This is a genomic window from Ruegeria sp. CK3, assembly GCF_056536565.1.
Genome location: NZ_JBQFPV010000009.1, coordinates 1 through 56,507, shown reverse-complemented (window position 1 = coordinate 56,507; position 56,507 = coordinate 1). Strand labels below are relative to the sequence as shown.

The following is a 56,507-nucleotide window of genomic DNA, read 5'->3' as shown; positions in this document are numbered from 1 at the left end:
AATTCGGTCAAGCATCTTGCGCTCAACTCCGGGCATCGGGGATGCGACCCAATCGTTCTCTTCAAAATGTACAAGGGTACGTTGATTGAAGTTGGCGTTCACGCGCATGGTTTGGTCTCCTTCCTGTTTCATTGTGTCTGTGCAAAATGAATATACTTACCTACTGATAGGTAGGTTGTTTCTCAACCTCACCATCGCAATAGTGATCACGCGTTCGTGAACCATGGGTTGAACCGCAGCGAATGGCGAATTTGTCCGCAAACCGGACACTAGCCGCAATTTTGGCGAACGTCTGAAACGAGCTCCTTGGTCACCAATACTGCGCCACCAACCGACGGCGACCATGCAGAGATTGCGTTGAAAAACCCTTTGTTAATCTCGCCACAAGTCGCGGATTCAATTTCCGCATTTGGGTAGGAGATCTGGGCATGGCCTTGTGAGAAGAACTTGGCTTCAAGCGGACAGGGCGCTCTTGTAGCCTTCAAGCTTTCATAAACGGTTGCCCTTCAAGTACTTCAAAACCAGTCCCAAGATCATTCGTTTTACGATGATGCTTTATTTTCGGTTCCCACTACCGCTTCTAGTCGTGGAAGGTCTGATGCGTGCGCGCGGCATTGAAGTGAGCCGCAAGACAGTGCGGTATTGGTGGAACCGTTTCGGTCCGATGTTCGCGACGGAGATCCGGAGAAAACGGGTCCGGCTGCTACGGGCATACTCAAAATCGAAATGGTACGTCGACGAAGTCTTCGTAAAGTTAAACGGTCAGCGGCGCTACCTGTGGCGCGCTGTCGATCAAGAAGGCGAGGTGCGTGAAGCCATTGTCACAAAACGTCGAAAAAAGCAGGCAAAACTGAAATTTCTCAAGAAATTAATGCAGCGACACGTTGCTGCGTATGAAGTTGTCACCGATTGCTTCGCATCATACCGAGCCTCGCTCAGATATTTCGGTGCGACGGAAAAGCAGAAGACGGGCCGGTGGTTTAACAACCGAGGTGAGAACTAACGCCTTCCGTTCCAACGAAGAGAATGCGTGATGCAGCGATTCAGGCGTACGCGAAGTTTATAGAAATTCAGTGCCGTCCACTCCTCCGTCTACAACCACTTTAACCAAAAGCGATCTCTCAACAGCCGAGGAGCCTTCAAGCTGACACGCGCCGTTGCTCTCGGCGAGTGGCGCGAACTTGGCGCGGCATGAAGGACAGCTCTACGACCCTAGGAGAGACCAGTTCGAATTCATCTGACGGCACCCACCGAGAACTAACTCCTTCCAATTGTGCGCATCATTTGGCGGAAGAACAGCGACGGAGCTAACCGGTTCATGGCGTTCGATAGGGTTGCAACTCGACCGACGGGCACAAATGCTTTTCGTTTTCGACACCCGCGGAGAATGATTTTGGCTGCGTTTTGTGGCGTCATATAGTCAACACCGTCAGTTGCGGATCCCGGACGGGCGAAACCCTTAGTGTCTTTTTCGGTTTGCCCGATGTTCGTTGCAACAAAGGAAGGTGCAGCAATAGTAACGGACACCCCGTGACTGGTTTCCTCGGCTCTCAGAGACTTAAAAAACCCTTCCATTGCATGCTTGCTGGCGGCGTAGGCAGTTCTATGGAAAAGAGGCGCAAACCCCGCGACTGATGAGATCGCCAGATGCGTTCCCTTGGACTTTCTTAATGGAAATAAGAAATGCCGAGCGCACTCAACCGCTGAAAAATAGTTGATTTCAAAAAGGTCGCGATGGGAGTTCATATCACCGTTGGTAAACGCCGAGATTTGTGTAACCCCTGCGTTGTAAATAACCATGTCAATTGAAGGCCTGTCCTTCAAAATCTGAGTGCATATATCTGTGCATTGCTTAGGTTTTGTCAGGTCACAAGCGTAGAGACTAAGATCTTTCTCATCCGCCAAAGCGTCGAGGCGCGGGCCTGGAAGGTCAATGATTACGGTATGCCAACCTTGTTCTCGCAATGCCTCAGATAAAGCCTGCCCCAGGCCGCCAGCACCACCAGTTATGACTGCAGTTTTTTTCACTTCGCGTGCTCCCACCAGAGCTCAAATGCTTCGGCGCTTGAGTATTTGGGTTGATAGCCGAACTTCACCTTAAGTGCAGTGTTGTCCAGCACTGGCCGAAACTGCAGAAATCGAACTTGTTCAGGACCATAGCGAGAAAGCCCTACGGGTCGGGCCACGGCCAGTGCCATCTTGACCAACTTTGGCGGCAACCAGCGCACAGTCTTGCCCATGGCCTTGGCGATTTGGGAAACAGTAAGCGCACCGTCGCCAGAGACGTTGAAAATGCCCGCAGGCCCGTTTGTCGATGCGCGCAGCAGTATTTCTGCCAGGTCTTTGTCCCATATGAAGACAAAGGGGCTTTCTGATCCTTTCAGCCCAAGTAGGCGAGGCTTTTGGAACAGAGACGTTATCTGGTTCTCGATATGGTTCCCGAGAACCGTCCCAACCCTCAATACGACTTGCTCTAAATCTGGGGCTGTTTCTCTCGCGTCTGCCAACATCTCTTCGACCAGTCTTTTGTGCCAAGAATAGGCGAATTCCTGATTGCCGCGAATTGCGTCTGTTTCTCGCAATAGCGCTGGATTGTCGGCGTGATAGCCATAGGCCGCGCCTGAGGACGTAACGACCAGTCGCTGTACCCCCGCGGAAATGGCTGCATCAAGAACTTTGCGGGTGCCCTCAACATCGACCTGGTACTCAAAGTCCCGCGTCGTGTCTGGCCCGGGGGTTACGATCGAAGCAAGATGCACGACGGTGTCGGGGCGTTCTGACGTAATGACGTCGTGTGGATCGCTACTGGTCACATCCATCTTGATAAACCACGCGTTCGGCGACAATTTTGCAGGCTCTCGGATATCCGTAGCTATGACGGCATAGTTGTCCTTCTGCGCCAGACGACTTAGCAGCGCTGTTCCGACTGCACCAGCAGCGCCAGTGATGAGAAGGCGCTTCATACCGGAATCTCCTGCCTTGCGAAGAAGCCCGCAAGAACCAAGCCAGAAATCGCGTGCCATATGCCCCACAAAGCGGCGGCAACAGCCATACCTCCCATTCCTCCAAAAAAGGCGAAGATCAGGATGAGCCCCAGCCCCGAATTCTGAATACCTGTTTCAATTGTAACTGAACGGCGATCCCGCTCGGACAACCCTGTGATCGTTGCCGTTGTGTACCCTCCAAGGAATGCCAGCGTATTGTGGACAACAACGAGACCTATGACGGCTCCGGCGACCTGAAGGAAGTTCGCCCAATTGGCAGCCAGCGCGAGCACAATGAAGGCAATAAAGATAGCCATTGAGAGCCACTGCATTGGGCGGCGGATGCGATCAGCCAATTGTTTTAACCGCGCGTTTACTAGCATCCCGAGGACCAATGGTAGGATCAGCATGAACCCGACCGTTGTTGCGACGGCGACCGGGTCAATTTCAGTGCGCTGCAAGATTTCGCGTGTCGGGCCATATAGGTTACCCCAAAATGCAATGTTTGCCGGTGTGACAACGATGGCTCCGACCGTCGCAAAAGCGGTCATTGAAACCGATAGCGCCACATTCCCTTTCGCCCGATGGGTCATGAAATTTGATATGTTCCCACCAGGGCACGCAGCAACGAGGACAAGGCCCATCGCTACAGATGGCATCGGTCGCAGTGCGACAATCATAAGAAAAGTAAGCGCTGGAAGTACCAGAAACTGCGACGCAAGACCGACAATGAGGGGCTTGGGTGCACCTGCAATGCGCCGAAAGTCATCCGTACGTAAATCCAGCGCGATCGAGAACATGACGATCGCTAGGATGGCATTGAGAACTCTTAGATTTCCGGCATCAAAATTCAGAACGACCTGATCTATTCCGTTCATATTTCAGCCGCCTTGAGTGCAGCGATTTGGCCCGTTACCTCTCTCCGATAGGTCGCTTTGTCCACGTAGTAGGCCATGCGCGGAAGGTCGATGTAGTTCATACCTCCTGTTGCTCTCTCATACCCATCGGACTTGGTGGAGCGGATTGCCTGCGCCGCGGAGTTGCCTGACCGCAATCCGGAAATGTAGCGAGCGACCATTTCGGCCTGCTCATGACGTCCTTGCCAGCCCAGTCCCGATGCTTCGACCATGCCAAGAACAAACAGGTCATCTCGTTCTGGGTGCATGCAATTTAGGTAGAGGTGAGGCGCAGAACCCTTCCAATTCAGATGTTTCTTGTCGATGAACGGGTAGTGCAATTTATACCCGGTCGCGGCCAGTATCATGTCATATTCAGCCGAGGTCCCATCGCGGAAATGAACGGTTTTACCGTCCAAACGCTCGATATCCGGACGAACCTTCAGGTCGCCATGCCCCGCGTGAAACAGAATGAGGGAATTGACCACTGGATGCGACTCGTAAAGAGCGTAGTCCGGTTTCGGAAACCCGTATTTCTGTGGATCACCGACAAACCATTTCAGGATCGCGCCATCGACTTTTCGCTTCAACCACATTGGCAGGCGGATCTTACCCCCCATTGTGTCGGCAGGGACTCCGAAGACATATTTGGGAACAAAGTAGTACCCGCGGCGCATAGAGAGGTCGCAAGATATGCCATGGTGAATGGCATCGACCGCGATGTCGCAACCGGAGTTGCCCGCGCCAACAACAAGAACGCGCTTACCGGCAAATTGGGTGGGATAACGGTACTCGGACGCATGGATGAGCTCACCTGTGAATTCACCCTGGAAATCCGGCATGTTCGGTTCCGACAGCGTACCGTTGGCAATCATTAACCCTGCGAAGTTTTGGATATGATGGGTACCGGTCTTGTCTCGCCAGGTGATTTCCCATCCGCCGCGTTCCAATGGTTCGGTCTTCAGAACTTCGGCTCCGAAATGAAAGTGCTTATACAGGTCAAACGATTTTGCGAAGTCTTGGAAATAGGCCTTCATTTCGCGATGTGACGGATATTCTGCCGTATCCTCAAGCATCGGGAAATCGGTGAATTCCGTCATGCGCTTGGAAGAAATGAGATGGGCGGTCTCGTACATCGTGGACCGAGGTGCATCAATGTTCCAAAGACCACCCACATCATCGGCCAGTTCAAATCCTTGAAATGGCACTCCCTGCTCGACAAGCGTCTTTGCCATTGCAAGGCCCATTGGCCCCGCACCGATCAAAGCAAAACACTCTTCGGGACGGGCCTTTGCCTCAACCAGCTGGCCCGCTCTCACCTGCGCCTGTTCCATTCGCGTCTCCTCCTGCGACAGTATTTATCTTGAACGAACGTTCTAAATAAGGCAAACTGGTTTTTGAGATGCCACAACATGCTGTAAAAGAAAGAAAAAGAGCACCGTCGCAGCGATCCGTCGCAGCGAGAGAGCGAATCTTCGACGCTGCAGAACAGGTTTTTGCCGAGAGGGGATTCGAGGGCGCTTCAATTCGAGATATCGCTGAACGCGCAGGGGTTCAGAAAGCCAACGTGAATTTTCACGGGGGTCCTAAAGAAGAGCTGTTCGAGCGCATAGTTGCGCGTCGAGCTTCGGAACTCTCTGAAGAGCGTCTCTCTAGAATTGAATTGTTGGACGCGCAGTCGGACTGGAGTGTCGGTGATTTGTTGTCAGCCTTCATGCTGCCGCTCGTTTCGCGAGCCTTCAGCGGAGATCCTCAGTGGCTTGCTTATGCACGAATAGTGGCGATTGTCTCAGCTGATACACGGTGGCGAGAATTGGCCCAAACACACTTTGATCCTGTGGCCATGAGGGTTGTAGAAAAGCTGTGCTCAAAACACCCTGAGGCTAGTCCAGAACGAGTTGCGGGTGCGTTGGTGTTTGCCGTGTCTTCAATGCTCGCCTTGTGTACGTCGCAGTGGCGAATTTTGGCCCTAAGCGGAAATATTGGCGAGGCGGATCGCGAGAGCATGACCTTGAACCTTTTGAGTTTCTGTGAGGCAGGCATTATCGGCAGTTTGAAGAAAGCGCAGTGATTGACAGCGGCGCTTCGGTCTTGTCAGAAGATTTGGCTAAGGCCTCATAACATTGGATGAAAAGTCGCGCGGGTAAGGTTGCCGAGAGGAGACCTTGGGGCAGTCTTGTCAGAAGAACTTGGTTTGAGGCGGGTAGGGGGCTTTTTAAGCTTCTATCTATGAAAAGATGATCGCCGCTCAAAGTGCTGTAAGCCTATTCTCGGATCACTCATCTGACAGCACCGCCACCCATACCGGTCTGAGTTCAGTTGTGTCCTCTGCCGGTCATTGAAGTGGAACTAAATACATTTGGAACCGGTTCACCCAATCCGGGTCATACACTTGGTCCGAAAATGGACCACCCCGTGGCGCGTACCAGTTCTTGAAAGGCGATTGTTGCTAGATAGGAATTGCCTTTTTGATCGAGCCCGGGGCTCCAGGCGACAACAGAAGCGATACCGGGTACAATGCACAAGATTCCGCCGCCAACGCCGCTTTTCGCTGGAAGGCCAACGCGGAAGGCAAATTCGCCCGAAGCATCGTAGGATCCACACATCATCATGAGCGCAGTAACTCTTCTCGCTCTTTGCGCTGATAATACTGTGGCGCCGGTGGCCGGATTTTGACCCGCCGCCGCAAGAAAACGACCTGCTAGCGCCAACTGTTCGCAAGACATGGCGATGCTACACTGGCGAAAGTAGAGCGACAGAACATCCTCTACGGGTGCCTTAAGGTTGCCTTCCGCCTGCATAAAATGGGCAAGCGCACGATTTCTGGAACCGGTTCGGATCTCTGAATCTGCAACCGAGACATCAACCTCAACCGAGTTGTCTTCTGTAAGCTCTCGGCACAACGCTAAGAGGTCGTTGATTGCGTCGTCAGCAGAACGGTTTTCGAGCAGAACATCGGCCACTACGATCGCACCGGGGTTGATAAACGGGTTCCTTGGAATTCCGCGCTCGTGTTCAAGCTGAACGATCGAATTGAACGGATCGCCGGAAGGTTCTCGGCCAACTCTTTGCCACAAGGTGGCGCCAACCTGTTGCAGCGCCAAAGTAAGTGAAAACACTTTTGAGATGCTTTGGATTGAAAACAGCGTGCCCGCGTCCCCAGCAGACACGAGCGGACCGTTGATGGGTGCAATGGCAATACCGAATTGGTTCAGGTCAACTGTGGCGAGTTCTGGAATATACTTTGCTACCTTCCCCCTTTCGGACATCCCGGCAATGCGATCTGCAATGTCGTTCAAGACTTCCTGAAGCTTTTCGCTTTCAGTGGTTTTGAGTGTCGGCATGGATCTCCTCCGTCCAGACAGTGTGATCTACGCCCTTACTCAACTCGGGAAATTTGCTTGCGACAAAGCGAGGTTCAAGGTTCTGTCGGCGTTGCGAGAAATAATCCACCGTTAGTTTGTAGACGGTGCCAGAGAGCAGCACAATCGCAACCAAATTGATGGTCGCCATTATTCCCATGGCCGCATCCGCGAAATTGAACACTGTGGCAACAGCTTGCACTGCGCCCCAGACAACCATTGAAAGGCAACCCAATCGCAAGATGTAAATCGGTAATTTGCCTTCCAATTTTAGGAACGTCATCGCGTTTTCGGCATATGAGTAGTTGCCAAGTATGGATGTGAAACCAAAGAAGACGATGGCAATCGCGATAAAGTGGCGGCCTATTTCGCCGAGATGGACCGCCGCGGCGTCTTGAGTCAGTCGCATTCCGGTAGGTCCATCAATTTCGATTGCGCCCGACATAAGAATAAGCAGTGCAGTTGCCGTTGCGACCAAAATCGTATCCACAAAACACCCGAATGCCTGAACGAAACCTTGGCTGGAAGGGTGGTGGGGATCAGGTGTTGCAACTGCTGCGATGTTTGGTGCTGAGCCCATGCCTGCTTCGTTGGAGAAAAGCCCCCGTTTGATGCCGTTAAGCGCAGCAGCCATGACGCCTCCTGTCACGCCTCCTGCAGCTTCCTGAAGGCCAAACGCACCTGCAACAATCGACCACAACATAGCGGGTACTTCGGAAATGTTCAGGACTACGACAATACAGGCAAGCAAGAGGTAGAGACCTGCCATGAGCGGTACAACGATCTCTGCAAACTTTGCGATGGTTCTTATTCCACCGAATATGACTACCGCTGCGGCTGCGGCCAGCGCTATGCCAACCACCAATTTGTTTAATCCGAACGCGCCCTCGAAAGCTTCAGCAATCGAGTTGGATTGGACGGCGACAAAAACCAAACCAAAGCTGACGATCAGGCAGATCGAGAAAATGACCCCAGCCCAAGGAGCGTTCAAGGCGTTGGCCATGTAGAACGCAGGACCTCCCCTAAACCTTCCGTTGGAAGATGTGACTTTGTAGAGTTGGGCCAAAGTACTTTCGGAATAGGCGGTGGCCATTCCAACCAATGCCACGATCCACATCCAAAAGATTGCGCCTGGACCTCCCAAGGTCAGAGCTACCGCTACGCCAGCAAGGTTTCCAGTGCCGACGCGAGAAGCCAGACTTACTGTCAGCGCTTGAAAAGGAGTAATACCTCTTTTGTCCGTGCTCTTTGCAGACGTCAGGACGCGCAACATTTCCCCAAAATGGAGAAACTGAAGCGCACCGAGACGAATTGTAAAAAAGATACCGGTTCCAAGAAGACCGTAGATCAATACGTAGTTCCAAAGAACCGTGTTTATGCCGTTAACCAATATTTCCAAAGCGCGCCCCTTGAGAATTCAAGCACTTCCAGGAAGGCAAAAAAGAGTCTGCCTATTTTTTCATCATGCACGAAGATGCGGCGGTTGTCAGGAATATGCTGCGAAGAATCTCTAAACGCTTGGCGCTCGCGTCATTGAAGTTGTGCCACAAACACATGATGACATATGAGCAGGACGGTGCGCATGGCAGAGTCTGAGCCGTCTTGATTTGAATTGTACTTGTCGAAAACGTCCTCAGTGACAAAGACGATCCTCTTAACCTCGCCGCAAGGGAGCGGACACCTGCGCAGCAGCAGTGAACTGTCGCTTTATCCCACTGATCCCGTATTCGTCTGACCGCAGATATTGCGCCCGCAGGGAATGGCCAGTTTAACGGACCGCAGCGCAGTGACGGAAGGGTATTCTGCCGATAAACCAAGTCCTAGCAGGGCGCACAGCGTCTGTTTCCAGGTTGCGAAGAGGCTCATTGGCTTTCTGTTCGACGTAGGCTTAAAGCGCTTGAACCGCCGAAAGATTCAAAAAAGCAAAAACTTTCAGGTGTCGAATTCAATGAGAAGGGAGACGCAATAACTAAGCCCCATTATTTATGTACACCGACAAAAGCGAGATTTCTCCATTTTTCTTCGCGTAATCATGATTATGTTAAAAAACGATTTATTCCCCCGGGATACATACAAATCGCGGTTTCACTAGTCTTGGCTAGAAGATTGCATATTGGCCGGATGCTTACACTTGGGATATTCGTTACTATGACCCAAACGGGCGTTTTACAGATGCCAAAGGCAGGTTTCGTCGCAAAAGAACTGTTGGAGGAACTGACGAACGGTTGTCCATTTCAAAAAAGGATATGGGAATACGCCTACTGTATGTTGAGCGGAGACACCCCCGTCAGAGGATTCGTTACTGCTATTTATCACTCGCTATACAGGGCGTAAGCGCCGCGCTTCAATCGGAAGTTAAGCCTGACAAATCTAAAGCTTCGAGCGGTTTCGGACTGTCTCAACAACTTTGTCTTGCGCGCCGACCGTGATCCAAGCCTCATATTGCGATAGAAATATCAGACCGTTCAACTGTTCAAGGAAATGAGATCGCTTCAGTCTGTCCATGACCGGCCCCTTGACCTCAGACAGATGTAGACCGACGCCGATATCTGATAAACGGTGGTTGATCGCCTCAAGACTTTCCAACGCGGAGTAGTCAACTTCGTTCACCGCAGAAAACATCAAGATCACATGACTGACATTGCTTCCTTCAGGCACGCGGTGCTGGATCAGATCTTCCAGAAACCGCGCGTTGACGAAATACAGGCTTTCATCCACGCGCAACGTCACTATGGACGGGATCGTTTCAACCTCGTGACGTAGAATATTGCGGAAATGCTGGGTGCCGGGCACAAGCCCCACCTCGGCCACATGCGGGCGCGAAGTCTTGTAAAGGTGCAGCAGGATCGAGGTTACCACGCCCGAGGCAACCCCCACCTCGACCCCCAACCCCAACGTAAGGCCAATGGTGGCGGCGACCGCTACAAAATCTGCGCGAGAATAGACCCATGTCTTTTTCAGAACTGAAAAATCCACAAGACTTAGGACGGCAACAATGATCGTCGCGGCCAAAGTGGCCTTGGGCAGGAAGTAAACCAACGGGGTCAGTGCAAAGGCGGCGATGGCTAGCCCTACGGCAGTGAATGCACCGGCAGCCGGTGTTTCCGCTCCGGCATCAAAATTGACAACTGAACGCGCAAACCCACCCGTAACCGGATAGCCCCCTGTAAACGCTGCCCCCAGATTGGCCGCGCCCAAACCGATCAACTCCTGATCCGGATCAATACGCTGGCGTTTCTTTGCGGCCAGTGTCTGCGCGACCGAGACACTTTCGACAAATCCGATGATCGAAATCAGGATCGCAGGAGCGATCAGCTCTTCTACAAGATCTAAGGAAAGGTCGGGCATTGTGAACGGAGGCAAGCCCTGTGGCACCGCACCTACAACTTGAACACCTTGAGCATTCAGACCCAAAGTCCAGACGGTAACAGTTGTGGCGACCACGGCGGCGACAGGCCCGGCTTTCGTCAGAATGTCGGCAAGAACCGGCCCTACCCCCAAGAACCCAAGAAAATGTTTGAGGTGCTTGCGCACCCAGAACAAAAAGCCGGTGGCAAGGCTGCCGATTGCCAGCGTCACCCAATTTGTTTCAGGTAAATGGGCAAGGATTGATCCGACCATTTCAGGCAGTGTGTGCCCATGCGCATCGAAACCCAGAATGTGCCTGAGCTGACTGGTCGCAATCAAAACGCCGGAGGCTGTGATAAACCCCGCAATCACCGGGTGGCTGAGGAAATTAGCCATGAACCCCAACCGCATTACGCCCATAAGCACCAGAAACGCGCCGGACAGAAAAGCCAAGGTCAGGGCGGCGACGGCATAGCCTGCAGTGCCCTGCTCAGCCACCTGCCCGATCGCAGTGGCGGTCAAAAGCGACACCACCGCAACCGGCCCAACCGCCAGCGCGCGGCTTGTCCCGAAGATCGCATAAAGCACAATCGGAACAATCGACGCGTAGATACCGGCCTCGGGAGGCAATCCCGCCAACAGAGCGTAGGCAAGCGATTGCGGGATCAACATGATCGTCACGATCAAGGCTGCAATCAGGTCGTTTAAAAATGAGCCGCGCGTATAACTCCGGCCCCAATCGAGAATGGGGACAAATCGGCGAAGATGGTTGATCATCTGAGGTCTTCCGATGCGCAGGACTATTCCGGGACCACGTTCAGTTTTTCAGGACGCGCCATCCATTCCTTGCCGCGCAGCATTGCCTTCCAATAGATCGGCGGCAGCAGGCTTTCCTTCAGAAACCACGCCAAACGACTGGGTTTCGTGCCATCTAAAAGAAAACGCGGAAAACTGGGCTTGAGCGCTCCACCATAGCCGAACTCGGCCAATACGATCTTGCCACGTTCGACGGTCAGCGGGCACGAGCCGTAGCCATCATATTGCGCCGTCGCAGACCGACCTGCGATGTCAGCCACGATGTTGTCCGCCACGGCGGGCGCCTGCTTGCGTGCCGCCGCTGCTGTTTTGGCATTCGGTGCATTCATCACATCGCCCAGGGACCAGATATTGTCATAGCTCTTGTGCCTTAGCGTGGCCTGATCGACATCGACCCACCCAGCAGCATCCGCAAGCGGCGACACCCGAACGAAATCCGGAGCGGTCTGCGGGGGACAGACATGGATCATGTCAAAGGAGACTTCGACCCTGCACGGCTCATTGTCTGGTTGGGTCACCTCGAATACTGCCGTCTTCGCGGGCCCGTCGATTGCAACGAGGTTGTGGAAGAAATTCAACGAAGCGTCGTATTTTTTAACATAGCCCTCCAGTGCCGGGACATAGTCTTTGACGCCGAATAGCACTCCACCGGCGTTCATGAACTGGATGTCAATGTCGCTCAGTACGCCCCGCCGAGACCACGCGTCGCCGGATAGGTACATGGCCTTTTGCGGCGCACCGGCACATTTGATTGGCATCGGAGGCTGGGTAAAAATTGCTCTGCCCTTTTGCATCTCTCGTACCAACTGCCACGTATATGGGGCAAGATCATAGCGATAGTTCGAGGTTACGCCGTTGCGGCCAAGAGTTTCCTCCAACCCATCGACCTTGCCCCAATCCAGCTTCAGACCCGGGCAGACGACAAGTCGGTCGTATTTCACCACTCGGCAACCATCCAAAACGACGGCGTTGCTTTCCGGCTCAAACGCGGCGACGGCCGCCTTGATCCAATGCACGCCTTTGGGGATCAGACTGCCCATGGTCTTGGCCGTCGTCTGGGCATCAAAGATACCGCCGCCCACCATGGTCCAACCGGGCTGGTAGTAGTGAACATCTGCCGGATCAATGACGGCAATATCCAGATCGGGTTGCCTCGATTTCAGACTGGCAGCGACCGAGATCCCCCCTGCCCCCGCGCCGACAATAACAACCTGAAAATGGGCGTCGCCCGTATCTGTTGGGGTCTTGCCGCCATTTGCGATCCGGCGGGCCACGCCGTTCATGTCGTAGCCCGCTGCCTTGGTGGCTGTCAGGATTTCGGCAATCGGCCGTTTCATAGCCTCATGAAAAGACCATAGCGTGGCCGAGCGTGTTCCGGTGCGACAATATGCAAACACCGGGCGTTGCAGGTCCTCAAGCGCTGCGCCAAACGCCTCGACATCCCCATCTTTCACCATGCCTGATTGCACGGGAACATAGCGGGCCTCGATCCCTGCAGCCTTGGCTGCGGCGGCGATTTCCTTGAACGAGGGCTGATCCGCCCCTTCGCCATCTGGCCGATTGCAGATGATCGCGCGGAAACCCTGCGCAGCGATTGTCCCGACATCCTCGACCGAGATCTGAGGGCTGACGGTGAATTTGGGTGATATCGTGCGAAACTCCATCTCTGTTCTCCTTCTGGCCCATTAGAGGGTGTTTACAGGCACTTTGAGCATCGGGTTGCCGTCGGGATCCTTGGGCACCTCGCCTGCTCTCATGTTGACCTGCAGTGAAGGGATAATGAGGTTTGGCATCGCCAGCGTTGCATCACGTTCGGTGCGGAACTTGACGAATTCTTCTTTCGTCTTGCCGCCGCCAACATGGATATTGTGGGTCTTTTCCTCGGCTACGCTGGTTTCCCAGGCAATATCGCGCCCGTTTGGCCCGTAGTCGTGGCACATGAACAGACGCGTCTCATCCGGCAATGCCAGAACTTTCTGAATCGAGTCATACAGAACGCCCGCGTCGCCGCCCGGAAAATCGGCGCGGGCGGAGCCGCCATCGGGCATGAACAGCGTATCCCCAACAAAAGCCGCATCACCCATGACATGAACCATGCAGGCTGGCGTATGTCCGGGCGTGTACATGGCATAGGCCTGCATATTCCCGATCATATAGGTGTCGCCATCCTCGAAAAGCGCATCGAATTGCGAGCCGTCACGTTGAAACTCGGTCCCTTCGTTGAAGACCTTGCCGAACGTGTCCTGCACCACGGTGATCTTGGAGCCGACCCCGATCTTGCCCCCAAGTTTTTCCTGAATATACGGCGCGGCGGACAGATGATCGGCATGCACATGGGTTTCGATAATCCACTCCAGCTGCAGGCCCTTGTCGATCACAGTCCGGATCAGTTCATCCGCGTGGTCGAAAGTGATACGCCCAGCCGCGTAGTCGATATCCATGACACTGTCGACGATCGCGCAAGCGCTCGAATCCGGGTCTTTCACGATGTAGCTGATCGTGTTCGTTGCAGCGTCAAAGAACGCAAATACGTCTGGCTTGATCGCCATGTTTACGGGGTAAGTGGCCATATCTTGTCTCCTCCGGGTCTAATTTCAGGTACGTGTTTGCAAATCAGGAGCCAGCGCCGCCTGCAGGCCCTTGGTGAAGGCAATGCCCACAACCAGGGCACCGACGAAGGCGAAGACCTCCCAGCGACCCGTGCCCAGTGCTGGCAATGCGCCACCAGGGCAGAATCCGGCGATGCCCCAACCGATACCGAACAAGGCGGACCCACCGACGAGCTTGAAGTCAATCTTTCGCGCCGACGGCAAATGAAACGCAGGTTCAAGCAGGGGTGCGGCACGGCCGAAGACCATCTTGTAGCCAACAAAGGTGGTTATCAGTGCACCTCCCATGACAAAGATCAGGGACGGGTCCCAGGCACCAAACAGGTCAAAGAAATTCAGCACCTTGGCTGGGTTCGCCATGCCGGAAAGCGAGATTCCAACACCGAAGACCAGACCGATCAAATAGGTTGAGATGAGTTTCACGCTTTATCCTCCGAAAACGTGGCGTGTGACGAAAACGGTGGCAAAGGCGAGCAGCATGAACGTTGCTGTGGCTGTGATCGAGCGAACGCTTAGTCTCGCCATTCCACACACACCGTGGCCCGAGGTGCAGCCGCCGCCCAGGGTCACACCGACTCCGACAACCACACCGCCCAGAACAAACGCGGCAGTGGAGACCGGCACCTGCACCTGAGGCATCTGCCCGCACATCAACCTCACCACCAAGGGGCCGGTTGCCATGCCTGCCAGCAACGCGGCGCGCCAGGAAAAATCACTGGAAGATGCAGGCCGCAGCAGCCCGGCCAAAACACCGGTTGCCCCCATCACGCGCCCAATCAGCAACATTAGCAGCACCGAGGCCACTCCAATCAGAACGCCGCCTGTCAGCGACGCCCAAGGGGTAAATGCTGTCTCGATCATCAGCAGTCCTGACAGGTCTTGAGGCCAACGATGCGGTAAAGCGGGCAGTTGCCGACAAAGGCCGTCAGGGTGAACACACCCGCCACGATCAGCGCCAGCCAGAACAGGAATCCGCCCCCCAGCACACTCGTGCCCAAAGCCATGTATAAAAGCATCGCAGCAATCAGAATGCGCAACGCGCGGTCGAGTTTGCCCATATTTGTTGTCATGTCACACTCCATCGGGAATCGATGAAATGACAATTGCACAGCGCTGCTCACAGCTTTGGTGACATGGTCACCAAACTGCCAAAGCAAATGCAAAGTTTGATTTAGACCTCGGGCGCCGCCGATCTTGCCAAGCGTTCCAGCCCCTCGCGGTCGGTCATGCAGACTTCGCCGCGCGACTGTTCTACCCAGCCACGGCGTTGGAATTCCGCCAAGGTACGCGAGATCACTTCGCGCGCCGTACCCAACTCTGTAGCCAACACTGCATGCGTTGCGTGTACGGTCTCGCCTACCCCTGCCAGCTCTAGCAGCCGCGAAGCCAGCCGTACGTCCATACGCTTGAACACGATATCGTCGATCAAAGTAAAGAGATCGGTGATCCGGCGTGAGTAAGCTGAAAAGACGAACTCGCGAAACACAGGGGATTTCGCAACCAGATCGTCGAACGTTTGGCGCGGGATAGCCACCGCTGAAACGTCTGTCTCGGCAATGCCGTCGGCGGAATAGTCTTCAAAAGCCAGCATACACGCCGTGGTCAGCACACAGCTTTCACCGGCGTGAACACGATAGAGGAACACCTCGCGCCCGGTCTCAGATTTCTGCTGAACCCGGACGGTTCCCTCCAGCAGAAGCAATAGATTGTCAGCCGTTTGGCCAGGCGCGAATATCTGCGTGCCAGCGGGAACGTTGACGATCTGACTGCCGCTGATGAGGTCGGCGCGCACAGTATCCGGTAAGCGGCTGAGACCTTTGAACTTATCAATCCAAGAGTGTTGCATAGCCGAAAATCCTACCATTTTGCTTGCCGCAGCAATTGTGTCAGAACGGCGCTGTTGTTCAATGCGATATTTTGAATGTGAGGCGAACAACCGCGTTCTGAAAGATGCCATTCCTGTCATATGGCATTTCCCCGTGCTGGAATAGAATTGGGCTGCGTGGCTGGAGGTGGTAACCCCCGCCCGCTTATCGCTCAGCAGTGTTTTTTAGCGATGCCATCAGGTTATGAAACTTCTCGCCTTGAACTGCGACATGGGAACGAAGGGCATTGGCAGTATCGTCCGCCAAGCCGTCCTCAAGAACGCGAACGATGTCCTCATGTTCGGACATCGACTGCGCCATACGGCCACGAAATCGAAGTTGTTGCCGCCGGAAAGGTTTGAGGCGCCGATGCAGCTTGGAGGCCTCTTGTTCCAGAAACGAATTCCCGGATTGCTTGTAGATAATTCGATGAAACCGTTCGTTTTCGAGGTAGTACGTATCTGGATCACCGGCATCAACGGCCTGCTGACATCTCGTGTTGGCGTCCGTCAGATCTTTCAACGCCTCCTCGGAGATACGCATAGCGGCAAGTCGGCCGCAGACAGCTTCAAGCTCGGCCATCACCTCGAACATCTCCATCAGTTCTACCGGACCCGGCTGTCGCACGAAAGCACCACGTCGTGGAATGAGATCGACCAGGCCCGACAGCGCAAGTCGTTGAAATGCCTCTCTAAGTGGCGTTCTCGAGACTCCAAACTGTTCGGCCAGTTTGACCTCATCCAAACGGTCGCCGTCAGAGAATGTACCGTCAAAGATCAACTCTTCCAGTTCTTGGGCGATATTATCGGCAAGTCGTAAGTCCATAGGATTATGTATAGGACTCAATTTGTAGAAAATTCAAGAGCAATGATCTTGTATACAAAAACGTTGACTAAAAAACAGAACCGGCTTAAGCATACCCTGACCCCGGTGCGCCGGGTCGAACCAGGGAGGAAATAATGAAAACCATTTTTAAGACAGCCGTTGCTGTCGCAGCGCTTGTATCTGCTGGCACACTTGTATCCGCAAAAGAGCTGCGCCTGTCGCACCAGTGGTCCAACAAGGACATCCGTCACCAGGTCGCCCAGATCGTTGCCGATGAGGTTGCCGCCGCCGATGTCGATCTGGAGATTAAGATTTTCGGTTCAAAATCGCTGTTCAAACCGCGCGAGCAGTACAAGCCGCTCAGCCGAGGTCAGTTGGACATGACCGTTCTGCCGCTCAGCTATGCCGGTGGTCAGCAGCCCGCCTATAACCTGACTTTGATGCCCGGTCTGGTGAAAAACCACGATCACGCAGCGCGTCTCTCCGAATCTCCCTTCATGGAGGCGTTGGAAGAGAAGATGGCCGAGGATGACGTGATGGTTCTGGTCCATGGATATCTGGCCGGTGGTTTTGCCGGAAAGGACAAGTGCATCACCAAGCCCGAAGATATCGCAGGCTTACAGACCCGCGCAGCAGGTAAATCCTTTGAGCAGATGCTGGCCGGGGCCGATGCCTCAATCGCCTCGATGGCGTCATCGGAAATCTACAACGCGATGCAGACTGGCGTTTTGCAGGCGGCCAATACGTCGTCATCGTCATTTGTCAGCTATCGCATCTACGAACAGGTTAGCTGCTACACGCCAGCGGGCGACGTTGCCCTGTGGTTCATGTACCAGCCATTGCTGATGAACAAATCCACCTTCGACGGGCTGAATGAAGATCAGCAAGCTGCATTGCTTGCCGCGTCTGAAAAGGCACAGACTTACTATCTGGAAGAAGCCAAGAAGCAGGACGCAAACTCGGCCAAAGTCTTCGCCGAAGCGGGCGTCGAGATCGCCGAAATGAGCCCGGAAGACTTCGAAGCATGGCGCGCTCTGGCACAGGAAACATCCTACAAGGCGTTTGTGGAAGAGGTGCCGGACGGGCAGGAACTGCTGGACAAGGCTCTGGCGGTCGACTGACCATCTACTCGCCTGGGCGGCTCCGATGCCGCCCAGCACTGATCTCAGTTCTGATTTTCAGACTTAATTGCATCTCAATCACTAGGAGACGCAAATGGCTGGCCATAGCTCTGCCGTTGCTTCCCATACCGGGAACAATCCTTTCCTTCGTCTTGTCGCTGCGCTTTCAACACTGGCCGGATGGTGTTCCGCAGCCATGATCGTTGCTGCCGTCGCCATCACCTGCCAAATGATCGTCGTGCGTTTTGTCCTGAATGGCTCGACCATTTGGCAAACCGAAGCGGTCATCTATCTTGTCATCGCCGCCACCCTCGTCGGTCTACCTTATGTGCAACGCCTGCGCGGGCATGTGAATGTCGACCTGATCCCGATCTCGCTGGCCCCGCGCCCCCGCTATTTTATGGCGATCCTGACCTCGGCCCTGTCCATCGCCATCGTCTCGGTCATGCTGTTCTACGGCTACGAGTATTGGCACTTCGCATGGGAGCGTGGCTGGAAATCCGACACCGTATGGGGTGTGCGCCTGTGGATTCCCTACCTGTCCATCCCGGTCGGCTTTGGATTGCTGCTGCTTCAGCTGATTGCTGACCTCGTCGCCGTCCTGCTTGGCATCGATAAACCCTTTGGTCTGGAGTAAAGCCGATGGACCCCCTTCTGCTCGGCGCCATTGTCGCCATCGCCACCATCCTTGTTCTGTTTTCGGGCGTGTCGGTCGCCATCGGTTTGCTTATCGTTTCAGCCGGGTTTCTGATTGTCTTCGACGGCCCGCGTTCGCTGGAACTGATGCCTGAGATTTTGTTCGGAAAGCTGGATAACTTTGCCCTTCTGTCGATCCCGATGTTTATCATCATGGGGGCGTCCATCGCGTCGACGAGGGCCGGAGCCGACTTGTACGAAGCCTTGGAACGCTGGCTGACCCGTGTACCCGGAGGGTTGGTCGTATCCAACCTTGGCGCCTGCGCTTTGTTCGCAGCCATGTCCGGATCTTCACCTGCCACATGTGCCGCCATCGGCAAGATGGGCATTCCCGAGATGCGCAAGCGCGGCTATCCCGACGGCGTTGCCGCAGGTTCCATCGCTGCAGGTGGTACGCTTGGCATCTTGATCCCGCCCTCGGTCACCATGATCGTCTACGGCATCGCCACCGAGACCTCGATTGGTCGCCTGTTTTTGGCCGGCGTGATCCCCGGCCTGATGCTGGTTGGTCTGTTCATGGCCTGGTCGCTTTATTCGACCTGGAAATCCGGTGACGCCACCCGTCTGGGGTCTGGCAGCTACACTTGGCGTGAACGTTTCGAGATCCTGCCGCGGGTTCTACCCTTCCTCGGCATCATTCTGGGTGTGCTGTACGCCATGTATGGCGGTATCGCCACGCCGTCGGAAACCGCTGCCGTTGGCGCCCTGCTCTGCCTGCTGATCGCAATGATCATCTACAAGCTGTGGAACCCCAAGGACATCTGGGTCGTGCTGCGCGACAGCACCAAGGAAAGCGTGATGATCCTGTTCATCATCGCCGCTGCCGGTGTGTTCTCGTACATGCTCAGCTCGCTGTTCATCACGCAGGCGATTGCCGAATGGATCGGTACGCTGGACGTGAACCGCTGGGTTCTGATGGGTGCGGTCAACGTGTTCCTGCTGATCGCCGGGTTCTTCCTGCCGCCCGTGGCTGTGATCCTGATGGCGGCGCCGATCCTGCTGCCGATCATCACCACCGCTGGCTTCGATCCGATCTGGTTTGCGGTTGTACTGACCATCAACATGGAGATTGGCCTGATCTCGCCCCCTGTCGGCCTGAACCTCTATGTGATCAACGGCATCGCGCCCGACATCTCGCTGAAGACCATCCTGACAGGCTCCCTCCCCTTCGTGGCCTGCATGGTAATTGCGATTGTCCTGCTCTGCCTGTTCCCTGGTCTGGCCACCTGGTTGCCTGACCTAGTGATGGGAGCGGCGGTATGACCCTTCTGGCGGATCTTCTGTCCACCGTGTTCGAGCGACGCTATCGCCGCTCGGGCGCGGCGGCTCTCGATGGCCGCCCGCTGACCGAACTGGCCGATGCTCTGGTCGGGTCAGCGGGCGAGACTTCGGGGCTGGCGCTGGCTGAGGAAATCCTGACCCGGTTCGACACTCTGGGTGGCGAGGAAAAGCTGGTGTTCTTCCGCTATATCGCCACCGCCATGAATATCGACCCCGAGGCGGTGCGCTCGTCACTGGATGAATACGAACGCGATCCCTCGAAAGCCACCTATCGCAGCTTCGCAGCTGCGGTGGAACCGGCCCGGCAGGAATTGATCCGTCGATTGAACCGGGTGCCCGGTGCCACCGGCGCGCTGGTTCAGATGCGCGCCGACCTGCTGCGGTTGGGCGGCAAGGAGCCCGAGTTGCAGGCGCTGGATCTGGATTTCAGGCACCTATTCGCCAGCTGGTTCAACCGTGGCTTTCTGGTGCTGCGCCCGATCAATTGGGAAAGCCCGGCGCATATTTTGGAAAAGATCATCGCTTATGAGGCGGTCCATGCCATCGACAGCTGGGATGACCTGCGCCGCAGGCTCGAGCCAACCGACCGACGATGTTTCGCCTTCTTCCACCCCGCAATGCCCGATGAGCCATTGATCTTTGTCGAAGTGGCGCTGAACCAAGGCATCCCGGGCTCGGTTCAGGCGTTGCTTGCCGAAGACCGCGATCCGCTGCCGCAGGATCAGGCGGATACGGCTGTGTTCTACTCGATCTCGAATTGTCAGGCCGGGTTGGCCAGCATCTCGTTCGGCAACTCGCTGATCAAGCAGGTGGCCTCGGATCTGGCGGCGGAATTGTCGGGGCTGAAGACCTTTGTCACCCTGTCGCCCATTCCTGGCCTGAGCCAGTGGCTTACGCAGGAAAAAATTGAATGGGACATCGAAAAGCCCGATCAGATGAAGGCACTGGCGGCGTATTACCTGCTGAACGCCAAGGGCCGGGGCAACACGCCTTTCGACCCGGTGGCGCGGTTCCATCTTGGCAACGGTGCGCTGGTTCATGCGGTTCATGCGGATGCCGATACTTCGGACAAGGGCCGGGCACAGTCCGGCGGCACCATGGTCAACTATCTCTATGACCTTAGCCGCGTGGCGCAGAACCACGAACAATTTGCCAATACCCGCGAGGTGAACGCCTCGACTGAGGTCAAATCGCTTGCCGCGTCCGCCTCTCTCACATCGACACAGGAAAGGTAATCCCTATGGCCAATCCTCTCTATGACGGTTTGTTCGGCGCTCACGCCGGCAAAGACACACCTTTTTTGCATCTGCTCCACGGTTCGGTGATAACGCATCAGGACTTTTTAAGCACCGCAGCGCAGATCGCCCACCTGACCACACAGTTAGGCCTAAAGCCCGGCGACCGGGTTGCGGCGCAGATCGAGAAATCAGCAGAAGCGCTGGCCCTCTATGCCGCCTGCGCGCAGGCCGGCCTGGTGTTTTTACCCTTGAATACCGCCTATACCGTTGATGAGCTGACCTACTTTATTGAAAACAGCGGTGCCTCTCTGATTGTCTGTGACGCCAAAAGTGAAGAGAAACTTGCCCCCATTGGCGCGCAACTGAGCGCGCGCGTAGAGACCCTGAACGCGGATGGCAGCGGCAGCCTGATGGAAAAGGCGTCGGTAATGCCTCTCAGCTTCGACACTGTCGATCGGGACGGCGAGGATTTGGCCGCATTCCTCTACACATCGGGCACCACGGGCCGGTCCAAAGGCGCGATGCTTACCCAGAACAACCTGTTGTCGAATGCCGAAACGCTCGTCGAAGAATGGCGTTTCACATCCGACGACGTGCTGCTGCACGCGCTGCCGATCTTTCACACTCACGGACTGTTTGTGGCAACTAACGTGTCACTGGCTGCGGGCAGTAGCATTATTTTCATGCCTAAGTTCGATCTGGACGAGGTTATCCGTCAGATGCCTCAGGCCACGACAATGATGGGCGTGCCCACTTTCTACACCCGCCTGTTGGATGACGATCGGTTCACAAGGGAACTGGCCGAACACATGCGCCTTTTTGTTTCCGGTTCCGCGCCCTTGCTGGCGGAAACGCATGTGCAGTTCGAACAGCGCACCGGACACCGCATACTCGAACGCTACGGCATGACCGAAACCAACATGAATACATCAAACCCCTATGAAGGGGAGCGTCGACCAGGCACCGTCGGGGTCCCTCTGCCCGGGGTTGAGCTGAAAATCTGCGACTCTGATGGCAACGCCCTGCCCAATGGCGAGATTGGAGAGATCGAGGTGCGCGGACCAAACGTATTCCAGGGCTATTGGCAAATGCCTGAAAAAACCGCGGCCGAGTTGCGCGAGAACGGCTTTTTCATCACCGGCGATCTGGGCCGGATCGATGAAGAGGGCTATGTCCAGATCGTAGGCCGAAACAAAGACCTGATCATCTCAGGTGGCTATAATATCTACCCCAAGGAGATTGAACTGGTGCTCGATGACCAACCCGGCGTGCTGGAAAGCGCCGTCGTTGGCGTACCCCACCCAGACTTCGGAGAAACGGTTCTTGGTGTAATTGTCGCAGAACCGGGCGAGACCCCCAACCTTGAACAGATGCAGGCTGCGGTGTGCAACAGCCTCGCGCGGTTCAAACACCCCCGCAAGTTGATCCTGATGGATGAGCTTCCCCGCAACACCATGGGCAAGGTTCAAAAGAACATCCTACGTGACCAGTACAAGGAAATGTTCGTGGCCGCATGAGAGGCTGCCGTTTTTCGAATCAAGCAATGCAACGTGGGGGCAACTGCGGCTTGTCCCAATTTCGCAAAAGCCGTGCGCGAAAAACACGTTAGATGTCACTTAGTCAAACCTGTCTAAGCGTCTCGGCCAGTTCGCAAATATACATATTTTCATAACCCGCATGACGAATCAGCTGGCCATCCGTCATGGTATGGTGCGAAAACTTGAGCCAATACTTGGATGGTGTCATGTATCGCGCATCGTGGGTCAAAGTTTTTTGCAGTACACCGGCGTTGTGACAAAGCTGCGGTTTCGCCGAGCGCAACAATACTGGCGGCCCCAAAGGCCGTTTTCCCAAAGTTGAACGTATTGTATCTCCTTCAGGTCGGGTAAAGCGCAGCCCGATTGATGTTGCTATTAGAGGCAAGCCATAGGGGTTTATTCCGCTGCCATTGGAGGCAGGAACCGAAATTCTCTGATACTGTCGGGCTTCATCTCGATCGAGAACCCGGGCTGTGTCGGCGCCAAATAGGCCCCGTTCTTCACCACGCATGGGTCGATAAAGTGCTCATGCAGGTGATTGACATACTCGATCCGCTTGCTGACCTTCTCACCTGAGATCGCGACGTAGTCGATCATCGACATATGCTGGACGTATTCGCACAGGCCCACGCCCCCGGCATGGGGCCAAACCGGCAGATCGTATTTCGCCGCCATCAGCATGACTGCGAGCACCTCGTTCAGCCCACCCACCCGGCAGCTGTCGATCTGAACGATGTCGATTGCGCCTTCCTTGATGAACTGCTTGAACATGATCCGGTTCTGGCACATCTCGCCCGTCGCTACTTTGACCGGTGCGACGCCCTCGCGGATCGCCTTGTGGCCAAATACATCATCGGGGCTGGTGGGTTCTTCGATGAAGAACGGTCGCGCAAAAGACAGCGCCTTGACCCAGTGGATCGCCTGATCGACCTCCCACACCTGATTGGCGTCGATCATAATGTTCATGTCTTCGCCCAGTACTTCACGTGCGATGGTCAGGCGGCGAATGTCGTCATCCAGATCGCGGCCAACTTTGAACTTGGTATGAGTAAAGCCCGCCTCCTTGGCCTCATGGCAAAGGCGGCGCAGCTTGTCGTCGGGATAGCCCAGCCAGCCCGCCGAGGTCGTGTAGCAGGGATAGCCCTCGGCCTTCAGTTTAGCGATACGCTCCGCTTTGCCCGGTTCAGCCGCACGAAGCATCGCCAGCGCCTCATCCGGAGTGATCGCATCGGTCAGGTAGCGGAAGTCGATCAAGCACACGATTTCTTCGGGGCTCATCTCGCTGACCAATTGCCAGACGGGTTTTCCCGCCTCTTTGGCCCACAAATCCCAAGCAGCGTTCACGATCGCGCCGGTCGCTAGGTGGATCGCGCCCTTGTCCGGGCCAATCCATCGAAGCTGGCTGTCCCCCGTGATATGGCGCCAGAACCGGCCCATATCTTCTGTGATCCAGTCCAGCTCCAGCCCTTTGATCAACGCACCGAGGGCTTCGATCGCGGCCACACAGATCTCATTGCCGCGACCAATGGTGAAAGTCAGTCCGTGACCCTCATGCTCGCCGTCAGTTTCCAGCACCACATAGGCGGCAGAGTAGTCGGGATCGGGGTTCATCGCATCCGACCCATCCAAACTGGACGAGGTCGGGAACCGCAGGTCCTCGGTCCGAATGCCGGTAATCCGGGTCACTTGCTGGCCTCAACGGTTTGGCGCTGAACGCCCAACCCTTCGATCCCCAGCTCCATCCGGTCGCCGGGTTTCAGATAGGTTTGCGGGTCCTGCCCCATACCCACGCCCGGAGGCGTCCCCGTCGAGATCACATCACCCGGCTGCAATGACATGAACTGCGACAGGTGCGAGATCACTGTCGCAACATCAAAATGCATCGTTCTGGTCGAGCCGTCCTGATACCGATGCCCGTTCACCTCAAGATACATCGGCAGGTTCTGCGGGTCCGACACCTCATCACGCGTCACCAGCCATGGGCCGATGGGGCCAAACGTGTCGGCGGACTTGCCCTTTACCCACTGGCCCGAGCGGTGCAGCTGGAAGTCGCGTTCCGACAGATCGTTGACCACGCAATAGCCCGCGACATGGTCCAGCGCGTCCTCGACGGATACGTATTTTGTATGCTTGCCGATCACCACACCCAGTTCGACCTCCCAATCGGTTTTGACTGAGTTGCGGGGGATTTCCACAGTGTCATCAGGCCCCATGATCGCCGAGGTCGCCTTGAAGAAGATCACCGGTTCTTCGGGCAGGGCCATGCCAGATTCAGCTGCATGGTCGGCGTAGTTCAGGCCGATGCAAATGAACTTGCCTACATGCCCGACACAGGCTCCAATGCGCGGCGTACCTTCTACCACGGGCAGCGCATTCACTTCCAGCGCGCGCAGGGCATCAAGACCGGCATCCGACAACACGTCGCCCGCTATATCGCCAATGACACTCGACAAATCGCGGATTGCGCCGTTTTCATCCATAAGGCCGGGTTTTTCTTGTCCGACCGGACCGTAACGCAGCAGTTTCATCTCAAATCTCCCTGATCAAACGGTCCAGCCGCCATCGATGGCGAAGGTCTGTCCGGTGGTGAATGCGGTCTCATCGCTGCCCAGATAGACGGCCAAGGCGGCAACCTCGTCTGCGTGCCCGATGCGGCCCATGGGCTGGCGCGCGATGAAGTCCTTCATCGCCTGCTCGTAGTCGCCGGTCGCGCGCAGGCGGTCGTGTAGGCTGGGGCTATCTACGGTGCCAGGGCAGATCGCGTTGCAGCGGACGCCTTGCGTGATGAAGTCGGCGGCGATGGATTTGGTCAAGCCAATCACGGCCGCTTTGGACGCGCAGTACGAAAAGCGGTTAGGCACGCCTTTGATCGACGACGCGACCGAAGACATGTTGATGATCGAACCACCGCCATTCTCCAACATGTCGGGCAGAACCAGCTTGGCCAGCCGGTACATCGCCTTGACGTTCAGATCAAAACTGAAATCCCACTGGTCATCCTCGCATTCAAGGATCGAGCCGGCCCCAACGAACCCTGCGCAGTTGAACAGCACGTCCAACTCTCCGGCGGTCGCTACCGCGTCGGCCACGGCATCCGCATCGGTGACGTCCAGCTTCAGAGCCGTCACACCCTCGATCGCAGCCAGTTCGGCAAGCGTTGCATCGTTAATGTCGCATGCAATCACCTGCGCGCCTTCTGCAACATATTTCTCGACGCTGGCGCGGCCAATGCCCTGCCCCGCGGCAGTTATCAGTGCTTTCTTTCCGGCCAGACGGCCCTTTGGTTTCGTCATGTCGTCCTCAATTCGTATGGAATATTTCAATCATGGGCGCCCATTGCTCGCCTTCGACGCGGCTGGGCAGACGGTTTTGGCAAGGGTCGGTGAAACTCCACCATGCCCGCGTTTTGGGGTCTTGCGCCATGCGGCCATATCCCCTTTGAAATCGGTGTCGTGATATTCCCAGTACCCAAACAGCAGGCTCTCGGGTTCACGCAAAAAGATCGTGTAGTTGCGGATACTGCTTTTGACGATCTGAGCCAGCACATGTGGCCAGAAGGCAGCGTGCAGACGCTTGTATTTGTCTAGCTTTTCGGGCTTCGCCGCGATCACCATGGCCATACCTTGCATCATGCGCCCTCCCTGATCTCAATCGGCGTGGACTGAGCAGTGATTGCTTGCCAGTCCCACGCGATACCAAGCCCAGGCAAATCTGACGGAAAGGCAAGCCCATCCTCAATGCGTATCGCGTCCGTCGTAACGCTGTCGAGCTGTGGGATGTATTCCAGCCATTTTGCATTTGGTATCGCACAGACCAGTGGCAGATGCAGTTCCATCAAAAAATGCGGGCAGACCATGACGTTATACGCCTCGGCCAGATGTGCCACTTTCAGCCATGGGGTAATGCCTCCGATCCGCGCCACATCAACCTGCACAATACTGGCCGCACCTGCGTGTAAATAGTCCTTGAACTGGCTCAGCGAGTACATGCTTTCGCCGACGGCTATCGGCACCGAGGTCCGTTGCGACAGTTCGGCATGGCCTGCGACGTCATCCGCGGGCAGTGGCTCCTCGAACCAGCCGATACGATAGTCTTCCAAAACCTGAGCTAGGCGGATCGCTTCGGACAGGGTAAAGCCCTGATTGCCATCGGTTAAGATTTCATATCCCGGCCCAACCGCTTCACGCACCGCAGCCAAACGGGTGGCATCCTCGCTTAGGTGGTCTCGCCCGATCTTGATTTTCGAGCCGCGGAACCCCTGCCCCTGCATCGCCAGCGCGTCATCGACCAAGGCCTGTGTGTCCAGATGCAGCCAACCGCCGTCGGTCGAATAGAGCGGGATGCGATCCCGCGATCCCCCCGCGGCTTTCCACAGCGGCAGCCCTTGTTTGCGGCAGCGCAAATCCCAAAGAGCGGTATCAATCGCGGCCAAAGCAAGTGAAGTGATCGCCCCCACCGCCGTCGCATGTGTCAGGAACAACAGATCGCGCCAGATGCCTTCGATCCGATCCGCATCATGCCCTATCAGAGCGGGTGCCAGCGTTTTTTCAAGCAACGCCATCACCGACGGGCCACCGGTGCCGATGGTGTAGCAATAGCCCACACCTTGTGCCCCATCGCTATCGGTCACGGTCACAATGGGCGTTTCCTGACTGACAAAGGACTGAATGGCATCAACCCGTTTCACCTTTGGGTTCAGGTCGATCATGCGCAGTTCGATATGGGTGATGGTGGCCATGGTTGCTTACCCTCTCAGCGCCTCACCAGTGGCCGCGTCGAAGACGTGGCATTTGTCGAGAACCAGATGGAATGGCAGCGTCTCGCCCTGCTCCACCTGGCGCGGATTGAACATCTTGGCCTTAACCTCGACCCCCGCTAGATCAGCAAACAGCGAGGTTCCGGCGCCCAAGGGTTCTTCCAGTGCAACCGGCAGCTCCGGATCGACCAAAGCGCCCTTTTCCTCGACTGCGTGGCCGACCTGCATGAGATTGTCGGCGCTGTCGCCGAATTGAACCACATGTCCCGCGCTTACATGGTCGCGAGCCGAGGCCGGGAACGCGAGCGCATCCTTCAGAACGACGCAGTCAGCCAGCGTCATCGCCTCAAGTTGATCGTGGGTTAAGTAGACGATGGTATTGCCGACGCGCTGGAGCTGACGACCGGACAGCTCTGCCGACTTGCGGTTCATCAAGTCGTCCGGCCCAAGTATTGCTGTAGCCTGGGGGCGCCTGGCGATCTGCAGTGTGAAACGCGGATTTTCGCGCGCGGTCATATGCGGGTACAGCGCGTAGTTCTGGAACACCGTCGAGTTGTTGCGTTCACACGGAGGCAGGTCGTTGACCACCCGACTGCTGATACAAATCTTGCCATCGGAGATATCTTCGAGCCCCGTGATCATACGCAAAGCCGTGTATTTTCTGCAGCTTCGACGAACGATCCACAGTTCGATTCGGCATGCGTTGCCCCAGCACGCAAAACAGCGCAGCTTTCAAGCAAGCTACTAATATTACAATACGAATTCATCACTTGCTTCTCCCTTAGTTCTTTTTTGGCGACTCTCGTGTGCCATCTTTTTCGTATATAAAACATCTATTCACATATAAATCAATATTGACATCCACTGCGCATTCAAGGCACTTTGCTCACACATTCGCCCGCAAGCGCGAATTGGGAGGAATACGTGTCGGCAACTTCAGAGAAATATCGCGCCCCTGCCCTAGAGAAGGGTTTGGACATCATCGAGTTGCTATCGCTGCATGCCGACGGCCTGGCACAAGGCGACATTGCACGCGCTCTGGATCGGTCCCAGAGCGAAATTTACCGGATGTTGTCCACACTGGTGCGACGCGGTTATGTGATCCGGTCCTCTGGCGATGATCTCTATTCGCTCAGCCTGAAAATGTTTGCGATTTCCCAAAGGTATCCTCCGGTCGAGCGGTTACTTGAGATGGCGACACCCAAAATGCGGGCCGTAACGCGAAAGGCCTGGCAATCCTGCCATATGGGTATGGAGAGCAATGGAGACATAGTTGTTGTCGCTTCGATCGCCTCACCCGGGAACTGGGGCTTGGCGTTACGCGTCGGAACCGTGATTGGCCTTGGGAATACTGGCACCGGCCGTGTACTTGCGGCGTTTCGCAGTGACGCCGCCCTTGAAGACCTGCTAGACAATCACAGGCTTGCGCAAGGTGAGCCGGAATTGGATGTCGTTGAATTCAGGGAACATGTCGCCCGCATACGCGAATTGGGCTATGAGCGAACGCCATCAGCCACAGCGGTTGGGGTGACCAACCTCGCCTACCCCGTGCTGGACCACGAAGGGCAGGCAATCAGCGTGGTGAACTGTCCATTTCTGGAAAGGATCGACCAACTTGAAGTTCCGGGAATTGAAGACGTGCATCAACTCTACAAATCTTTGGCGGTAGAATTGACCGATTTCTATACGGGCAAGTCGCAAGCCTGACCTACAAGTCACTTGTCACAAAGAGATAAAGTCAAGCAGGCTAGTCCATGTCCGTTCTGATCCATGTGCGAAGAGGCTGTTTTCGCCAAAAACTCGTGTCTCTAGACAAGAGTTGCGTCCTCTTTGGTTTTGTTGGCCAAAAGACCGCCAATTGTGATGAGACCAGCGCCTATCCAGCCCCACAAATCGGGCAAGGTACTCCAGATCAAATAGCCGAAGAAGACCGCCCAGAGCATTCCGGAATACTCAATCGATGCCAGTGTACTAATCGGTGAGAAGGAACATGCTGACGTTCTGAAATACACACACAAAGCGCCACAAACACCCAACAAGCCAACGAGCCAGAGGTCGGAAATACCGGGAATGTAGCTCCCATAGGGAACCAAAAAAGCGGCTGCGGCAAAGACCATGAGATATTCATATCCGGCGATTGCTTCCGGTGTATCCCGTCGCGAAAGGGCACGCGCCGTGATTAAGCCGAGTGCGCTACACAACGCGGCCGCCAATGGAAAAAAGGCTGCCACGTTTAGACCTAGGCCCGGCGGGCGTATTAAAAGTAAAGCGCCCATAGCGCCTGAAACGAGTGCAAGTAGTTGTGGCAGCCCGGGATGTTCTCGAAACACAAGTGAAGACAAGACCATCGAAAAGATAGGCGCGACCATGAAAATCATGGTCACTTCGGCAAGCGGCAAGTTTTGAAGACCGGAAATGAAAAAGTACATTGTGCCTAGGGTGAGCACCCCCCTGGCCATCAATAGTGGCCATCTTGGTGAGGCCAATGATCCCCAGTTTCGAGGCGCAATAAATACAAGGAAAAACAAAAGGCCAAAGGCGCTTTCAAACAAGATGATCTGAAGCCCTGAATACGTCTCGGATAGCACCTTGGCGACTGCGTCCATCGCAGACATAAAAAAAACACCTAGCGCAAAGTAGGCTGGACCATTGGCGTAGAGTTGTGATGGTTTGAGGCGGGCGATCATGACGTGAGCTGATCAAATATTGACGTTCGCTCCAACCGAAAGCGTGCAGTGAACGGACCAGGTGTTTCGCGTAAAAATGCGTCCATAGACTTAAGCATTTCGATGGCATCTATTTTTTTCTGATTGACCGTGTTGCCCTCAAGCCATCGCTCAAGCAGAAGCAATTCATCGGGTTGTACATTGTTCTGTTCGCCGAGGTGCATCATATGTTTGTACGAGCGGTTGGAGAAATACTCTTGATCCATTAGATTCAGTAGCTTATCGGCCGTTTCTTGGGAAATGACTTTGGTTTCCAAAGCAACCTCAAGTGTTGCTCTGATGTTTACAAGCGGCTCTGACAGCGACGGGTATTTCAGTTCGGCAGGTCCGTGATTCAAGGCGACCTCGTCGTCACGCGTCAATAGACCGTCGCGGTATTCCTCAAAGATGCGGCCAACCCCTTTCATCCCAAAACTATGCAGCTCCGCTGCCCTCAACGCACCCATGCTAGAGCTGCCGAATACATGCACACCCTGATCAAGCGCCCAGAGTATTTCCTTGTGCAACACAGACGGTGTGAACTGAAAATAACCGTCAATTATTCCTATGGCGTGTGGCTTTCGCGCGACCGCATTCAATACATCCCCCTGAGCCGCCGGGGGCAGATATTCAGCGGTCAAAATCTGTTTGGCTTCACTTTCGTGAATGGTGGGGCCGCAGAAAACAAAAACGGTCATTGCATTAACGCTGTCGCATTTTGCGCACGCAGTCCCGGCGTATAGCGTGGGTCGTCATGCGGCCCCTCCAACCCGGGGACGACCACCCGTACAACTGCGATGCGATTGGAGACATAGTCGGCTGTAATGTCGATGAAGCAGGCACCGTCCAGTCCAGCGGCAGTCAACCGCGATTTGAGCCAAACAAGATCTCCCTCGGGAGATTTGCTTTCATACGACTGCCTGGAGTCATAACTCAGGCATCCAGGTCGGGCAATCGTTTCTTGGAACTTCATCTCCGAGTAGTAGTCCGAGTGCAGATCATCACGCGCGCCTGTGATCAATGTCAGTCGTTCCTGTGCAGCTTCTGTCAGGGCGCGCGAGAGCGCGATCTGCCGACAAGGGTGACACCCTGCGCCGACAGATGGGCGCGAGAGAAGTATCGGCACGTTTCCGTTTTCACATGCCCATACCAAGTAGGCGGGCACGCCGATTTCCGTCGTCACGTCCCAGATCGCCAAGTTTATGTCTGCGTCCTTGAATTTGCTTAGGGTCTGGCACAAACCGTGATCTTCGATAGTCCGTTGATCAATTCGACGTGCGTCACGCTCTTGCCACGGCAAACGCGACCATAGCGCCACAGCATCCCGTTCGATCACCTCGCACAAGCCGTGTATCTTTGCCTCGGAAAGTGAGTTGCCCGAGGCCAGACCGTTCGAACTCGACAGGAAGAACCCGCTCCCGGGTGGGAGAGGGCGCGTGTAGTTTGTATGTACCAATTCGTAGGGAACCCACACACTTCCGGAACCCGTCAATAGTTGCATTTCAATCCAGAGGTTCGGCGCGAAAGGATCAAACTCCACCTCATCGCTAAGCGGCAACTGATCAACTGGCAAAACACTGTGTGTGTATCTGATATCTTCAAGGCTCGCGAGTATGACCGGAGCCACAATGCGTTCGGCGTGAAAAATCTCGATAGACTCCATCACAGCAGAAGCGACCGCAGCGTCATATGTCACGCCCTTCCCTTGAGAAACGGCCATTGATCGCGAGTTTGGCCTGCATACGACGGTTGTCGGTAGCCCAACACGATCAAGCCCCGTGACATCCGCTATACGCGTGATGCCAAAAACCGGAAACAGGTCCCGCAAAAGCTCAACCGTCTGCCTGGGCGAGCGAATGCGATGTGTCCCATCAAAATATTGTTTCAAACCAAGTTCTCACGCGACTGGGAACAACCTATCAGTGCGCGCAATGACGATTCATACTGCGCGACACGAATGTTGGCTCAAAGGCTTGAGCCAACACTCAAATACGTTGTTTGGACTGGTTTTAAGCAGTTGGTTGAATCTTCGCCCCGACTTGGGCCGGATCAATTTTTGCTCCCAGTTGAGACGGGTCAATTTTGGCACCAATTTGGCCTGGATCGATCTTGGCCCCGATTTGGCCCGGATCAATTTTTGCACCCAGCTGAGACGGGTCAATTTTGGCTCCATGCTGGCCGGGGTCAATCTTGGCGCCGACCTGCGAAGGGTCACCCTGGCATACTTCTCCGGCAGCGATCGCAGAGTGGCGATGTGCAGAATTGGTTTCAGGTAGAGCAAAAACTCCGGATTGATCGATGGTGATCAGACGGCCATCAGGCGCACGAACAGTTCTTTTGTTTTCAAACATTTAATTTCTCCCTTTGTTGGAATCGTCGTTCTAATTTGTTTTGCACTTCAAGAACCAGAGCGCGCCTTTCCCTAACATAAAATTTGTTTGTTCACCAAGGCGGATGACTGGCGCCATCCCAGATGAGTTAGAATGAGAATCTACGTTGGGGTCAATTGGAAAGGCATCGGTTTGACAGACTTTGGAAGCCTTTGGTGCTGCAAGCATGCTCACACCTAAAGCAAAACCTGTTTTTTGGCGCTCCTTCTTTGCGTGACAAATTTCCGCACTATCGGCCGAAACGGGGTCGTCAAATATGGCCGGGCACGACCTAGGTATCTTGTAGTGGTCGTGCTCTGCGCAGTCGCTATACTTTCCGTTGGAAACTCTGTTTGCGGCAAAAGCGCAGACCAAGATTCTGAACAAATTGCATGTCGTCCAAGCCCATGAACCAAACTTTTTTTTAAAGGGCGTGATGAGCAACAGTTGTAAGCGCCGAACAGTATCGCCATCCTGTAAAGCTTTCTTTTCTGCGTGGCTATACGGGAGACTAGCGCCGACTGGTCAAAGAGACAGTGCGCCGTCTTAGAAAGTTGAGCAGTTCCCGTGGATTGCCGGCCCGTTTTTCAATCTCGTCTCTCTCGATAGGGTCACCGACGATCGGGCGCTGGGGTTTATCCAAGGCATGCCGCACTTCGTACAAAAGCAACCCTTGACGCAGTGTGGCAGAGACATTGCTGGCGATTTGATAGGCGCGACTGTTGCGTCCGGGAAAGCGAATGGGGACAACTGTGGCGCCAGAGCGCTGGATAAGTTTGGCTGTAAAGGGATTCCATTCGCGTTCGACCGCAGACCCCCACCAACTGTCCGACGAGGCAACAACCCCGGAAGGGAACAATGCGATTAAACCTCCGTTCGCAAGATGCTCCATAGCTTTTCGGCGCATTTCAAGGCTCTTTTCAAGAGCGTCGGGTTCATGATCAAAGGGGACCGGGATCATGAACTGGTCAATCTCAACGACACCCGTCAGCAGAGACCGCGTTAGAATTTTATAGTCGGTTCGGACCTGACCGATCAGTTCGGCCAGGATCATGCCGTCGACAAGTCCGTGCGGGTGATTGGCGACAACCACCACGGGCCCTTTGCTCGGGATTTGACGAATTTCTTCATCGGGCGTTTGCAGCGCGATGCCCATCACCTTGAGGGCCTGCGCCCAGAAGGGTTGCCCAGCGGGCACGCCCATTGCCTCGAATTTTCGGATGCGACGCAACAAATGGAGCTTGCTTGTAGCCAACTCGATCGCTTTGATCGCCCATCGCTGAACCGGGTTTCTGAATGTGGACGCATAAGACAAGCGGCGCCGATCATAGGGCTGTTCGCTCAGGTTTGTTCCGTCGCTCTGGCCAAGCAACAACCGAGTCTCTTTGTCCGGGCGGCCAGTACCGGGTTTTTTGAGGGTCTGAGACCCCTTACCCCTCATCGAAGGATGAAGACCGAACACGGCGCACGGCGTGAAACACGCGACGCCGTCGAGCCCAGAAGATAGTCTCGAACACCAGGTTTGTGAGATCCGACAATAACCAAATCAACATGGTTCTCGCGGGCAAACTCCGCGACCTTCAGGCCGGGCTTGCCAGTGATAACCTCGGTCGAGATGTCGTCCGCGCCGCTCGCAAGGCGATCCAGTTCGTCCTTGATACGCGCTGTAAGGTGGTTCTCGGGTTTCGACTCCACGAATTCGGCGACGAAACCGGGTATGTCTTCAAGCACTGTCAGCAAGGTCATCCGGCCGTCTTCAGCAAGCAGACGGCGCCCAGCGGCGATTTTGTTGGCGACAACGCCTTCGTGGTCCAGAGCGACCGGGATCAGAATGTGCTTGTACATGGTCAGTTCCTTTGTCGATTTAGGGGGCGTTTGTGGCGGCCGTACCGCGGGAAACGATCATCTTGGCGGCCTCAGACTTCTGCACGTGCAAGTTCGCGAGCCAGATCAAGATATTGACCGGGAACCGCTATACCGTGCACCTGCGCGTGGCCGATCGAGTTTGCCCGCCGATCCCCCGGAAGCCGTGCGCCTTCGAGGCCGTCGATGGCCGTCAGCACCATTTCGAGACGATCCGTGAAGGAGCCCAGATTGCTTGGGCTCATGGCAATCAGGAACTGCCCGGACCCTGGAGAAGGACCCCTCGCGTCAAAAAAAGAAGCCACGCCCAAGCTGGGGTTTGCATCGGTGAAAACCGACGCGAGAACCTCAACCATCAAGGCGAGGACGGTTCCTTTTGCCCCTCCGGCTGGGGCCATAGAACCAGCCAATGCGGCGGCTGGGTCGGTTGTTGGCTTGCCGTCTTTGTCAAAGGCCCAGTCTGGCGGGATGGGCTTACCTGTTTTCTTGGCATGCATGACCTTGCCGCGCGCAACATGCGACAGCGCCAGATCAATCACCAGCGGCGGCGCGTCGCGTCGCGGGGCTGCAAAGGCGATGGGGTTGGTGCCAAAAACCGGGCTCGCGGCGCCCCAAGGGGCAATTGCTGGAGGGGCATTGGCAAACATCAAGCCCACAAGACCCTCGGCGGCGAGTTTTTCGACCTGCACCGACAACGCCCCCGCATGATGTGAGTTTTTGATCGACATCGTTGCTGTGCCGTATGAACGCGCCACGCTTATTCCCTGTGAAATCGCATGATCCAGTGCCGGGTATGCAAAGCCGAAATCGGCGTCAGTGGAGATCGCAGTTTGATTGGTCAAGCGTGAAGTAATTTTTGCGTCCCGGTTTATCTTTCCGCTGCGCACCTGCGCAACGTAGTCCCCGAGACGCGAAAAACCGTGACCCGCCTGACCTTCGGCTTCTGCCGCCACCAGCGCGTTGGCGACGGACTCAGAGTGTTCACTCGAAACCCCCTGAGCCACCAACGCCCCTAAAATCAGGGCTTTTGCCTCGGAAAGGCTGATGTTTTCCACTTGTGTCATGGTTTTGTCTTTGGTTGGGGCGGCACCTTTGCGCCGCCCCTATCCGACCTAGGCGCTGCGATAGAGCTTGGTCATCGAGAATTCGCGATGGCCAAGCGCTTCGGCGGCTGTGTTGCGGCCATTAGCTGTGCGGCGGATCATGTCGATCAAGGCATCGCCCGCTTCGTCAATGGTCTGTTCCCGGCGCAGGATACCCGAAACGTCGACGTCCACGTGCTCTCCCATCGTCCGCACGGTCCGAGGGTTCGCAGTGATCTTGATAACCGGAACAATCGGATTGCCCACCACATTGCCTTGACCCGTGGGGAAAGTGTGGATAACTGCGCCACCGGCCGCCATCAGGGTCACACATTCCGCCGCGGCCGAGGAGCTGTCCATGAAGTAAAGCCCCGCGCCCGAGCTTGGCGCTTCGGCGGCATCGAGGATGTCGATATATTGCGAGGTCCGACCGATCTTTTCGAGGTTACCCAAGGCTTTTTCCTCAATCGTGGTCAAACCGCCTTCGATGTTGCCCTTGGTCGGCTGGGAATCCGACAGGTCATCGGTCTGATGCGCAAAGATCACGTCGTCCTGATAGGCCTTCCACATCTTGTACCAGCGCTCGCCAACTTCTTCATTGATCGCGCGTTTCTGACAGATGTGTTCAGCGCCGGTAATCTCCGAGGTCTCACCGAAAAAGCCGGTGATGCCCTCGGGCAGCAGCTTGTCGTACATATTGCCAACCGTCGGGCAGGACCCCAGACCGGTGGTGGTGTCGGACTCACCGCATTTGGTCGAGATCCACAGCTCATTCAGCGAGCATTCCTCGCGCTGGTATTCCGAGGTCAGATGCACGAATTCCTTCGCGGCCCAGCTGGCCTGACGGATGGTTTCAAAGTCCCCCTTCTGCTCGATCGAGAATTCAGCGACCGGTTTGCCAGTTTCGCGAATGCCATCGGCAATCCGTTTGGTCCAACCGGGCTCAATGCCGATAACGACAACAGCGGCTACATTGGGGTTCGCCCCTGTTCCAATCATGGTCCGGAAGTGCAGTTCCAGATCCGCGCCAAACTGCAGGCGGCCATAAGCATGCGGGATGGCCAGTGTGCCTTTGACGTTATTGGCAACGGCTTCGCACGCCGCGTTCGAGATATCGTCGACCGGTAGGATAACCACGTGGTTTCGAACGCCGACACGGCCATTCTCACGACGGTAAGCATGCACAGACATATTTTTAAAATCGAGTGCCATGAAGAGGGCTCCTTACCAGCGCTTCGTTTTGCAGTTGTGGGTGTGGACGTGGCCACCCTTGGGAATGTCCGCAATGATCTTGCCGATATCCTCGCCGTATTTGATCGCGGTATCACCGTCCTTGAAGTCTTTCAGCGCGATCTTGTGGCCGATCGGCACATCAGCGCCCGATGTCAGGCGGAAGGTCGAATTGTCATGGGTTACGCAGACCAGCATATCGGTGCCGGCCGTCAGGCCCTCGACCACGACAACACCGACATTGTCGGCATGTTCGTGGACGAGCAAGTGGGGGATTTCAGCCATTTGTAGTCTCCTCAGGCGTCAGGTTTTAGAATGATTTTCGGGGCCGCGACGCGCCCTGCCAGAATGTCCTCGAAGGCGTGCGCGCCATCTGACAACGGGCGGCTTTCCACCCAGTCCAGTGCGCCCAGCCTGCCCTCGAACATGGCGGCGGAGGTGTCGCGGAAATCTTGTGCGGTATAGGTGTATGTGCCGATAAAGGTGATTTCCTGCAGCGTCATGCGACGCACATCCAGACCGCCTGTATCTTCACCCAGCCCGATGTGCAGAACCACACCTCCGGGCTTGGCAGCTGCAGAAGCAGCCGCCCTTGTTGCCGCAAATCCAACAGCGTCGACAACAACAGGGAACTCGTCCTGAACCTCCTTGGCGACTTGCATCCCGCAGGTGGAGGAGAGGTATTCTTGCCGGATGTCATTTCTCTCGACGACTACAACTTCCTCAAAGTCCATCGCTTGCAGGGATAAAGCGGCGGCCACTCCAATTGCGCCACCACCAATGACAAGCGCGTGGCGAGGTTCCGATGGATGCAGCGCCTCAACGCCAAGCCGGGCCGCGTGCCAACCAACGGCGATGGGTTCGGCCAGTGCTGCTTTGGCCAGCGACACATCATCAGGAACCGTGACCAGATTGGCTTCGGGGATGCGTACAAGCTCGGCAAAGGCGCCCTCGCGCGGGGGCATCGAGATGATCTGCCGCGTCGGACACAGGTTTTCACGTCCGGAAACACAGGCCGGACAGGCACCGCAATTGACCAGAGGGTTGATCGTCACACGCTCACCTGCTCGAGGTCCGTCCACGATGGTGCCAGCCGCCTCGTGCCCAAGGATAAGAGGGGCCGGGCGACGGTTGTCGTGACCCAGATAGGCATGCATGTCCGAGCCACAGATGCCCACGCTTTCCACCCGGATCAGCGCCTCGCCCAGCTGTGGGGTTGGGTCCCTGGTCTCTTCGTAAGACAGGGCCTGAACGTCGGTATAAACAAGAGCTTTCATTTTGCGGTGAACCCTCCATCCAGCATCAGGAGTTGGCCGGTCACGTAGCGAGAGGCTTCTGAACAAAGAAAAAGCAGAGGCCCATCGAGATCTCCGAGCGCCCCGTTGCGGCCAATGCAAGTTTGAGCTGCGTTACGTTCCGCGCGTTCGGGATCAGCAAAGACCGCCGCAGTCAATTCGGTCTCAAAAAAGCCCGGACCAATTGCATTCACATTGATCCCCGCAGAGGACCACGCTTCGGCCATGGCGCGGGTCATCTGGGCCACGCCGCCCTTTGAAGCGCCATAGGGAAGACCATTTGGAAAGGCCCGAAAGGACTGCAGCGAGGCAAAGTTGATAATCCGCCCCCAGCCTTTTGCCTTCATGGCCGAGACGAAGGCCTGGCTCAGGAAGAACGGGGCGGACAAGTTGACTGCAAGGGTCGCGTTCCAAATGTCTGGTGACAGGTCCTCGGCTGGCAATCTTGGGTTGAGGCCTGCAGCGTGAACAAGAATATCCGGCGCGCCGAACGGAGCAGCGATTTCGCGCACGAGCTCCGGTTGTTTTTCAAGATCGGCCACATCGCCAGCGACGACGGCAACGTTTGCGCCCATCTCATCGGCCCAGCTTGACAAGGCCTCGGCGCGGCGGGCGACGCCCACCACCTTTGCACCGGACTTTGCCAAGATCGTTGCCGCTTGTTGTCCGAGGCCAGAACTGGCCCCGGTCACAACGGCCACGCGGCCGTCAACGCTGAATAGTCGTGAGGAAGACAAGTGTTCTAGCCTTGCGCCGTCAGGTTGAATTCTTCGTCTGGGAAGTACTTCTTCAGGCGGATGTCAGCGGTGCGTGCGTGGCCTTCCATGCCTTCGAGGCGTGCAATCCGTGCGGTCGCTTCAGCGACGGGCTTGGCACCTTCACGGGTCGCGCGCTGCCAGGTCACGATTTTCATGTACTTGTGCACACTCAAGCCACCTGTGTAGCTGGCCGCCCCAGAGGTCGGCAGGACGTGGTTCGTTCCCGCCGCCTTGTCGCCAAAGGCCACGGTGGTTTCTTCGCCCAAAAACAACGAGCCATAGCAGCTGAGGCGATCCAGCCACCACTCCAGATCTTCCGCCTGAACGGTCAGGTGTTCGGGGGCGTAAGCATCGGAAGTTGCCGCCATTTCCTCTCGGTCCGCGCACAGGATGACCTCTGCGTAATCGCGCCAAGCGGCGGTGGCATTGTCGCGATTCACTTCTGGCAGATCGGCAATCAGTTCTGGCACCAGCCGCATGACCTCTTCGGCCAGGGCGCGGTCATCGGTGACCAGCCAAACCGGCGAGTTATAACCATGCTCGGCCTGACCTACGAGATCGGCTGCAACCACCATCGGATCGGCTGTTTTGTCGGCCAGGATCAGGCTGTCGGTCGGGCCAGCAATCATGTCGATGCCGACACGGCCGAACAGCATCCGCTTCGCCTCAGCCACGAACTGGTTTCCCGGACCTACGAGAATATTGGCCTTGGGCAAGCCAAACAGACCAAACGTCATCGCTGCAACGCCCTGAACACCGCCCATGGCCAGGATTTTGTCTGCCCCACAGATATGCGCCGCATAGATGATAGCAGGCGCAATACCCACATCGGGGCGTGGTGGAGAACAAGCGACGATATGCTTGCACCCGGCGACTTTCGCTGTGGTGACGGTCATGATCGCACTTGCGATATGGCTATACCGCCCGCCGGGCACATAGCAGCCTGCAGCATCCACCGGTATTGCCTTCTGCCCCGCGATAAAGCCAGGCACGACCTCAGTTTCAAAGTCTTTGACCGTGCCCAACTGCGCCTCGGCGAACTTCTTGACGTTGGCATGGCTGAACTGGATATCCTGCTTTAGCTTCTCAGGCACAAGGGCCGAGGCAGCCTCGATAGCCTCAGGTGACAACAGGATTTCGCCATCGTAATTATCGAACTTCCGGGCGTAGGCCATGGCTGCCTCATCCCCGCCGGCCTCGATTTCATCAAGAATGTCGCGGACGATTTTCTTGGTTTCCGAAGCATCGCTTTTCGAGGTCAGCGTCGCTTTTTTGAGATATTCTCTCGGCATTGATTGCTTCCTATTTGTAAATATCTGGCAGAAGAACGGTCGAGATCGTCGGCACGTAAGCGATGAACAGGGTGACGATCAGCATGAACAGGACGAACGGAATGGCGCGATAAGCGATCTTCAGGATCGACTCGCCCGTTATTCCCGCGACCACGAAAAGGTTCAGCCCCAAGGGTGGCGTGATAAAACCAACGCCCAAAGCTGTGATCATCATGATGCAGAACTGGATCTCGTTCATGCCGATGTCATCCGCCAGAGGCTTCAGGATCGGCGCGAGGATCACGATGTTCGGCGTCGTCTCCATCACGCAGCCCGCTGCGATCAGAATACCGACCATCATCAGGATAAGGACAAGCGGTTCGTCACTGACCGAGGTGGCGGCTGCCACGAAGCCCTGCGGAACACCTATGATGGCCAGTGCTTCAGCCAAAGGGGCCGAAAAGGCGATGATCGGCAGAATGACCCCGTTCACCTTGGCTGAACTGACCAGCATCGCTGGAAAATCGCTCAGGCTCAGAGTGCGCAGGATGAACCCCATAACAATGGTGACCACCACGGCAGTAGCGCCTGCTTCGGTCGGCGTCAGTCGACCCGAAAAGATGCCGTAGAAGATGATGCCGGGCACCAGAAAGGCATACCAACCTGACTTCAGGGCTTTGCCTAGCCGCGAGAAGTATTCGCCCATACTGATGTTGCCACCACCTTCCCAGCCCTTGAGGCGGTTCATGATGATGTTGGTGGCAAGAATGGACAGCAGGATCGCAATGCCAGGGATCAGAGCGGCCAGAAACAGTGTCGAGGCAGAAATCCCCAAAACAAGGCCGATGATGATATATGCGATCGATGGAGGGATCAGGATACCGGTACAGGCACCCGCAGCAACAAGAGCACAGGCATATGGCCGGGGGTAGCCGGATTCGACCAGTCGGTCGATCGTCATGCGGCCAACAGCTGCGGCCCCTGCGGCGTCCGAGCCCGAAATCGCGGCGAACATACCGCAGACAAGCACCGTGGCCGATCCAAAGCCGCCCTTGGCGAATTGCGTTAGAGCCTCGGCCACATCAAGAAATTTTCGACTGAGCCCGGTTCTGACGAGGACGTCGCCCGTTAAGATAAACAGCGGCACAGCCGTCAGCGCGAAAAAGTCGATCCCAGAGAACAGCTTTTCCCCGACGAGGCTCAAAGGCAGAGCCCCCGACCAGACAAGCATCACGATCGCGGCGGAACCGATGGCGGCCCAGACGGGAACGGCAAGTGCGACAAGGACGACGAACAGGATGACCGGGCCATAAAAATCCCAGCCGAGGACAACGGATTGATCGAGTTGGTTCCAAAGCATGTCCAGCCCCCTCAGTCGAACAGTTTGTCACCTTCGTAGACGGGGCGACCCGCACGAAGGTCCGCGATGTCGCGGAGGATGGATTGGAAGAGGCGAAGCAGAACCAGTGCGAAACCGATTGGAACGGCCATCAGGAACCACACGCGGCTGATACGCAGACCGTCTGTGACAGATCCGAATTTCGCGGAAACGTGGACTGTTTCGTAGGAATAGTAGAGCGCCACGACCGACACGGCGACCATCACAAAATCCCCAAAAAGATAGAGTAGCGCCTTAATCCGCGGGCTGACATAGTGCATGATCACGTCAATGCGGATATGTCCGCGTTCACGAACCGCAGCTGCAGCGCCGATCCATGCGAGGTAGATGAACGAGTACCGGACGATTTCTTCGCCCCAGATCGAGGAATAGGACAACAACTCGCGCCGAAGCACTTCGATGAACATAGTCGCCACCAGCATCGTGTAGAACACGAGCAGCAGCCAGCGCTCGGCATTCCGGTTCAGTTCTTGCAGTATTCGTTGCATGCAATCCTCCCGTTCACCGGCACCTCAAGGGCAGCCGGCAGCCGGATTTCCAAGTTGTTGTCAGATTTTTGGGGCGGCCAGAAACTATGCCGCCCCTGAAACGCGACGAGGCGTATCAAGCATCGTGAACGTAGTAGCGTCCTTTCGTGCCAGCCGCTTCTTCCAGCTTGGCAAAGTTGTCCATGGAACCGGCCAGCTCGACCTTGAACTCGTCCCAATCGGACAGTTGGTATCCACCAGCGGCTTTCCATTCTGCCAGCTGATCCTCGCTGAGGCTGTGGAACTCGACACCCGCTTTGCGCAATTCCGCCATTGCGTAGGTGCGCGCAGATGGAACTTTGGCCAGGTTCTGATGCGAGGTCAGCTCGCCCGCGAACTCGATGCCTTCCTGCACATCTGCGGGTAGCGAATTGAACCATTCCAGATTCATCGAGTAAATCTGGCTGTCCGGCACCGCCTGGGTAAAGGTGACATGGCTTAGGATGTCCTTGAAACCAAACACAAAGAGCGCCCCAACCGACGGGTCAAGAGCATCCGCCACGCCCTGTTTGATCGCCGAAGGCGTTTCGCCCCAGGCCACCGGTGTCGGGTTCGCGCCCACCATTCGATAGTATTGCTGCAGCATTTTCGAGCCGGGCACGCGGAACTTGACCCCCGCCATGTCGCCGGGCGTGATTACGGCGTTTCCGCCCTTGCGCACGGCCACAACACGTGGGTCGATATTGATGTAGAAAAGCGCCTTGAAACCTGCGGCTTCGATCTTGGGGTGTACTTCGGCTTTCCACGCATCCGAGGTCACTAGGTTGGTGAAGCGCTGGTTCGAGCCACAGAAATAGGGCATGTTGATCAGGTCAGCCGCGCTCGCATAGGGCGCGAAGTTCGACAGGGAATGCTGTGCGCATTGGATGGTGCCAGCCTGCACCGCCTGCACCAAGGCACCACCTGCCCCGAGCTGACCACCTGGTGCCAGCTTGACATAGACCTTGCCATTGGTGGCGTTCTGGATGTTTTCCTTCAGGTCCAGCTGCATGATCGGATAGCTGCGCGACGCACCCAAGACATACGCTGTCGCAAGGGTCATCGTGAATTCCGCTGCATCCTCGCGCTCACGCTCTTCCTTGGCGGTCTGTGCCGCGGCCTCGCTGGACCACAAGGTCCCCGCAGCGCCTGCAACCAGAGCTGCGGTGAAGCTACCGCTTCCTGCCAGCTTCAAGAAGTTCCGGCGTGAAGCCGAAGTCAATTCCTGCTTTTCACGATCCATGTTTTCCTCCCTATGGGTCATGTCATTTATTGTTTTTTTGATTTTGCAGCCGCCTCTTTCCTAAGCGTGACGACAACGAATGCGAGCGATGCCGCGAAGAGCAACACCATCTCTCCGACGTCGCCCAGGAATTGGCCGTAGCCAAATGCGCCCGCGACGACGTTGATCAGGAACGCCAGAAAAAGCGCAATGGCCGCGAAAATGAACATTGCCAAATCCCCCCTTCTCCGATTCGAGGTCACTGTAAGCGCTTACATTTTGCATTGCAAGCGCTTACACTGTACCTAGAAGGACACCCTAGTTGACCCCGCATTCCGAAGGGCGCAAATGGAGCGCCAAAGCCACGAGTGTAGTTAGGTAGATGACGAAGGCACCATTTCCAGACGAGCCAAGCCGGGCGTCACCGACACTGGAAGACGTTGCGCAGCGTGCAGGCGTTTCCACGGCCACTGTTTCGAGGTGCCTCAACAATCCTAAGATGGTGTCCGAGAAAACCCGAGAACGGGTCCTCAGCGCAGTCAAAACACTTGGCTACACACCGAACTTCGGGGCTCAGGCCCTTGCCGCCAAACGCACCAGAACCTTTGGCGCAATTATACCGACGATGGAAAACGCCATCTTCGCACGTGGCCTCCAAGCTTTTCAGGAAGAACTTCAGAGGCATGGCATAACCCTCCTTGTCGCCAGCTCTTCATATAACCCTGAGCTTGAAGAAGAGCAGATCCGCAGCCTCGTGGCACGCGGTGCGGATGCGCTCTTGCTGATTGGCTTTGACCGGACCCCACAGGTTTACGATTTCCTGAAGAAACAACGGATCCCGTGTGTAGTCGCCTGGGTCTATGATCCTGACCAAACGCACCTGTCCATCGGGTTCGACAACCGAAGCGCGATGCAGGCGCTGACCGAGCAGGTACTCGACCTGGGACATCGCGCCATTGCCTTTGTCACGGCAGAGAGGGACGGCAATGACCGGGCTCGGTTGCGCTGTGAGGGCGTAGAACAAGCGATGCTGTCTCGGAACCTTGATGTCGACAACCTGCACGTCATCGAAACGCCCTACTCGATCGACAACGGAGCGCGCGCCCTTGAGGCGGCGATGGAATTGGACCCGAGACCCACTGCAATCCTATGTGGCAACGATGTTCTTGCCGCCGGTGCTCTGAGGCAGGCCCGGAAAATGGGCCTTGAAGTGCCGAGAGATGTGTCCATCACCGGGTTTGATGACATTGAAATAGCAGAGATCGTAACACCGACCCTGACAACGGTTCATGTTCCTCATCGAAACATGGGTAAAGGGGCCGCTCGTATGCTGGTCGCTTTGCGCAAAGGTGAGGATGCGGGGTCAAGTGTACAGCTCGAAGCCACGACAAAGATACGCGAGTCACTCGGGCCTGCACCCCAGGCCTAGGACCCATGGCCACTAGTTGACACGAGCTACCTCTAAAGCATCCGGCCCACCTAGAAAGGGCAGGCCGGACAGGTTTTCGTGAGTGGATGGTCTTAGTCGTACAGAACGGCCGAGATTTTCGGGTCGTCGATATTCGAGGCATCGTAGTAGTAGAAGCCCGTGTCGATCAGGGTCGGTACTTCTTCACCGTTCAGGGCCGAAACGGCAGCTTTGACGGTTTCATAGCCGATACCAACCGGGTTCTGCGTGATCGCACCCGCCATCAGACCGCTTTTGATCGCATCTTTCTGTGCCTTGCCGCTGTCATAGCCAATAATGACCAGACCTTCGGTGCCCAGTTCCTGAACGCCATTCACAACGCCGATAGCTGAGCCTTCGTTGGTGCCGAAGATACCATTCAGATCCGGGTTTGCCGTCAGGATTGCCTTGGTCACCTCGGTCGATTTCAGGTGATCGCCCTGACCGTATTGAACCGTGACGACTTCGATGTCCGGGTATTTCTCGGCGATACGGTTGACGAACCCGTCGCGGCGGTCGATTCCTGTGCGGCTGGTCTGGTCATGCGCTACAACGGCAACCTTACCCTTGCCGCCAATCTTCTCGGCCATCTTGTCCGCTGCCAGACCGGCCGCTGCAAGGTTGTCTGTGGTCGCGGTCGAAAGCGGGATGTCGCTGTCCACGCCGCTGTCGAAGGCGATGATCGGAATGCCTTTGTCATTGGCCTGTTTCAGCAGCGGGATCGCCGCCTGACTGTCCAGCGCGGCAAATCCGATGGCTTTGGGGTTGTTGGCCAAGGCAGCCGCCAGCATATCGATCTGACGGTCCACCATGGTTTCGTTGTCAGGGCCTTCGAAGGTGATGGTGACATCAAACTCATCCGCCGCCTGCTCTGCGCCGGACTTCACCGCCTGCCAGAACTGGTGCTGGAAGCCCTTGGACACCAGCGGGATATAGATTTCTTCGGCAGCTGCCATCGAGGCGGGACCTGCCAGGGTGGCCGCACTCAGCGCCCCCAGAATGAAACGACGTGAAAACATGTTTTCTCCTCCACAGTTGGTCGTTTTGTCTTTAGATTATTCAGCCGGATTTCTTGCGCCGTGCCATGTCGGCATAGACGGCCAGAATGATGATCGCGCCGGTGACAACGGTCTGCCACTCCTGCGCGACGGACAGGACGCGCAGCCCGTTGGTTAGAACCGCCATGATCAGGGCGCCGATCAATGTGCCAAGGATCGTGCCGCGACCGCCCGAGAGCGACGTGCCGCCGATGACAACCGCCGCAATAGCCTCCAGCTCATACCCAAGGCCCAAAGCAGGCTGGGCTGAGTTAAGGCGCGAGGCGATCAGGATGCCGCCGATGCCGCAGATAGCCCCAGCCAGTGCGTAGATGCGGATCTTCCACATATCGGTGTTGACGCCCGACAAACGCACCGCCTCTTCGTTCGACCCCAGCGCAAAGGTATAGCGACCCAGAACTGTACGGCTCAGAATATACGAGGCGGCGATGGCGACGATAAACAAAATCAGCACGCCATTGGGGATGGGCAGTGCGGGGAAAACCTCTCCGATCAGCGACCCGCGCGAGATTTGGTCAAAGCCCGGCGTGTCGTTGAAGTAGATCGGTCGCGTCCCCGAAATCACCAGAGAGAGCCCCTTGAGGATCAGCATCATGCCGAGGGTGGCGATGAAGGGTGGGATTTTCATTTTGGCGACGAAGGTCCCCGAACACAGGCCGCAGAACGCGCCCGCCGCGATTGCAGCCGCGACACCCAATAGCAACGGCATGCCCAGATAGGTCAGCACCACCCCCGCGATCACCGCGCAAAAGGTCATCAACGTGCCCACCGACAGGTCGATCCCGCCGGTGATGATCACCAAAGTCGCGGCAACCGCCAGCACTCCATTGACCGAGGTCGCCTGCAAAATCGCAATCATGTTCGAGGTTTGCATGAAGTTCGGCGATGCGATCGAAAAGCCGATCAGCAGCGCGATCAAGCTCGCGAAGGCCAGCATTTTCTGGTAGGCGCCGCTTTCCGACAAGCCCCCGAGGGGTTTTTTCTTGTCGATATCCGTAGCTGTGGTCATTGCATTGTCCCCGTTACCTGCATCGCCGCCGCCCGTTGCGTGGCCAGATGCATGATGTCTTCTTGTGTGGTGTCTTTTCCGCCGGGCAGAATGCCGGTCAGCCGGCCTTCGCACATCACGGCGATGCGGTGGCTGAGGCGCATGATCTCGGGCAATTCCGACGAGATCACGATGATCGTCTTGCCCTGCTCTGCCAGCTCCTCGAGCAATTTGTAGATTTCGGATTTTGCGCCCACGTCGATGCCCCGTGTGGGTTCATCGAAGATCAGGATATCGCAATCGCGCAGCAGCCATTTGGCGATGACAACCTTTTGCTGATTACCCCCCGAGAGCAGCCGAACCTCTTGCACATCCGATGGTGTTCGGATGCCCAGCTGTGCGATGTAGCCCTTGGCGGTGGTACTGATCTCACTGTCGTTCAGAACGCCGCCAGTGCTTGTGAAAAGATCCATCGAGGCCAGCGCGATATTGTCCCGGACATTCATCCCCGTGGCTAGGCCGAAATGCTTGCGGTCTTCGGACAGATACCCGATCCCAGCCTTCACCGCGTCGGTTGGCGATTTGATCGAGACCACCTGACCATGCACCCGGATTTCACCGGCATCACTTGGATCAGCGCCGAAGATCGCTCGCGCGACCTCAGTTCGGCCAGCGCCCATCAGACCGGCAAAGCCAAGTATTTCACCTTTCTGAACCGAAAAGCTGACATCTTGAATTTCTTTGCTGCGGTTCAAGCCCGTAACTTGCAACGAAACCTCAGCATCGCCCAGATCGGGCACGTCCAAGGGCTCCTCATTCACTTCGCGCCCCACCATCATTGCGATGATCTGGCTGATCGGGGTCTCTGCGGCACCCACCGTGCCCACATATTCCCCATCGCGCATGACCGTGACCCGGTCCGAGATTTGCTTCAGCTCGTCCATTTTGTGGCTGATATAGACGATGCCCACACCCTCAGACTTGAGGCGGCGGATGATGACGAAGAGCTCGGCGATTTCGGCGTCGTTCAGAGCTGCGGTCGGCTCGTCCATGATTAGAACTTTCGACCGGAAGGACAAAGCCTTGGCGATCTCGACCATCTGCTGTTTTGCGATGGTAAGGCTGCCGACCAGCGCCTTGGGATCGAGGTTCAGGTTCATCGAGGCGAAGATATCGGCTGTTTGCGCATTCAGCGCGGCTTCGTCCAGACGACCAAAGCTTTTGCGCGGTTCGCGTCCGATGAAGATATTCTGCGCGACGGTCAGGTCATTCATCAGGCTCAGTTCCTGATGGATGATGCCAATGCCCAGATCCTGTGCCTCGCGCGGGGTGGTTGGGCTAACGGATTTCCCTTCGATCACCAGATCGCCGCCGTCGCGCTGATAGATACCCGAGAGGATCTTCATCAGCGTGCTTTTCCCGGCACCGTTCTCTCCCATCAGCGCGTGAACTTCACCCGGAAACAGATCGAACTGCACGGATTTCAGCGCATGCACACCGGGGAAGTGCTTATCAATCCCCGTCATGTCGACCAGTTTCGTCATTTCTCCTCCCATTCTGCCCTTCTCCCCAAGGGCGGTGCGGCTTACATCACCGCGCCGATTTGCCAAGGGACGAACTCCACGCCCCCAAAGCCAAGTTCTTCACTTTTGGTTTTCTCGCCCGAGGCGACACGGATCAGTATCTCGAACAGCTCTTCGCCTTTGGCTTCGATGCTGACGCCATCGGTGACGATGTCGCCGCAGTTCAGATCCATGTCGTCTGCCATCCGGGCATACATTTCCGAGTTGGTCGCCAGTTTTATGCAGGGTGTCGGCTGATAGCCTGACACCGAACCACGTCCGGTGGTGAACACAATCAGGTTCGCACCTGATGCCACCTGCCCCGTGACCGAGCATGGGTCAAATCCGGGGCTGTCCATGAAGACGAACCCATGTTTGTCCACCTTCTCACCGAATTTGTAGACGTCGCGCAGCGGTGCCGTGCCGCCTTTGGCGACAGCGCCCAGCGATTTCTCCAGAATGGTCGTCAGCCCGCCGCGCTTGTTACCGGGGCTTGGGTTGTTGTCCATCTCGCCGCCATTGCGCTCGGTATAGTCTTCCCACCAGTGGATACGCTCTATGAGCTTTTCGCCCACTTCGATGGTCTCGGCACGGCGGGTCAAAAGATGCTCCGCCCCGTAGATTTCAGATGTCTCGGACAGGATCGTTGTTCCGCCGTGGCGCACCAGCAGATCCGAAGCATACCCAACGGCCGGATTGGCCGTGATCCCGGAATACCCGTCTGATCCACCGCATTGCATTCCAACGGTGATTGCACTGATGGGCGCGGGCGCGCGCTCGGCTTGATTCGCCAGTTCGGCTATCCCCCGCAGCTCATCCAAACCGCGTTCGATCGTGCGGCGCGTGCCGCCCTCGTTTTGGATGGTCATGTAGCGCAACGCACCATCGGGGCGGATCGGGCGTCCTCCGACAAGGTCTGCGACCTGCATGACCTCGCAGCCCAAACCAATCAGCAGGATACCCCCGAAATTCGGGTGCTGAGCGTAACCGGCCAATGTTCGGAACAAGGTGGCATAGCCTTCATCCTTGCCGGACATGCCGCAGCCCGTGCCATGCACAATCGGCACTACCCCATCGACATTGGGGAAATCATCCAGGAGCCCAGACTTCTCGGCCGCCTCGGCAATGAACCTTGCAACCGAGCCCGAGCAATTCACGCTGGTCAAGATACCGATATAGTTGCGGGTCCCTACCCGCCCATCGGCACGATGATACCCGTCAAACGTCCGATCTGCGGGCAGCGTCGGAAGCGGAGCATTGGCACTGGCATGCGCATAGTCCTGTTGATGCGCGCCCATCCCCAGATTGTGGACATGGATGTGCGCACCCGGTGCGATGTCGCTTTTGGCCTGACCGATGATCTGGCCGTAACGTATCACGTTTTCACCAGCCCGAATCGGCATCGTCGCAATCTTGTGCCCGCGGGCCACTTGCGAGGTCAGAGGTGTCGGCACATGTGACGGCTGCTCGCCCGCCTGCAAGTCACGCAGGGCAATAACAATATTGTCATCAGGGTTAAGCTGAACGACGTCCCGCGCCGCCCTTTCCAGAACATTTATGCCGTCGTGTGCTTGCATCACTTCCCCGCTTGCTTGGTCCATGTTGCTAAGTGGTAGATCTTGTCTTGTCAACTAACATGTTAGAATGTTAAATCCTGGTTATGAACAAGCTCCAAGATATTGATGCCTCTCTCCTGCCCGAGATTACGACCACCGAAGGATCGCTGGCTCAGCGGGTTCACCACTCTTTGAAAACGGCGATTCTGGCGCTGGACTTTCCACCAGGCGCGAATCTTCGGAAGGCCCCGGTTTGCGAGCGTTTAGGCGTGTCACGCGCGCCTGTTGCGGACGCCATCGCCCGGCTTGCGTCTGAAGGTTTGGTGGATGTGGTCCCGCAATCGGGGACGCGCGTGTCCTATTTCTCGATGGATGAAATCCGCGAAGGCGCCTTCCTGCGCGAGGCACTCGAACTGGCAACCGTCGCCAAGGTGACGCGCGACCTGACCGAAGATCAGCGCAAACGTCTCAGCCGCAATATGCGCCTGCAAGAGCTTTTGATCGAAGATGACGATATTCCCGGCTTCTATCAGGCCGACGAAGAGTTTCACGGCATGCTGATGGACTTCACCGGCTTTCGCCGCCTCGCCAACGTTGCGCAGAACGTTTCCCTTCAAGTGAGCCGGGCGCGGATGCTGCTGTTGCCGACCCCCGGCCGGATTGCGGAAACACTGGCGGAACACAAAGCCATTTTTGACGCGATTTGCAGCCGCAACGAACAGGCCGCTCAGGACGCCATGCGTGTCCACTTGGGGCAGTTGATGCCGCGTATCGAGGAACTCAAGCAGCAAAAACCCCACCTTTTCAACCTCACCCAACAGTCGCATAGCGAGGCAGGATGACCGTTTCACAGACAGAATTGCTCAATAACCGCACTGCGCGGCCCGTTCCGCTGACCCGGATGGGATTTGGCGGTGCCCCGCTGGGAAACCTGTACCGCAAAGTGTCGGATGAAGACGCGCAGGCCGCGCTTCAGGCCGCCTATGATGCGGGTATCCGTTTCTTTGACACCGCACCGCAATACGGGCTTGGGCGATCCGAGCGCCGCTTTGGCGAGGCGATTGCTCGCTTTGGACGCGAGAACATCCAGCTGTCCACCAAGATCGGGCGTCTGCTGCTGGATTGCGAACCCCATGAGGTCACGCCCGAAGCATTTGTGGACGTTCCGCAAAAACGGATCGTGTTCGACTATACCTATGACGGGGTGATGCGGTCCTACGAGGCCAGCCGTGAGCGGATCGGGGTCGCAAATGCCGACATCCTTCTGGTGCATGACGTCTGCGTGTTCAGCCAGGGCAGCCAGAAAATGTCCGACGCCAAGGTGCGTGAGCTGTTCGACGGTGGCGGCTACAAGGCACTGGTTGAGCTGCGCGAGGCCGGAGAGATTGCCGCCATCGGCGCAGGTGTTAACGAATGGCAGGTGTGTGAAAAGCTGCTGGGTCTGGGTGATTTCGACGGCTTTCTGCTGGCCGGTCGCTACACGTTGCTTGAGCAAGAAGCATTGGACAGCTTCCTGCCCCTCTGTGAAAAGCGCGACGTGGGAATCATTCTGGGTGGGCCCTACAATTCCGGCATCCTCGCAACCGGAGCCGTGCCGGGTGCAAAATACAACTACGCTGATGCGCACGAGGAGATACTGGCGCGCGTCCGTAAGTTCGAGGCCGTTTGCGCCGCGCATGACACCCCTCTGATCGCGGCGGCCCTGCAATTTGTTCTGGGCCATCCGTGCGTCAAAACAGTCGTGCCGGGTGCCGTCAGCGCAGCCGAGGTGCAATCCAACGTGGCCCTGCTAGAGCGGGAAGTGCCCCCGGGCCTCTGGTCTGATCTGCGCTCCGAGGGGCTGATCCGACCGGATGCACCGCTTCCGAGTGAGGCCGCCGATGCTGCGTAACATCGACCCCATTCTGTCGCCCAGCCTGCTACATGCGCTCAGAGCCATGGGACACGGTGATGAAATCGTGATCGCGGATGCGAATTTTCCCGGCACAAGCACCGGCCCGGAATGTATCCGGGCGGATGGCTCAACCGCCAGTGAAGTGCTGCGGGCTGTGCTGTCCGTGATGCCTCTGGATACATTTGTGACTGACCCGGCCCTGACCATGCAGGTGGTCGGTGATCCGGACGCAATTCCCGAAGCCGTCGCCGATTTTCAGGACATCATCGACGCGACAGCGGACAACCCGGCCAAGGTACGGGGGCTTGAGCGGTTCGCATTCTACGAACGAGCGGCCAACGCATTTGCCATCGTTCAAACGGGCGAGCGTAGGCTCTATGGCAATATCATCCTGAAAAAGGGCGTGATCGCATGAGGATTGACGCTCATCAGCACTTCTGGGCCGTGGCGCGGGGGGACTATGGCTGGCTGACGCCTGACTTGGACGTGATCTACCGCGACTTTACCCCCGATGATCTGGCCCCGATGCTGAAAGACGTTGGAATTGAAGGCACCGTGCTGGTGCAGGCGGCACCAACGGTGGCTGAGACGGAATACATGCTGTCACTGGCCGACGAGACCCCATTTATCAAAGGTGTTGTGGGGTGGATCGATTTCGAAGCCCCGGATTCGGCGACCCAAATCGCTGCATTGGATACGCACCCGGCAATGGTCGGTTTGCGTCCGATGATTCAAGATATTGCCGACCCGCTCTGGATGCTGGGCCACGCTCTGACCCCCGCTTTTGCCGAACTTACAGCGCGGGGTCTGACGTTTGACGCATTGACCTTGCCGCAGCATCTGGGACCGCTCAGAAAGCTGCTGGCCCGTCATCCGAATATGAAGGTCGTCATTGATCACGGCTCCAAGCCGCTGATCCGGGACGCAATACTCGAGGGTTGGGCCGCGGATATGGCAGCGCTGGCTAGTGAGACCAACGCATGGTGTAAACTGTCCGGTCTTGTCACCGAAGCCGCATCCGATTGGACCGTCGATGATCTGCGCCCCTACGTGGACCACCTGCTGAACACCTTCGGCCCGTTGCGGCTAATCTGGGGCAGCGATTGGCCCGTTTGCACCTTGGCCAGCAGCTACGAACGCTGGCTGGAAACCACGGGCGTTTTGCTCAGCCAACTCAGCAGCTCCGAACGCGATGCCGTGATGGGTGGCAACGCCGCGCGCGCCTATAACCTCAGGGATTGATATGACTCTACCAAATCTGGACTCCAACGGGCTGTGGCTCGGACGTATTGAGCGCGCTGGGATTGGCCCCTGCATTGTGACCCTGCGCGATGGCCGCGTGGTCGACATCACATCGAAAACCGCACCAACCGTTCGGGATATTCTTGAGCGGGACGATGCCGCCGATTATGTCCGCGCGGTGCAAGGCGAAGACCTTGGCCCGTTTGACGCGGATCACCAGTGGCTCGCACCGTGCGACCTGCAAGCGGTAAAAGCCTGCGGCGTGACGTTTGCCGGCTCGATGGTCGAGCGCGTAATCGAGGAACAGGCCGCAGGCGACCCAGCCAAAGCTGAGGCGATACGGTCGCGCATCGGTGCGCGGATTGGCGACAGCCTGTCAAATATCACACCCGGCTCGAACGAGGCCGCAAAGGTCAAAGAGGCGCTTATCGAAGAAGGTCTCTGGAGCCAGTACCTCGAGGTCGGGATCGGACCGGATGCCGAGGTATTCTCCAAAGCGCAGGTTTTGTCTTCGGTCGGCTCGGATGCGGATATCGGGTTGCACCCGATTTCCACCTGGAACAACCCCGAACCTGAGGTGGTTCTGGCCGTAACCTCTCGCGGCGAAATCAAGGGCGCGACCTTGGGCAACGATGTGAACCTGCGCGATGTCGAGGGGCGCTCGGCCCTGTTGCTCAGCAAGGCCAAGGACAACAACGCGTCATGCGCGATCGGGCCGATGATCCGGCTGTTCGATAATGGCTTCACCCTCGACGATGTGCGAAAGGCCGAGTTGACACTGACCGTCACCGGGCCCGATGGGTTTGTTCTGAACGGCGCGTCTTCGATGTCCCAGATCAGCCGCGATCCGGCGGATCTTGTGAAACAGACCATTGGACGCCATCACCAATACCCGGACGGGCTGATGTTGTTTCTGGGCACGCTCTTTGCCCCAACCCAGGACCGTGACACGCCCGGAGGCGGCTTTACACATAAACTGGGCGATATCGTCACCATCGCCAACAGCCAGCTTGGGGCGCTGACAAACACGGTGCGCCTGTCCACGGAATGCCCTGAATGGACCTTCGGGGCCTCACACCTGATGCGAAACCTCGCCCAACGCGACCTGCTTTAAGAGAGAACCAACATGTTAACCGGAAAACACCTGATAGCTGGCGAATGGGTCGGCGCAGACGCTACTTTTGCATCGGAACCTGCTCATGGTCCCAGCCATGACTTTGCTGTGGGTACGCCCGCATTGGTCGACCGTGCCGTAGACGCCGCCGAGCAAGCCTTTGCCTCATTCGGATGGTCGACACGTGCCGAGCGGGCCGCTTTGCTGCGAAAGATCGCAGATGAGATTGATGCACGCGGCGATGCGATCACTGAAATCGGAAAGCAAGAAACCGGCCTGCCCGAGGCCCGTTTACAAGGCGAACGTGGCCGTACCGTCGGTCAGTTGCGTTTGTTCGCCGATCACATTGAGGCGGGCGACTATCTGGACATGCGCCACGATCCGGCCATGCCTGATCGCGCGCCCCTGCCCCGCCCCGACCTGCGCATGATCCAGCGTCCTCTGGGACCTGTGGCTGTGTTCGGCGCGTCTAACTTCCCGCTGGCCTTCTCGGTCGCGGGAGGCGATACGGCGGCCGTGTTGGCCGCAGGTTGCCCCGTCGTGGTCAAGGGCCATTCGGCGCATCCGGGTACGGGTGAGATCGTCGCGCAGGCCATTGATGCTTCTATCAAGGCGACAGGCGTCAATCCCGGTGTGTTCTCTTTGGTGCAAGGCGGCAAGCGGGACGTGGGAACACGTCTGGTGCAGCACCCTCTGATCCGGGCGGTAGGGTTTACAGGCAGCCTCGCTGGTGGTCGCGCCCTGTTCGACCTGTGCGCGCAACGAAATGAACCAATCCCGTTCTTCGGTGAGCTTGGCTCGGTCAATCCGATGTTCATCCTACCGCAAGCCGCCGCCGCACGCGGGACTGAGATCGGGACCGGCTGGTCTGGCTCTTTGACCATGGGAGCAGGGCAGTTCTGCACCAATCCCGGTATCGCGGTTATCATTGACGGCCCCGAGGCAGATGTGTTCCAGTCCGCCGCCGAAGCTGGCCTGTCCGCTATAGCCGAGCAAACCATGCTGACCGATGGTATCGCCGACGCCTACCGTCAGGGCGTTTCGCGTGTCGCAGCGGGCACCGGAGTCACTCAGATCATGGGTACCAGCTGCGCGACGCGTAATGCGGCCCCCTACTTGTTCACGGTGTCCGGCGATGACTGGCTGGCCGATCACAAACTGCAGGAGGAGGTCTTTGGCCCGCTCGGCATCGTCGTCCGCGTCCGCGACACGGCTCAGATGCAGCAGATTGCGCGCGCCATCGAAGGCCAGCTGACCTGCACCTTGCATTTGGACCCCGGCGACAAGTCCGACGCACAGGCGTTGATGCCACTGCTGGAGCGTAAAGCCGGGCGCTTGCTGGCCAACAGCTTCCCCACAGGGGTCGAGGTCTGCGACAGCATGGTTCATGGCGGCCCCTACCCGGCATCGACGAATTTCGGCGCGACATCGGTGGGAACCCTGTCGATCCGTCGTTTCCTGCGGCCGGTCTGCTATCAGGATATCCCCGCTGACCTGCTTCCCGAGGATGTCTAGCGCTGCCGGATGCACCTTGCGGGCAACGTTAGCACAAATACCACCGAACAGCCGTTGCCCTTAACGGCGGCTTAACGATCCAAGCAACGAAGGAACTCAATATGAAACTGCTCCGTTATGGCCCGAAGGGCGCTGAGAAACCTGGGCTGCTGGATGCCGAAGGTACGATCCGCGATCTCTCGGGGGAGGTTAGCGACATATCCGGCGAAGCACTGGGGGATGAAACGCTTGCGCGATTGCGGGCAATGGATCCCGCAAGCCTGCCCAAAGTCGACGGCTCACCCCGTATCGGTGCTTGCGTAGGTCAGGTGGGCAAGTTCATCTGCATCGGTCTGAACTACGCAGATCACGCCGCCGAAAGCGGTATGGACCTGCCGCAAGAGCCGGTGGTTTTCTTCAAAGCCACCTCGGCGATCATTGGCCCGGACGATACCGTCAAAATTCCGCGCGGCTCGGTCAAAACCGATTGGGAGGTCGAACTGGGCGTCGTCATCGGGAAGGAGGCCAAGTATATCTCGGAAGAAGAAGCATTGGATCACGTTGCTGGGTATTGCGTCGTCAACGACCTGTCCGAGCGTGATTTTCAGCTGCACCGCTCGGGCCAGTGGGTCAAAGGCAAGTCCGCCGACACGTTTGGCCCCATCGGACCTTGGTTAATGACGCGCGACGAGGTGCCCGACCCGCAGAACCTGCCGATGTATCTTGAGGTGAACGGGCACCGGTATCAGGACGGCTCGACCAGAACGATGCATTTCGGTGTTGCGATGGTGATCTCGCACCTGTCGCAATTTATGTCACTGCAACCGGGCGATGTGATCTCGACCGGGACACCTCCGGGCGTGGGTATGGGGCAGAACCCTCAAACCTATCTGAAGCCAGGCGACCAAATGGAGCTAGGGATCGAAGGGTTGGGTGTGCAACGACAGAGTGTCGTAGCCGGGTAACCGATAGCGTCCTTTCTATCGGACGCCATTGTATCAACAAAAAAAGCGCCGCCCTTTTGGGCGGCGCTTTGATTGTTTGTGTTTTGGTTGGTTTATTCTGCGGCCTGTGGTGCCTCGGCGTGTTTGTCACGCTGGCTGTCGCGGAACAGCGC

55 protein-coding genes and 2 pseudogenes (1 of these 57 running past the window's edge) are annotated in these 56,507 nt (G+C 56.6%); 16 read left to right on the top strand and 41 right to left on the bottom strand.

Features of this window, described 5'->3' with window-relative positions; translation table 11 throughout:
- Window positions 1-108: the 5' end (the start) of a cupin domain-containing protein gene (locus tag ACR0C3_RS14710; RefSeq protein ID WP_480759363.1), read on the bottom strand. Its footprint begins 564 nt before the window's first position; only the first 108 of its 672 coding nucleotides appear in the window; its start codon is at window positions 106-108; its stop codon lies off the left edge, out of view.
- A gap of 391 nt (window positions 109-499) precedes the next feature.
- Between ACR0C3_RS14710 and ACR0C3_RS14705 the strand changes: the two are divergent.
- A pseudogene (locus tag ACR0C3_RS14705) lies at window positions 500-1,195 on the top strand (IS6 family transposase).
- A 62-nt stretch (window positions 1,196-1,257) separates the two neighbouring features.
- Here the strand turns inward: ACR0C3_RS14705 and ACR0C3_RS14700 are convergent.
- The 4 genes from ACR0C3_RS14700 to ACR0C3_RS14685 are packed head-to-tail and all read right to left on the bottom strand — an operon-like array spanning window position 1,258 to window position 5,214.
- Complete coding sequence (locus ACR0C3_RS14700) at window positions 1,258-2,028, bottom strand: SDR family NAD(P)-dependent oxidoreductase (RefSeq protein ID WP_480759134.1); 771 nt, start codon at window positions 2,026-2,028, stop codon at window positions 1,258-1,260.
- Window positions 2,025-2,963, bottom strand: a complete 939-nt coding sequence (locus ACR0C3_RS14695; RefSeq protein ID WP_480759132.1) for an SDR family oxidoreductase — start codon at window positions 2,961-2,963, stop codon at window positions 2,025-2,027. Before ACR0C3_RS14695 ends, ACR0C3_RS14700 begins: the two co-directional genes overlap by 4 nt.
- The gene (locus ACR0C3_RS14690) at window positions 2,960-3,862 is read right to left on the bottom strand and encodes a bile acid:sodium symporter family protein (RefSeq protein ID WP_480759131.1); all 903 of its coding nucleotides are present in this window, start codon (window positions 3,860-3,862) and stop codon (window positions 2,960-2,962) included. Before ACR0C3_RS14690 ends, ACR0C3_RS14695 begins: the two co-directional genes overlap by 4 nt.
- A complete protein-coding gene (locus ACR0C3_RS14685; protein WP_480759129.1) occupies window positions 3,859-5,214 on the bottom strand; it encodes a flavin-containing monooxygenase in 1,356 nt (451 codons plus the stop codon). Before ACR0C3_RS14685 ends, ACR0C3_RS14690 begins: the two co-directional genes overlap by 4 nt.
- A gap of 68 nt (window positions 5,215-5,282) precedes the next feature.
- Between ACR0C3_RS14685 and ACR0C3_RS14680 the strand changes: the two genes are divergently transcribed.
- Entirely contained in the window at window positions 5,283-5,951 is a 669-nt protein-coding gene (locus ACR0C3_RS14680) for a TetR/AcrR family transcriptional regulator (RefSeq protein ID WP_480759128.1), read from the top strand.
- 313 nt (window positions 5,952-6,264) lie between these two features.
- On the opposite strand, the gene ACR0C3_RS14675 is transcribed toward ACR0C3_RS14680, so the two are convergent.
- The 10 genes from ACR0C3_RS14675 to ACR0C3_RS14630 all read right to left on the bottom strand — a co-directional run bounded on the left by ACR0C3_RS14675 (window position 6,265) and on the right by ACR0C3_RS14630 (window position 16,705).
- Window positions 6,265-7,224 (bottom strand): glutaminase, encoded by a 960-nt coding sequence (locus tag ACR0C3_RS14675; RefSeq protein ID WP_480759127.1) that lies wholly within the window; start codon window positions 7,222-7,224, stop codon window positions 6,265-6,267.
- On the bottom strand, window positions 7,202-8,641 hold the full coding sequence (locus ACR0C3_RS14670; RefSeq protein ID WP_480759126.1) for an alanine/glycine:cation symporter family protein: 1,440 nt from the start codon (window positions 8,639-8,641) through the stop codon (window positions 7,202-7,204). The genes ACR0C3_RS14675 and ACR0C3_RS14670 overlap by 23 nt, the downstream gene beginning before the upstream one ends.
- Before the next feature lie 971 nt (window positions 8,642-9,612).
- Window positions 9,613-11,367 carry a SulP family inorganic anion transporter gene (locus tag ACR0C3_RS14665; protein WP_480759125.1) on the bottom strand — a complete coding sequence of 585 codons (1,755 nt, stop codon included), beginning with the start codon at window positions 11,365-11,367 and terminating at the stop codon, window positions 9,613-9,615.
- A gap of 23 nt (window positions 11,368-11,390) precedes the next feature.
- Window positions 11,391-13,070 carry a bifunctional protein tyrosine phosphatase family protein/NAD(P)/FAD-dependent oxidoreductase gene (locus ACR0C3_RS14660; protein WP_480759124.1) on the bottom strand — a complete coding sequence of 560 codons (1,680 nt, stop codon included), beginning with the start codon at window positions 13,068-13,070 and terminating at the stop codon, window positions 11,391-11,393.
- Window positions 13,071-13,091: 21 nt separating this feature from the next.
- Entirely contained in the window at window positions 13,092-13,976 is an 885-nt protein-coding gene (locus tag ACR0C3_RS14655; RefSeq protein WP_480759123.1) for an MBL fold metallo-hydrolase, read from the bottom strand.
- Between the two features lie 24 nt (window positions 13,977-14,000).
- The gene (locus tag ACR0C3_RS14650; RefSeq protein WP_480759122.1) at window positions 14,001-14,438 is read right to left on the bottom strand and encodes a DUF6691 family protein; all 438 of its coding nucleotides are present in this window, start codon (window positions 14,436-14,438) and stop codon (window positions 14,001-14,003) included.
- 3 nt (window positions 14,439-14,441) lie between these two features.
- A complete protein-coding gene (locus tag ACR0C3_RS14645; protein WP_480759121.1) occupies window positions 14,442-14,876 on the bottom strand; it encodes a YeeE/YedE family protein in 435 nt (144 codons plus the stop codon).
- On the bottom strand, window positions 14,876-15,085 hold the full coding sequence (locus ACR0C3_RS14640) for a YgaP family membrane protein (protein WP_480759120.1): 210 nt from the start codon (window positions 15,083-15,085) through the stop codon (window positions 14,876-14,878). The genes ACR0C3_RS14645 and ACR0C3_RS14640 overlap by 1 nt, the downstream gene beginning before the upstream one ends.
- A 101-nt stretch (window positions 15,086-15,186) precedes the next feature.
- Complete coding sequence (locus ACR0C3_RS14635; protein ID WP_480759119.1) at window positions 15,187-15,861, bottom strand: Crp/Fnr family transcriptional regulator; 675 nt, start codon at window positions 15,859-15,861, stop codon at window positions 15,187-15,189.
- Between the two features lie 184 nt (window positions 15,862-16,045).
- A complete protein-coding gene (locus ACR0C3_RS14630; protein ID WP_480759118.1) occupies window positions 16,046-16,705 on the bottom strand; it encodes a GntR family transcriptional regulator in 660 nt (219 codons plus the stop codon).
- 134 nt (window positions 16,706-16,839) lie between these two features.
- Here ACR0C3_RS14630 and dctP point away from each other — a divergent pair, with 134 nt between their 5' ends.
- The 5 genes from dctP (at window position 16,840) to ACR0C3_RS14605 (ending at window position 22,558) form a co-directional block, all read left to right on the top strand.
- Window positions 16,840-17,826: a TRAP transporter substrate-binding protein DctP gene (dctP, locus tag ACR0C3_RS14625; RefSeq protein ID WP_480759117.1), complete on the top strand. Its 987-nt coding sequence runs from the start codon at window positions 16,840-16,842 to the stop codon at window positions 17,824-17,826.
- 94 nt (window positions 17,827-17,920) lie between these two features.
- The gene (locus ACR0C3_RS14620) at window positions 17,921-18,463 is read left to right on the top strand and encodes a TRAP transporter small permease (protein WP_170378218.1); all 543 of its coding nucleotides are present in this window, start codon (window positions 17,921-17,923) and stop codon (window positions 18,461-18,463) included.
- Between the two features lie 5 nt (window positions 18,464-18,468).
- Window positions 18,469-19,785, top strand: a complete 1,317-nt coding sequence (locus ACR0C3_RS14615) for a TRAP transporter large permease (RefSeq protein ID WP_170463731.1) — start codon at window positions 18,469-18,471, stop codon at window positions 19,783-19,785.
- Window positions 19,782-21,038: a malonyl-CoA decarboxylase gene (locus ACR0C3_RS14610; RefSeq protein ID WP_480759116.1), complete on the top strand. Its 1,257-nt coding sequence runs from the start codon at window positions 19,782-19,784 to the stop codon at window positions 21,036-21,038. The genes ACR0C3_RS14615 and ACR0C3_RS14610 overlap by 4 nt, the downstream gene beginning before the upstream one ends.
- A 5-nt stretch (window positions 21,039-21,043) precedes the next feature.
- On the top strand, window positions 21,044-22,558 hold the full coding sequence (locus ACR0C3_RS14605; RefSeq protein ID WP_480759114.1) for a malonate--CoA ligase: 1,515 nt from the start codon (window positions 21,044-21,046) through the stop codon (window positions 22,556-22,558).
- A gap of 417 nt (window positions 22,559-22,975) precedes the next feature.
- Here the strand turns inward: ACR0C3_RS14605 and ACR0C3_RS14600 are convergent, their stop codons facing one another.
- The 6 genes and pseudogenes from ACR0C3_RS14600 to ACR0C3_RS14575 all read right to left on the bottom strand — a co-directional run bounded on the left by ACR0C3_RS14600 (window position 22,976) and on the right by ACR0C3_RS14575 (window position 27,983).
- Complete coding sequence (locus ACR0C3_RS14600; RefSeq protein ID WP_480759113.1) at window positions 22,976-24,265, bottom strand: L-fuconate dehydratase; 1,290 nt, start codon at window positions 24,263-24,265, stop codon at window positions 22,976-22,978.
- Window positions 24,262-25,107, bottom strand: coding sequence for a fumarylacetoacetate hydrolase family protein (locus tag ACR0C3_RS14595; protein WP_480759111.1), 846 nt, complete (start codon window positions 25,105-25,107; stop codon window positions 24,262-24,264). Before ACR0C3_RS14595 ends, ACR0C3_RS14600 begins: the two co-directional genes overlap by 4 nt.
- Window positions 25,108-25,122: 15 nt before the next feature.
- The gene (locus ACR0C3_RS14590; protein WP_480759110.1) at window positions 25,123-25,872 is read right to left on the bottom strand and encodes an SDR family oxidoreductase; all 750 of its coding nucleotides are present in this window, start codon (window positions 25,870-25,872) and stop codon (window positions 25,123-25,125) included.
- Between the two features lie 7 nt (window positions 25,873-25,879).
- Window positions 25,880-26,193, bottom strand: a pseudogene (locus tag ACR0C3_RS14585) (L-rhamnose mutarotase).
- 14 nt (window positions 26,194-26,207) lie between these two features.
- Window positions 26,208-27,317, bottom strand: a complete 1,110-nt coding sequence (locus ACR0C3_RS14580) for a mandelate racemase/muconate lactonizing enzyme family protein (protein ID WP_480759108.1) — start codon at window positions 27,315-27,317, stop codon at window positions 26,208-26,210.
- Between the two features lie 6 nt (window positions 27,318-27,323).
- On the bottom strand, window positions 27,324-27,983 hold the full coding sequence (locus ACR0C3_RS14575; protein WP_480759107.1) for an ATP-binding cassette domain-containing protein: 660 nt from the start codon (window positions 27,981-27,983) through the stop codon (window positions 27,324-27,326).
- A 276-nt stretch (window positions 27,984-28,259) separates the two neighbouring features.
- On the opposite strand from ACR0C3_RS14575, the gene ACR0C3_RS14570 reads away from it, so the two are divergent.
- Entirely contained in the window at window positions 28,260-29,042 is a 783-nt protein-coding gene (locus ACR0C3_RS14570; protein ID WP_480759106.1) for an IclR family transcriptional regulator, read from the top strand.
- A gap of 101 nt (window positions 29,043-29,143) precedes the next feature.
- On the opposite strand, the gene ACR0C3_RS14565 is transcribed toward ACR0C3_RS14570, so the two are convergent.
- The 16 genes from ACR0C3_RS14565 to ACR0C3_RS14490 form a co-directional block, all read right to left on the bottom strand.
- Window positions 29,144-30,022 (bottom strand): DMT family transporter, encoded by an 879-nt coding sequence (locus tag ACR0C3_RS14565; RefSeq protein WP_480759105.1) that lies wholly within the window; start codon window positions 30,020-30,022, stop codon window positions 29,144-29,146.
- Window positions 30,019-30,738 (bottom strand): TfuA-like protein, encoded by a 720-nt coding sequence (locus ACR0C3_RS14560; protein ID WP_480759103.1) that lies wholly within the window; start codon window positions 30,736-30,738, stop codon window positions 30,019-30,021. Before ACR0C3_RS14560 ends, ACR0C3_RS14565 begins: the two co-directional genes overlap by 4 nt.
- Complete coding sequence (locus tag ACR0C3_RS14555) at window positions 30,735-31,928, bottom strand: YcaO-like family protein (RefSeq protein WP_480759102.1); 1,194 nt, start codon at window positions 31,926-31,928, stop codon at window positions 30,735-30,737. Before ACR0C3_RS14555 ends, ACR0C3_RS14560 begins: the two co-directional genes overlap by 4 nt.
- A gap of 121 nt (window positions 31,929-32,049) precedes the next feature.
- Window positions 32,050-32,391: a hypothetical protein gene (locus tag ACR0C3_RS14550; RefSeq protein WP_480759101.1), complete on the bottom strand. Its 342-nt coding sequence runs from the start codon at window positions 32,389-32,391 to the stop codon at window positions 32,050-32,052.
- 529 nt (window positions 32,392-32,920) lie between these two features.
- Window positions 32,921-33,565: a lysophospholipid acyltransferase family protein gene (locus tag ACR0C3_RS14545; RefSeq protein ID WP_480759100.1), complete on the bottom strand. Its 645-nt coding sequence runs from the start codon at window positions 33,563-33,565 to the stop codon at window positions 32,921-32,923.
- Window positions 33,566-33,846: 281 nt separating this feature from the next.
- The gene (locus ACR0C3_RS14540) at window positions 33,847-34,254 is read right to left on the bottom strand and encodes a universal stress protein (protein ID WP_480759098.1); all 408 of its coding nucleotides are present in this window, start codon (window positions 34,252-34,254) and stop codon (window positions 33,847-33,849) included.
- Between the two features lie 71 nt (window positions 34,255-34,325).
- A complete protein-coding gene (locus ACR0C3_RS14535; RefSeq protein WP_480759097.1) occupies window positions 34,326-35,336 on the bottom strand; it encodes an Ldh family oxidoreductase in 1,011 nt (336 codons plus the stop codon).
- Between the two features lie 48 nt (window positions 35,337-35,384).
- On the bottom strand, window positions 35,385-36,566 hold the full coding sequence (locus ACR0C3_RS14530) for a UxaA family hydrolase (protein ID WP_170549834.1): 1,182 nt from the start codon (window positions 36,564-36,566) through the stop codon (window positions 35,385-35,387).
- A gap of 12 nt (window positions 36,567-36,578) precedes the next feature.
- Entirely contained in the window at window positions 36,579-36,869 is a 291-nt protein-coding gene (locus ACR0C3_RS14525; RefSeq protein WP_170378184.1) for a UxaA family hydrolase, read from the bottom strand.
- 11 nt (window positions 36,870-36,880) lie between these two features.
- Complete coding sequence (locus ACR0C3_RS14520; RefSeq protein WP_480759095.1) at window positions 36,881-37,861, bottom strand: zinc-dependent alcohol dehydrogenase; 981 nt, start codon at window positions 37,859-37,861, stop codon at window positions 36,881-36,883.
- Window positions 37,858-38,580 (bottom strand): SDR family NAD(P)-dependent oxidoreductase, encoded by a 723-nt coding sequence (locus tag ACR0C3_RS14515; RefSeq protein WP_480759094.1) that lies wholly within the window; start codon window positions 38,578-38,580, stop codon window positions 37,858-37,860. The genes ACR0C3_RS14520 and ACR0C3_RS14515 overlap by 4 nt, the downstream gene beginning before the upstream one ends.
- A gap of 41 nt (window positions 38,581-38,621) precedes the next feature.
- Window positions 38,622-39,929, bottom strand: coding sequence for a histidinol dehydrogenase (hisD, locus tag ACR0C3_RS14510; RefSeq protein ID WP_170549840.1), 1,308 nt, complete (start codon window positions 39,927-39,929; stop codon window positions 38,622-38,624).
- A 10-nt stretch (window positions 39,930-39,939) separates the two neighbouring features.
- Entirely contained in the window at window positions 39,940-41,268 is a 1,329-nt protein-coding gene (locus ACR0C3_RS14505) for a TRAP transporter large permease (RefSeq protein ID WP_480759093.1), read from the bottom strand.
- A gap of 11 nt (window positions 41,269-41,279) precedes the next feature.
- Window positions 41,280-41,795 (bottom strand): TRAP transporter small permease, encoded by a 516-nt coding sequence (locus tag ACR0C3_RS14500; protein ID WP_170378174.1) that lies wholly within the window; start codon window positions 41,793-41,795, stop codon window positions 41,280-41,282.
- 115 nt (window positions 41,796-41,910) lie between these two features.
- Window positions 41,911-43,056 carry a TRAP transporter substrate-binding protein gene (locus ACR0C3_RS14495; protein ID WP_170378172.1) on the bottom strand — a complete coding sequence of 382 codons (1,146 nt, stop codon included), beginning with the start codon at window positions 43,054-43,056 and terminating at the stop codon, window positions 41,911-41,913.
- Between the two features lie 26 nt (window positions 43,057-43,082).
- Window positions 43,083-43,265, bottom strand: coding sequence for a hypothetical protein (locus tag ACR0C3_RS14490; RefSeq protein WP_170378170.1), 183 nt, complete (start codon window positions 43,263-43,265; stop codon window positions 43,083-43,085).
- Between the two features lie 152 nt (window positions 43,266-43,417).
- On the opposite strand from ACR0C3_RS14490, the gene ACR0C3_RS14485 reads away from it, so the two are divergent.
- A complete protein-coding gene (locus ACR0C3_RS14485; protein WP_170378168.1) occupies window positions 43,418-44,464 on the top strand; it encodes a LacI family DNA-binding transcriptional regulator in 1,047 nt (348 codons plus the stop codon).
- Between the two features lie 92 nt (window positions 44,465-44,556).
- Here the strand turns inward: ACR0C3_RS14485 and ACR0C3_RS14480 are convergent, their stop codons facing one another.
- The 4 genes from ACR0C3_RS14480 to ACR0C3_RS14465 are packed head-to-tail and all read right to left on the bottom strand — an operon-like array spanning window position 44,557 to window position 49,667.
- Window positions 44,557-45,501 (bottom strand): ABC transporter substrate-binding protein, encoded by a 945-nt coding sequence (locus ACR0C3_RS14480; RefSeq protein WP_170689178.1) that lies wholly within the window; start codon window positions 45,499-45,501, stop codon window positions 44,557-44,559.
- Window positions 45,502-45,541: 40 nt separating this feature from the next.
- Complete coding sequence (locus ACR0C3_RS14475) at window positions 45,542-46,549, bottom strand: ABC transporter permease (RefSeq protein WP_170378165.1); 1,008 nt, start codon at window positions 46,547-46,549, stop codon at window positions 45,542-45,544.
- On the bottom strand, window positions 46,546-48,072 hold the full coding sequence (locus tag ACR0C3_RS14470) for a sugar ABC transporter ATP-binding protein (RefSeq protein WP_480759091.1): 1,527 nt from the start codon (window positions 48,070-48,072) through the stop codon (window positions 46,546-46,548). The genes ACR0C3_RS14475 and ACR0C3_RS14470 overlap by 4 nt, the downstream gene beginning before the upstream one ends.
- Window positions 48,073-48,113: 41 nt before the next feature.
- On the bottom strand, window positions 48,114-49,667 hold the full coding sequence (locus tag ACR0C3_RS14465) for a UxaA family hydrolase (protein WP_480759362.1): 1,554 nt from the start codon (window positions 49,665-49,667) through the stop codon (window positions 48,114-48,116).
- 83 nt (window positions 49,668-49,750) lie between these two features.
- Between ACR0C3_RS14465 and ACR0C3_RS14460 the strand changes: the two genes are divergently transcribed.
- The 7 genes from ACR0C3_RS14460 to ACR0C3_RS14430 all read left to right on the top strand — a co-directional run bounded on the left by ACR0C3_RS14460 (window position 49,751) and on the right by ACR0C3_RS14430 (window position 56,355).
- A complete protein-coding gene (locus ACR0C3_RS14460; protein ID WP_480759090.1) occupies window positions 49,751-50,488 on the top strand; it encodes a GntR family transcriptional regulator in 738 nt (245 codons plus the stop codon).
- Entirely contained in the window at window positions 50,485-51,537 is a 1,053-nt protein-coding gene (locus ACR0C3_RS14455) for an aldo/keto reductase (RefSeq protein WP_480759088.1), read from the top strand. The genes ACR0C3_RS14460 and ACR0C3_RS14455 overlap by 4 nt, the downstream gene beginning before the upstream one ends.
- Complete coding sequence (locus tag ACR0C3_RS14450; protein ID WP_480759086.1) at window positions 51,527-51,955, top strand: RbsD/FucU family protein; 429 nt, start codon at window positions 51,527-51,529, stop codon at window positions 51,953-51,955. Before ACR0C3_RS14455 ends, ACR0C3_RS14450 begins: the two co-directional genes overlap by 11 nt.
- Window positions 51,952-52,782 carry an amidohydrolase family protein gene (locus ACR0C3_RS14445; protein WP_480759085.1) on the top strand — a complete coding sequence of 277 codons (831 nt, stop codon included), beginning with the start codon at window positions 51,952-51,954 and terminating at the stop codon, window positions 52,780-52,782. Before ACR0C3_RS14450 ends, ACR0C3_RS14445 begins: the two co-directional genes overlap by 4 nt.
- Window position 52,783: 1 nt before the next feature.
- Window positions 52,784-53,896 carry a fumarylacetoacetate hydrolase family protein gene (locus tag ACR0C3_RS14440; protein ID WP_480759084.1) on the top strand — a complete coding sequence of 371 codons (1,113 nt, stop codon included), beginning with the start codon at window positions 52,784-52,786 and terminating at the stop codon, window positions 53,894-53,896.
- 12 nt (window positions 53,897-53,908) lie between these two features.
- Window positions 53,909-55,411: an aldehyde dehydrogenase (NADP(+)) gene (locus tag ACR0C3_RS14435; protein ID WP_480759083.1), complete on the top strand. Its 1,503-nt coding sequence runs from the start codon at window positions 53,909-53,911 to the stop codon at window positions 55,409-55,411.
- Window positions 55,412-55,512: 101 nt separating this feature from the next.
- The gene (locus ACR0C3_RS14430; protein WP_480759081.1) at window positions 55,513-56,355 is read left to right on the top strand and encodes a fumarylacetoacetate hydrolase family protein; all 843 of its coding nucleotides are present in this window, start codon (window positions 55,513-55,515) and stop codon (window positions 56,353-56,355) included.
- Window positions 56,356-56,507: the final 152 nt, after the last annotated feature.

Coding starts and splice junctions, on each gene's coding strand:
- dctP (WP_480759117.1), top strand. CDS start 16,840: ATGAAAACCATTTTTAAGACAGCCGTTGCTGTCGCAGCGCTTGTATCT.
- ACR0C3_RS14560 (WP_480759103.1), bottom strand. CDS start 30,738: ATGACCGTTTTTGTTTTCTGCGGCCCCACCATTCACGAAAGTGAAGCC.
- ACR0C3_RS14540 (WP_480759098.1), bottom strand. CDS start 34,254: ATGTACAAGCACATTCTGATCCCGGTCGCTCTGGACCACGAAGGCGTT.
- ACR0C3_RS14505 (WP_480759093.1), bottom strand. CDS start 41,268: ATGCTTTGGAACCAACTCGATCAATCCGTTGTCCTCGGCTGGGATTTT.
- ACR0C3_RS14680 (WP_480759128.1), top strand. CDS start 5,283: ATGCCACAACATGCTGTAAAAGAAAGAAAAAGAGCACCGTCGCAGCGA.
- ACR0C3_RS14495 (WP_170378172.1), bottom strand. CDS start 43,056: ATGGATCGTGAAAAGCAGGAATTGACTTCGGCTTCACGCCGGAACTTC.
- ACR0C3_RS14475 (WP_170378165.1), bottom strand. CDS start 46,549: ATGACCACAGCTACGGATATCGACAAGAAAAAACCCCTCGGGGGCTTG.
- ACR0C3_RS14430 (WP_480759081.1), top strand. CDS start 55,513: ATGAAACTGCTCCGTTATGGCCCGAAGGGCGCTGAGAAACCTGGGCTG.
- ACR0C3_RS14590 (WP_480759110.1), bottom strand. CDS start 25,872: ATGACGAAACCAAAGGGCCGTCTGGCCGGAAAGAAAGCACTGATAACT.
- ACR0C3_RS14690 (WP_480759131.1), bottom strand. CDS start 3,862: ATGAACGGAATAGATCAGGTCGTTCTGAATTTTGATGCCGGAAATCTA.
- ACR0C3_RS14470 (WP_480759091.1), bottom strand. CDS start 48,072: ATGACGAAACTGGTCGACATGACGGGGATTGATAAGCACTTCCCCGGT.
- ACR0C3_RS14675 (WP_480759127.1), bottom strand. CDS start 7,224: ATGCCGACACTCAAAACCACTGAAAGCGAAAAGCTTCAGGAAGTCTTG.
- ACR0C3_RS14565 (WP_480759105.1), bottom strand. CDS start 30,022: ATGATCGCCCGCCTCAAACCATCACAACTCTACGCCAATGGTCCAGCC.
- ACR0C3_RS14460 (WP_480759090.1), top strand. CDS start 49,751: ATGAACAAGCTCCAAGATATTGATGCCTCTCTCCTGCCCGAGATTACG.
- ACR0C3_RS14695 (WP_480759132.1), bottom strand. CDS start 2,963: ATGAAGCGCCTTCTCATCACTGGCGCTGCTGGTGCAGTCGGAACAGCG.
- ACR0C3_RS14595 (WP_480759111.1), bottom strand. CDS start 25,107: ATGAAACTGCTGCGTTACGGTCCGGTCGGACAAGAAAAACCCGGCCTT.
- ACR0C3_RS14485 (WP_170378168.1), top strand. CDS start 43,418: ATGACGAAGGCACCATTTCCAGACGAGCCAAGCCGGGCGTCACCGACA.
- ACR0C3_RS14615 (WP_170463731.1), top strand. CDS start 18,469: ATGGACCCCCTTCTGCTCGGCGCCATTGTCGCCATCGCCACCATCCTT.
- ACR0C3_RS14450 (WP_480759086.1), top strand. CDS start 51,527: ATGCTGCGTAACATCGACCCCATTCTGTCGCCCAGCCTGCTACATGCG.
- ACR0C3_RS14580 (WP_480759108.1), bottom strand. CDS start 27,317: ATGGCCACCATCACCCATATCGAACTGCGCATGATCGACCTGAACCCA.
- ACR0C3_RS14685 (WP_480759129.1), bottom strand. CDS start 5,214: ATGGAACAGGCGCAGGTGAGAGCGGGCCAGCTGGTTGAGGCAAAGGCC.
- ACR0C3_RS14640 (WP_480759120.1), bottom strand. CDS start 15,085: ATGACAACAAATATGGGCAAACTCGACCGCGCGTTGCGCATTCTGATT.
- hisD (WP_170549840.1), bottom strand. CDS start 39,929: ATGCCGAGAGAATATCTCAAAAAAGCGACGCTGACCTCGAAAAGCGAT.
- ACR0C3_RS14645 (WP_480759121.1), bottom strand. CDS start 14,876: ATGATCGAGACAGCATTTACCCCTTGGGCGTCGCTGACAGGCGGCGTT.
- ACR0C3_RS14440 (WP_480759084.1), top strand. CDS start 52,784: ATGACTCTACCAAATCTGGACTCCAACGGGCTGTGGCTCGGACGTATT.
- ACR0C3_RS14550 (WP_480759101.1), bottom strand. CDS start 32,391: ATGTTTGAAAACAAAAGAACTGTTCGTGCGCCTGATGGCCGTCTGATC.
- ACR0C3_RS14500 (WP_170378174.1), bottom strand. CDS start 41,795: ATGCAACGAATACTGCAAGAACTGAACCGGAATGCCGAGCGCTGGCTG.
- ACR0C3_RS14655 (WP_480759123.1), bottom strand. CDS start 13,976: ATGGCCACTTACCCCGTAAACATGGCGATCAAGCCAGACGTATTTGCG.
- ACR0C3_RS14620 (WP_170378218.1), top strand. CDS start 17,921: ATGGCTGGCCATAGCTCTGCCGTTGCTTCCCATACCGGGAACAATCCT.
- ACR0C3_RS14610 (WP_480759116.1), top strand. CDS start 19,782: ATGACCCTTCTGGCGGATCTTCTGTCCACCGTGTTCGAGCGACGCTAT.
- ACR0C3_RS14605 (WP_480759114.1), top strand. CDS start 21,044: ATGGCCAATCCTCTCTATGACGGTTTGTTCGGCGCTCACGCCGGCAAA.
- ACR0C3_RS14660 (WP_480759124.1), bottom strand. CDS start 13,070: ATGGAGTTTCGCACGATATCACCCAAATTCACCGTCAGCCCTCAGATC.
- ACR0C3_RS14520 (WP_480759095.1), bottom strand. CDS start 37,861: ATGAAAGCTCTTGTTTATACCGACGTTCAGGCCCTGTCTTACGAAGAG.
- ACR0C3_RS14635 (WP_480759119.1), bottom strand. CDS start 15,861: ATGCAACACTCTTGGATTGATAAGTTCAAAGGTCTCAGCCGCTTACCG.
- ACR0C3_RS14465 (WP_480759362.1), bottom strand. CDS start 49,667: ATGCAAGCACACGACGGCATAAATGTTCTGGAAAGGGCGGCGCGGGAC.
- ACR0C3_RS14435 (WP_480759083.1), top strand. CDS start 53,909: ATGTTAACCGGAAAACACCTGATAGCTGGCGAATGGGTCGGCGCAGAC.
- ACR0C3_RS14490 (WP_170378170.1), bottom strand. CDS start 43,265: ATGTTCATTTTCGCGGCCATTGCGCTTTTTCTGGCGTTCCTGATCAAC.
- ACR0C3_RS14665 (WP_480759125.1), bottom strand. CDS start 11,367: ATGATCAACCATCTTCGCCGATTTGTCCCCATTCTCGATTGGGGCCGG.
- ACR0C3_RS14545 (WP_480759100.1), bottom strand. CDS start 33,565: ATGGGCATCGCGCTGCAAACGCCCGATGAAGAAATTCGTCAAATCCCG.
- ACR0C3_RS14480 (WP_170689178.1), bottom strand. CDS start 45,501: ATGTTTTCACGTCGTTTCATTCTGGGGGCGCTGAGTGCGGCCACCCTG.
- ACR0C3_RS14630 (WP_480759118.1), bottom strand. CDS start 16,705: ATGGACTTACGACTTGCCGATAATATCGCCCAAGAACTGGAAGAGTTG.
- ACR0C3_RS14445 (WP_480759085.1), top strand. CDS start 51,952: ATGAGGATTGACGCTCATCAGCACTTCTGGGCCGTGGCGCGGGGGGAC.
- ACR0C3_RS14525 (WP_170378184.1), bottom strand. CDS start 36,869: ATGGCTGAAATCCCCCACTTGCTCGTCCACGAACATGCCGACAATGTC.
- ACR0C3_RS14530 (WP_170549834.1), bottom strand. CDS start 36,566: ATGGCACTCGATTTTAAAAATATGTCTGTGCATGCTTACCGTCGTGAG.
- ACR0C3_RS14455 (WP_480759088.1), top strand. CDS start 50,485: ATGACCGTTTCACAGACAGAATTGCTCAATAACCGCACTGCGCGGCCC.
- ACR0C3_RS14535 (WP_480759097.1), bottom strand. CDS start 35,336: ATGACACAAGTGGAAAACATCAGCCTTTCCGAGGCAAAAGCCCTGATT.